This window comes from Pseudoduganella buxea (assembly GCF_009720835.1).
Lineage (GTDB): Bacteria > Pseudomonadota > Gammaproteobacteria > Burkholderiales > Burkholderiaceae_D > Rugamonas > Rugamonas buxea.
Window position 1 is genome coordinate 1 of the sequence record NZ_WNKZ01000053.1, and the last position, 43,015, is coordinate 43,015.

A 43,015-nucleotide genomic window follows, 5' to 3' on the forward strand; every position below is an offset into this window, starting at 1 on the left:
GGCCTGCGTGCTGGCGCGGGTGCTGCAGCGGGGCGGGCGCCGGCGCGGGCGCGCTGCCTGAGCTGGCCCGGACCTGGAGGCTGCAAGGTCCGGGCCTGGTGCGGGAAGGCTTGCTTACCTACGGCGGCGACGCGCGGCCCAGCCGGCCACGCCCAGGCCTGCCAGCAGCATCGCGTAGGTGGCCGGTTCCGGCACCGGCGACACCTGCACCGTCAGCACCACGTCGCGCAGGGCGATCGAGGCAAAGGACTGGTGCCAGACCACGCCGCCGTTGCTGAAACCCTCTTGTCCCGGGTCCACCTGCTGTTCCAGGGAGCTGTTCAGCAGCAGCGAAAAATCGCCAGCGTAGGGGACGCCGGCTGTCAGCGACAGTTGCTGTTCGCCGTGCAGGTCCCGGATCACCTGGCTGCCCAGTTGGGCTGTCGGCTCACCCTGGCCGATGGACCAGGCGTGCGACAGAGTCGTCGTGGCGCGGCCGGCCATGCCCTCGCCCCACGGGACGCCGGCACGGATGAAGCCGGTCGCCGTTCCCGTCAAGGTCAGCGACGTGATGCGGTATCCGGCCTGCACGTCGAACGCGAACTTCGTATCCACCCAGTTTGCATCGAACGCGCCTATGTCGTGATCGGACTCGACTTCCCACGGCCAACCCAGGGTCGCATCCATTCCCACCAGGCCGATGCGCGTCGTTCCGCCGCTGCTGGACAGCAGGGTCATTTGGGAATCTTCCCAGAAGCGGTCGGTGACGGTAACGCCGAAACCTGCGGTATTGATTTCCGTGGCCGCCTGAGCGGCAGAACCGCTGATAGCCGCCAAGCCAACAAACAGTGTCGCCAATGCGCTGGGCATGATATTTCCTTTGCTTATTTGTAGTCAGATGAGTGCGGCGTGTTTCGCCGGCGCGATTCTATCGCGGCGGTGCGGCAGCAAATATCACCAAACATCACAAGAGGAAAATATAGTTTCGACAACCGACGCCTTTTGGGACGAGACACGGTTTGCCGCAGGGAGGGGGAGAAATGCTTCTACTGGTGCCTCGAGCCGGAATCGAACCGGCACGACTTTCGTCGAGTGATTTTAAGTCACTTGTGTCTACCAGTTTCACCATCGAGGCACAGCCCAGCATTATGACATGTCTGGAAGTTACTTTCCAGAGTAAGCGATTCTCGTCGGATCGAGCACTTCGGTGACCCGGCCGGTCCGCCGCCCGCCGTTGGTTCCCGGCGCCGATTGGTGTAGCATGCGGGACGGCACGCCCAGGGCGTGCCGCTTGCTTTATCGAGGACAGACTTATGCAAATCAAGATCAACGACATGCTGCGCGCCTATATCGAACCGCTGACAGAGGCGGAGCATGCGGCGCTGGAGCGCAGCCTGCTGGCCGAAGGGTGCCGCGATGCGCTGGTGCTGTGGGATGACATCCTGGTCGACGGCCACAACCGCTATGCCATCTGCCAGCAGCACGGCATTCCGTTCAAGGTGATCCAGAACACGACGTTCAAGAGCATGGAAGACGTGATGCTGTGGATGATCGACAATCATCTGGGCCGGCGCAGCGTGTCCGACTTCCAGCGCGGCGTGCTGGCCCTGCGCAAGAAGGACATCCTGGCCCAGCGGGCCGAGGAGGACGCGGCGCGCATGAAGGCCGAGGATGCCGCCATCGCGCCCCCCGATTCCGACGCCGACGCGGCCGCGCCGAAGGTGCGCACGTCGCGCGAGGACATCGCCCGCGCCGCGCGACTGTCGACCAATACCATCAGCCAGATCGAGAAGATCCAGAAGACGGCGACGCCGGAACTGGTCGAAGCGGTGCGCGCCGGCACCATCTCGATCAACGCGGCGGCCACCGTCGCCAGCCTGGCGCCCGAGGACCAGGTCAACGCCGTGGCCGGCGGCAAGAAGTTCCTGCAGCAGGCCGCCAAGGAAATCCGCGAGCAGCGCGCCGCCTCGCGCCCTGTCAAGCCGGCCAAGCCGGCACCGTGGGAGGACGGCGGGGAAACGCCCTCGCTGCCGGACCAGCCGCTGACGGAAGTGGAACACCTGCGCGCGGAAGTGGCGCAGCTGAAGGACCGCAACGCCGCCCTCCGCGCGGAGAATGCCGAACTGCGCGCCCGCATCGACCAGCTGGTCGACGCATCCTGACCCATCGTTGTTTTCTAAAAGGAGCCTGCAATGCCGAGAATGTCATCCGCGCTGGCGCTGTCCGCCATCCTGGCAACCGCTGTTCCCCTGACTGCCGCCGCCGAACCGGTCGTGGCCGCGGCCGCCAGTGACGGCAAGCTGTCCGCCGCCGACGTGGCGCGACTGCAGGCGGCGGCGCGGCGGGTGACGATCCTGCGCGACAAGTGGGGCATCGCCCACGTCTATGGCAAGACGGATGCCGATGCCGTGTTCGGCATGCTGTTCGCCCAGGCCGAGGACGACTTCAACCGCGTCGAGCGCAACTTCATCACGGCGCTGGGCCGCACGGCCGAGGTCGACGGAGAAAAGGCGCTGTACGAGGATTTGCGGATGAAGCTGTTCATCCGGCCGGACAGCCTGCAGGCCCAGTACAAGGCCAGCCCGGCCTGGCTGAAGAAGCTGATGGTGGCGTGGGCAGATGGCCTGAACTGGTATCTGCACACCCATCCGGATGTCAAGCCGGCTCTGCTGACGCATTTCGAGCCGTGGATGGCGCTCAGTTTTTCCGAGGGCAGCATCGGCGGCGATATCGAGGAAATCGACGCCAGGGAGTTGCAGCGCTTCTACGAAGGCCAGCCCCGGCTGGCCCAGGCGGGCGGTACCGCGCCCGTGCCGCGCGAACCGGGCGGCTCGAACGGCTTCGCCATCGGCCCCAGCCTGACCAAAAGCGGCCATGCGCTCCTGATGATCAATCCCCACACGTCGTTCTATTTCCGGCCGGAGATCCACGTCAACAGCGACGAGGGCCTGAATGCCTACGGCGCCGTCACGTGGGGCCAGTTCTTCGTCTACCAGGGCTTCAATGACCGGCTGGGCTGGATGCACACGTCGGGCGGTGGCGACGTCATCGACGAATTCCTGGAAACGGTGACGGAACGGGACGGCAAGTATTTCTACGACTACGGCGGCGCGCAGCGCCCCGTGCGCGAGCTGGCCATCCGGCTGCCGTACAAGACGGCCACGGGCATGGCCGAGCGCACCGTCACCGCTTACTTCACCCACCACGGCCCCGTCGTGCGCCGCGAGGGCGGCAAGTGGGTGTCGGTGGCGCTGATGAACGAGCCCCTGAAGGCTTTGCAGCAGTCCTACCTGCGCACGAAGGCGCGCAGCTACCAGGCCTTCTGGAAGACGATGGAGCTGCGCACGAATTCATCGAACAACACCGTGTATGCGGATGCGGACGGCAATATCGCCTACTTCCACGGCAACTTCATCCCCGTGCGCGACCGCCGCTTCGACTACACGCAGCCGGTGGACGGCAGCAATCCCGCCACTGACTGGAAGGGCCTGCATGCGGTGAAGGACACCATTCACCTGTTCAACCCGAAGAACGGCTGGATCCAGAACACCAACAACTGGCCGTTCTCGGCGGCCGGCCCGTACAGCCCGCGCGTGCAGGATTACCCGGCCTATATGTCGATGAACCCGGAGAATGCCCGGGGCATCCACGCCGTGCGCGTCCTGGAGAACAAGAAGGACTTCACCCTGGAGAGCCTGATCGCCAGCGCCTACGACAGCCAGCTGACGGCCTTCGAACCCCTGCTGCCGCTGCTGCTGCGGGCCTATGACGAGACGCCGGCCAGCGACCTGCAGAAGTCGCGCCTGACCGAACAGATCAGCTTGCTCCGGGATTGGGACATGCGCTACTCGCTGCGCTCCGTGCCGACGTCGCTGGCGATCTACTGGCTGCAACACCTGGTGCGGGTGCACGGCCCGGCGGCGAAGGAACAGCGCATCGCCGTGCTGGACTACCTGGCCACGCAGGTCACGCCACGCCAGCGCCTGGAAGCACTGGTGCAGGCGTCGAACCGGCTCGATGGCGACTTCGGCACGTGGAAGACGCCGTGGGGCGAGATCAACCGCTTCCAACGGTTGACGGGCGACATCAAGCAGCCCTTCGATGACAGCAAGCCCAGTATTCCGGTGCCGTATGCGTCGGGAAACTGGGGCGCGCTGGCGGCCTACGGCATGACGTCGCAGCAGACCACGCGCCGCATCTATGGCGAGCGGGGCAACAGCTTCGTCGCCGCCGTCGAGTTCGGTCCCCGCATCCGCGCGAAAAGCATCCTGGCCGGCGGCCAGAGCGGCAATCCCGCCTCGCCCCATTTCGCCGACCAGGCGGAAATGTATGCCCGGGGCGAGTTCAAGGAGGTGCTGTTCTACAAGGACGACGTGCTGAAGAACCTGGAGCGGCAGTACCATCCTGGGCAATAAAGCGGGTAGGGCGGGCGCCGCCGTTGCGGCCGCGCCAAAGTCGCTGTCAAAACGCTACCATCCTGTCGTCCGGCAGGCGCACAATGGCCTCATGCGCACGCAAGGCGGGAGGATGCCATGGCCACCGATGACAGCATACTGGGCAAACCCGATGGCGTGCCCGGCGACGGCAGCGTCGAACTCGTCAAGCTGGAGGAATTCATCTTCGTGCGCGAACTGTACGAAGTGTTCTTGCTGCTGGACCATATCTCCGGACGCTGGGACAAGGAGCTGCGGGGCCAGGGCTCGGCGCCGCACGAAGTCATCCGCACCATCTGCGAGATCGGCCTGGCGCCCGCCGCCGATCCGGCAGTGCGCCTGAAACAGGCCGTCGACCTGATGTGCGCCAAGGACATGCTCAACGCCGTGGCCCGGCCCGCCACGGGCATGACGGTGGCCTTCACGATCCTCGTCGTCGGCGAGGAGAACCGCCGCAAGCCCATCAATCGCCTGCGCCGCCTGTGGCGCGACCTGTTCTACAGCAAGACGACGACGCCGGACGACACGATGCCGCCGCGGCGGGGAACCGGCGGCCTGATGTGGGATAAACCTACTCGCGTGACCCTGGCGCGCTACGCCTACCCGGGCCTGATCGGGGTGGCCATCAAATTCAATTTCCGAATGGCCGTGCTCGTCACTTTCCTGCTGCTGGCGCTGGTGCTGACGTGCGCACTTTCCTGGCACGTGGCGGCCGGCAATGTCATCCTGGAACACCTGGACAACGTACGCAATCGCACGGTCGAGCTGCGCAAGGATATCAGCGAGGCCGAACTGGCCTATGCCGCCGACGAGCGCATACGCCGGGCGGGCGCCGAGACGGTCGGGGTGGCGGCGCCGGCCGTCATCAGTTTCTGCACGCTCAAGGACGCGATGGACCAGCCCGCTTACCGCAGCACCGAGGAATACCAGCTGTGCGAGCGTGCCAAGAACCTGCGCGAGGAGCGCCGCGCCGTGCGCCTGAATTTGCGTCAGTGGCTGGCGCCGTGGAAAACCATCTACGGGCTGTTTCCCGCGCCCGTCGAGCCCCCGGATCCGCGTCCGCCGGAGCGCGACGTGGCCCGCCGCGCGGCCGGCGAGGAACTGGAGCGCGTGAGCCGCCGCGGCACGGAAGAGAAGGCCCGCATCGTCACCCTGGTGGTGGGCACGGCCGTGCTGCCGCTGGCCTACGGCATCCTGGGAGCGGGCGCGGCCGTCGTACGGCGCCTGTGGGAGCGCATGCGCGAAAGCATGCTGTCGCCCCGCGATTCGACGCTGGCGCTGCTGCAACTGGCGCTGGGCGGCACCATCGGCGCCTGCATTGCCCTGTTCATCAATCCGTCCGGCCCGGCCTCGGCCGACGACCAGGGCGTGCTGGGCAGCTGGGCCCTGAGCGGCTCGGCGCTGTCGTTCATCGCCGGGTTCGGCGTGGAAGGGGTGTTCCGGGCGCTGGAGGCCTTCGTGCACCGCGTCTTCGGCAACCACGACCCGCAACCGAAGCCGCCCGGGCCGGGCGGCGCTTCTTGATCGGCTGAGCCCGTGTCCACCTCGGGGGCGCAGTCGGGGTTTCAAGGAGCATGGCTCCTTGCCGACGCAGCGGGCAATGGCTTGCAAGCCATGCCTCCTTCCTGTCCACCTCGGGGTCAGACCCCGACAAAGACACAGACACAGCCATTGTTAGCGGCAGGGTCCGTGTCTATGTCCGGGGCGCAGTCGGGGTTTCAAGGAGCAAGGCTCCTTGCCGACGTAGCGGGCAATGGCTTGCAAGCCATTGCCTCCTTACTGTCCACCCTTGAGGCGCAGTCGGGGTTTCAAGGAGCAAGGCTCCTTGCCGACGTAGCGGGCAATGGCTTGCAAGCCATTGCCTCCTTCCTGACCCCACGGTGGACACGAGCACGGCAGTAATGCCGGGCGGAGGCTAGACGGCGGCCAGCGCGTTCTGCAAATCGCGCCGCAGGTCCTCGATGTGCTCGATGCCGACGGACAGGCGGATCAGGCCGTCGCCGATGCCCAGCTGGGCGCGCTGCTCGGGCGGGATGGTGGCGTGCGTCATCAGGGCCGGGTGCTCGATCAGGCTTTCCACGCCGCCCAGGCTTTCGGCCAGCGCGAACACTTCACACCGTTCCAGGAAGCGGCGGGCGCCGGCCAGGTCCGTGTCGAGGTCGATCGAGATGATGCCGCCGAAGCCCGTCATCTGGCGCCGCGCCAGCTCGTGCTGCGGGTGCGAGGCCAGGCCAGGGTAGTAGACCTTGCGCACCTTCGGCTCGCGCTCCAGCCATTGCGCCAGTTCCAGTGCGCTGGCGCAGTGGCGCTCCATGCGGATGGCCAGCGTCTTCACGCCGCGCAGCGCCAGGAAGCTGTCGAAGGGGCCGAGGATGGCGCCGACGGAATTCTGCAGGAAGCCCAGCTGCTCGCGCCAGCCGGCTTGCCGTTCCTCGCCGCCGACGACGGCGATGCCGCCGATGATGTCCGAGTGGCCGTTCAGGTACTTCGTTGCCGAGTGCACGACGATGTCGAAGCCCAGTTCCAGCGGGCGCTGCACCAGCGGGCTGGCGAAAGTGTTGTCGGCCACGGCGATGATATTGCGCTGGCGGCAGATCAGCGCGATGGTGCGCAGGTCGGCCAGTTTCAGCATCGGGTTGGTGGGCGTCTCGATCCACACCATCTTCGTTTCCGGGCGCAGCGCCGCCAGCAGGTTTTCCGGATTGGTCAGGTCGGCGTAGCTGAACTGGTGGCCGGCGCTGCGCCGGCGCACGCGCTCGAATAGGCGGTAGGTGCCGCCATACATGTCGTCGCCGGCGACGATATGCGAGCCCGCGTCCAGCAGTTCCAGCACCGTGGAGATGGCGGCCAGGCCGGAGGCGAAGGCATAGGCCTGGGCACCGCCTTCCAGGTCCGCCACGCAGCGCTCCAGCGCCCAGCGGGTGGGATTGTGCGAGCGGCCGTAGTCCAGGCCCTTGTGCACGCCAGGGCTTTGCTGGACGAAGGTGGAGGTGGCGTAGATCGGCGGCATGATGGCGCCGGTCGACGGGTCGGGGGCCTGGCCCGCGTGGATGACGCGGGTGGCGAGGTGGGTTTGTTTGTCGTCTTGCATCAGCTCAGAGTCCTGCGCAGGTGGTTGAGAAGGTCGAAGCGGGTGATCAGCCCGTAGAAGGTACGTTCGTCGGCGACGACGGCCGTCAGGCCCCGGTCCAGGGTGCTGCGCAGCGCCTGGACGTCGGCATCGGGTCGCAGGGTTTCCAGGCGCGACGTCATCGTGTCGCCCACCAGGCTGGCGAAGTGCCGGCCCTGGTTTTCCACCTTCAGCAGCAGGTCCGATTCGTCGATGATGCCGACCAGCCGGTCACCGTCGATGACGGGCAGCTGGGCCAGGTCGGCCGAGCGCATGCGGTTGAAGGCCACCAGCAGCGTGTCGGTGGGGGCCACGCTGACCACTTCGCCGGCATCGTGGCGCCGGCCGATCAGGTCGCGCAGGTCGCCCGTGCGCTCGCGCTGCAGCAGGCCCTGGTCGACCATCCAGCCGTCGTTGTACACCTTCGACAGGTAGCGCGTGCCGGTGTCGCATACGAACGTGGCGACGCGCTTGGGCGTGGTCTGTTCGCGGCAGTATTTCAGGGCCGCCGCCAGCAGGGTGCCGGTGGACGAGCCGCCCAGGATGCCTTCGGCCCGCACCAGCGCGCGGGCGCTGTCGAAGCTTTCCTGGTCCGTGATGGTGTAGGCGTGGCGCACGCCGGAGAAATCGGCAATCGACGGCAGGAAGTCCTCGCCGATGCCTTCGACGGCCCACGAGCCGCTCGTCTCGGCCACCTTGCCGGTGTGGACGTACTCCGTCAGGATCGAGCCCTGCGGGTCGGCCAGCACGAATTCGAGCTTCGGGTTGACGCGGGCGAAGTAGCGCGTCAGGCCCGACAAGGTGCCGCTGGAGCCGACGCCGACGACGATCGCGTCCAGGTCATGGCCCGACTGCTCCCACAGTTCCGGGCCCGTGGTGGTTTCATGGGCCAGCGGATTGGCCGGATTGTTGAACTGGTCCGCGAAGAAGGCACCGGGCATGTCCGCGGCGATGCGGGCCGCTACATCCTGGTAATACTCCGGGTGGCCCTTGCCGACGTCCGAACGGGTGATATGGATCCGCGCACCCAGCGCTTTCAGGTGCAGGATTTTCTCCGTCGCCATCTTGTCGGGCACGACGAGCACGACCTGGTAGCCCTTGATGCGGCCCACCAGGGCCAGGCCCAGGCCCGTGTTGCCGGCCGTGGCCTCGACGATGGTGCCGCCCGGCTTCAGGCGGCCGTCGCGTTCGGCCGCTTCGATGATGGACAGGCCGATGCGGTCCTTGATCGAGCCGCCGGGGTTCTGCGATTCGAGCTTCAGGAACAGCTGGCAGGGGCCCGTGGCGAGGCGGGTGACTTCGATCAGCGGCGTATTGCCGATCAGGCCCATTAGTCCGCCTTGCGCTGCAGGGGTAGTGCTTTGCATACAGTCTCCTTGTGTGGACGGACCGGGTCGATTGTGTCGTCCCGGCCGAGGCGCGCATTGTCGGATAAGCAAGCTCGCGCTCGAAGGAATGTTTTCGGATTTACTTATGTTAGAAACGCAGAAAACCGGTGCTGCATGTTGCAATAATAGTATGCGCCGAATCGGGCCTTGCTGTCACGTCCGGGCTGGCGCCACCTGTTCCCGAATACGCCGCCGATTTATAATGCGCGTGTTCAACCATTTTTTCAGGTCAGCAGTGGCAAAACTCTATTTTCGATACTCGGCAATGAACGCGGGTAAATCGACCGCGATGTTGCAGGTCGCCCATAATTACGAAGAGCAGGGCCAGCAGGTGCGCCTGTTTACGGCCGCCATCGACGACCGCTTCGGCGTCGGCAAGATCACGTCGCGGCTGGGCCTGCAGCGCGACGTCGAGACCTTCGACGCCAACACGAACTTCCTCGCGCTGGAGCGGGTGGCCTGCGTGCTTGTCGACGAGGCCCAGTTCCTCTCCATCGCCCAGGTGCAGCAGTTGCACCAGCTGGCCCAGGTCCAGGGCATGCCGGTGATCTGCTACGGCCTGCGCACGGATTTCCGCGGCGAACCCTTCCCCGGCTCGGCCTACCTGCTGGCGCTGGCCGACGATATCGAGGAACTGAAGAATATCTGCAGTTGCGGCAAGAAGGCGACGATGAACGTGCGGGTCGACGAAAACGGTCGCCGCATCCGCCAGGGCGAGCAGATCAGCATTGGCGGCAACGAGCGCTATCGCCAGGCCTGCGGGCGCTGCTTCTACACGACCTGAGCCGCGCGCCGCGACCGCCTGCATGCGATTTTCCTGCGGTGCCGTCGCACCCGCCTGGCTGTGCCGCCATGACGACGCCTTGCTGTACCTGGCGCCGGCGCTGGCGCTGGCCCTTGTCATCCGGGCACTGGCGCGCCGCCATCCCGCCTTCTTCGTCTTCACGCTGGCCGGCACCGTGTGCCACGAGCTGACCCACTTCCTCGTCGGCTTCGTCACGGCCGCGCGCCCCGGGTCGTTCACCGTCATGCCCCGGCGCGCCCCCGGCGGCTGGGAGCTCGGTGCCGTCACCCTGGGCCGCGTGCGCTGGTACAACGCCGCGCCGGCGGCACTGGCACCATTGCTGCTCGTGCTGCTGCCGTGGTGGGTGGCCGCGTGGCGCACGGACCCCGGCTGGCATTTCCAAGCGATTGACATCGCACTGGCCTTCCTCGTCGCGCCGCAGTTCCTGGCGTGCTGGCCGTCCCGCGCCGACTGGCTCGTCGCCCGGCGCTCCTGGCCGGCGCTGGTGCTTGGCGTTTCGATATGGCTTATTTACGACTATTTACACGGCAATCGCCTGCGTTCATTCGCCGCTTTAATTCACGCTTAAGCGGGCGCGCCGACACTCTTCGGATCGACAGGCCTTTGCGGCAATCCTCCTGTAGAATAAGGCGAAACGCAGCACCAGACCTGACGATTCATTAGCAAGTAGTTGTTGTAAATGCCTGGCCTGATAGCCTGATAGCTTGATGATCAGGCGGCACGATTCAAATACCGTTTCAAACTAGTCCCGGAGTTCGCCGATGAAGAAGCAAATGCTGTTGGCCGCCATGTCGCTGGCACTGATGTCCGCTTATGCGGGCGCCGCCCCTGCGGTGGCCACACCCGTTGACAAGGCACCCGAGGCCCTCAAGCCGGCCGCCCAGCAAGGCCAGGCAGCCAGCCTGGCGTCGCGCGTGCTGTCCCGCGCCCACTACAAGGCCACGCCGCTGGACGACGCCATGTCGGAGAAGATCTTCGACCGCTATTTCAAGTCGCTGGATGCGGAGAAGCTGTTCTTCGTGCAGGCCGACCTGGACCAGTTCGCCGGCGCCCGGTCGAAGCTGGACGACGCCATCATGGGCGAGAAGCTGGACCTGCCGTTTTCCATCTACAACGTCTACCAGCAGCGCTTCAACGAGCGCATCGCCTATGCCCGCGAACTGCTCAAGACCAGGCCCGATTTCACGCTGGATGAAAGCTACCAGTACGACCGCGAAAAGGCCGACTGGGCCAAGAGCGACGCCGAGGTCAAGGACCTGTGGCGCAAGCGTGTCAAGAACGACTGGCTGCGCCTGAAGCTGGCCGGCAAGGACGACAAGGCCATCCGCGAAACGCTGGACAAGCGCTACGAGAACTACCTGAGCCGTTCGCGCAAGCTCAACAGTGAAGACGTGTTCCAGATATTCATGAACGCGTATGCGATGTCGATCGAGCCGCATACCAACTACCTGGGCCCGCGCGCGTCGGACAATTTCGATATCCAGATGCGCCTGTCGCTCGAAGGCATCGGCGCCGTGCTGCAGACGCGCGACGAATACACGGTCATCCGCGAAATCGTCGCCGGCAGCCCGGCCGGCATGTCCGGCAAGCTGAAGGTGGGCGACCGCATCATGGCCGTGGGCCAGAACGAAAGCGGCCCGCTGACGGACGTGCTGGGCTGGCGTATCGACGACGTCGTGCAGCAGATCCGCGGCGCCAAGGATTCCACCGTGCGCCTGCAGGTGCTGCCGGCCGACGCCGGGCCGGACGGCAAGCCCGTGACGATCGCGCTGGTGCGCAAGAAGATCAGCATGGAAGAGCAGTCCGCCAAGAAGACCATCATGGAAGTGCGTGACGGCGGCGTCAAGCGCCGCATCGGCGTCATCTCGCTGCCCACGTTCTACATGGACTTCGAAGCCCGCCGCAAGGGCGACAAGGACTACAAGAGCGCCACGCGCGACGTCGCCCGCCTGCTTGGCGAACTGAAGAAGGACAAGGTCGACAATGTGCTGCTGGACCTGCGCAACAACGGCGGCGGCTCGCTGACGGAAGCGGTGGAGCTGACGGGCCTCTTCATCGACCGCGGTCCCGTCGTGCAGCAGCGCAGCGCGGACGGCAAGGTCGAGGTGGAAAGCGATACCCTGCCGGGCCTGGCCTGGGACGGACCCGTCGGCGTCCTGATCAACCGGGGCTCGGCCTCGGCATCGGAAATCGTCGCCGCGGCGCTGCAGGATTACGGCCGCGGCATCATCATCGGCGAGCCCAGCTTCGGCAAGGGCACCGTGCAGACCCTGCTGAACCTAGACCGTTTCGCCCAGGCCGACAAGGCCCGCCTGGGCGAGCTGAAGATGACGATCGCGCAGTTCTTCCGCATCAATGGCGGAACAACCCAGCTGCGCGGCGTGACGCCGGACATCAAGCTGCCCACTATCGCCGACGCGGAGAACTTCGGCGAATCGAGCTACGACAACGCGCTGCCGTACACGGTCATCAAGCCGGCCGTCTACATCCCGGCCGGTGAAGTGAAGGACATCGTACCGCTGCTGCAGAAGCGCTACGAGGCGCGGGTGGCCAAGGACAAGGACTTCCAGTACCTGGTCGACGACATTAACTACGTCAAGAAGCAGCGCAAGGAAAACCTGATCTCGCTGAACGAGGTGGCGCGCCGCAAGGAGCGCGAGCAGCAGGAGCAGCGCGCCAAGCTGCGCGAAGCCCGCCTGGCGGCCGCGCCGTCGCCGGACGATCCGATCCTCGTGCCCGATCCGAAGGAAGCGCTGAACAAGGCCGTGTCGGCCAAGCCGGCCGGCGCCAAGGCGGCCAAGCAGGCTGCCGCCGTGAAGGGCACCAGCCGCACTGACGACGGCCTGCAGGGCGACGAACGCTCGCTGGCGGCCGAGCTGGAAGCGGAAAAGGCAGCCAAGAACGCCAAGGACGTGCTGCTGAATGAAGCGGTGCATATCCTGGCGGACGAAGTAGGGTTGCTCAAGACGGATACCCGCCTGGCATCGCGCGTGCTGCCTTATACGCCGGATCGTTGAGCGGGCAGCCAACGTGCCGCATTAACGTCTGATCATCAGGGAGCTCGGAGGACCGCAAGGTCCTCCTTTTTTTGTCCCCACGCCCCAGTTATATGTCGGAGCAATATCTAGTATCACTACAATAAACTTGCACGATATGGCGCGGCGCAGCATAATTCACCTGTCTCCTCTATTCTCCTCCAAGGAAATAGATTCAGCCCACCGGTCTCCGGTGGGCTTTTTTTTTGGTCGTCTGGCGCCGCCGGTCGGTGTATCGTGCGCAAGGGCGTGCCCGTGGCCGATAAGATAAGTGCTGTAGTCGAGTTTCAAGCGCCACCGCCTGGCGCGTACCGAGGACTCAACCAGTCCCGATGCTGCGCCGCACCCACGAAGGAGTGAGCATGACGGAAATACCCGTGATCGAAATGAACGACGGCCACCGCATTCCCCAGCTGGGGCTGGGGGTCTGGCAGGACAACGACGACGAAGCTAGTGCCGCCGTGCAATGCGCGCTGGCGGCCGGCTACCGCCTGGTCGACACGGCGTCGGCCTACCAGAACGAAGCCGGTGTCGGCGCCGGTGTACGGGCGTCGGGCATCGACCGCGCGGAGGTCTTCGTCACGACGAAGATCTGGAACGCCGACCAGGGCCACCAGGCCGCCAAGGACGCGCTGCACGCCAGCCTGGACCGCCTGAAGATGGACTATGTCGACCTGCTGCTGATCCACTGGCCGGCACCGTGGCGCGAGCTGTACGTCGACACGTGGCGTGCGCTGATCGAATTGCGCCAGCAGGGCCTGGCCCGCTCCATCGGCGTGTCGAACTTCCGCCCGGCCGAGCTGCAGCGGCTGTACGCGGAAACCCACCAGCTGCCGGCCGTGAACCAGATCGAACTGCACCCGTGGCTGCAGCAGGGCGAGCTGCGTACCGCCAACGCCGCGCTGGGCGTGCGCACCCAGGCCTGGAGCCCGCTGGGGCAGGGCAAGGTGCTGCTGGACCCGCAGATCGCCGACCTGGCGGCCAAGTACGGTCGCGAGCCGGCCCAGATCATCCTGCGCTGGCACGTGCAGAACGGCGTGCTGGTGATCCCGAAGTCGTCCAATCCCGAGCGTATCCGCGCCAACGCCCAGGTCTTCGATTTCACCCTGGACGAAGACGACATGGCGGCCCTGGCGGAACTGGACCGGGGCGAGCGCATCGGGCCGGACCCGGACCACTTCGGCTGAAGGCAAGGCTGTATAGTTTCGAGTTCGAGATCAAGGCAGGCACCCGCCTGCCGCATCAACGCGACACCGTCGTCAACGAAATGAAGAAAAACCTGTCGCTTCACGAACAATCGAATGATCCGGCCGCGGGTGTCCTGCTCGACGCCGCGCAACAGGACTCGCTGCTGTCCTTCGCCAGGGAACTGGCGGATGCCGCGGGTGCCGCCATCCTGCCGCACTTCCGTGCGGAACTGATCGTCGAGGACAAGTCCGCGGGCGGCGCCGTGTTCGACCCCGTCACCGTGGCCGACCGCGCCGCCGAACGGGCGATGCGCGACCTGATCGCTGCCCGCTATCCCGACCATGGCATCGTTGGCGAAGAGGAGTCCAGCGTCACCGGCAGCAGCGCCCTGCGATGGGTGCTCGACCCGATCGACGGCACGCGTGCTTTCGTAACGGGGCTGCCGATCTGGGGCACGCTGATCGCGCTGAACGATGGTCGCCGCCCGGTGCTGGGCGTGATCGACCAGCCCTTCACGCGCGAGCGCTTCGTCGGCACGCCATCTGGCGCATGGTGTAACGACAAGCCCATTCGCACCCGTGCCTGCACCGACCTGGCGCAGGCACGCGTGATGCTGACGGTGCCGGCAGCTGGCGCGAAGGTGTCCGAGCAGATGGTATTCGACGCCATCGCCACGGGTGCCCAGATGGTACGCTTCGGCGGCGACTGCTACGCCTACGGCCTGCTGGCCCACGGCCTGGTCGACCTGGTGCTCGAAGCGCACCTCGACATCCACGACGTGCAGGCCCTGATCCCCGTGGTCGAAGGTGCGGGCGGCGTGATCACGACGTGGGAGGGCGGCGACCCACAGCACGGCGGCTCGGTCGTCGCCTGCGGCGACCCGGCACTGCACCGCAAGCTGCTGACCTTGATCGCGGGCTTGCGCGCCGCTTGAGTGTCGTTAAACGGCGGGCCAAGCTGTCGGGGTATCTGCCCTCGAACCGGGAGTTTGACCTTGTGCTTTCGTGCTTCCTCGCACGGAGTCCGCTGCAGCTCTGACCATCGGCATGCAGTGCTCGACCTCGGCGTCGGGCAAGACCGCTGCGACGGCGCGCCCGCCCTCGAACGGCCCTGGCGACAGCTGTATGGGCGGCTGTCTTCATCCGAACGCTGCGTGCCTTTGCTGCATTGCAACCGTCCCCTGAGATGGCTTCCCGATCGCATGCTTGCAAACCCGACCCTTGCTACATGGTTACCACTCCACCTTCACGGTCAGCGGCCGCAGCTGCCGTCAACCGCAGGGCAGCGCCAGAGTACAGCCCCTGAGGCATGGTTCAGCGATTTTTCTCGTAACCCGTCACACAGCGCAGGTCTGGTCCGTCTTGTATGGGTAGTAGAAATTTCCTGCCAGCCCCGGCCCCATTTTGAAAGGATCGAATATGATGAATCGCGCGAATTGGTTTGCTGTCTCTCCCGACGGGGCAAAAGCAATCGGCGTCCTGCATCACTATGTTGTCAACGATACCAATCTGCCCAGCACTCTCATCCACCTGGTATTCCTCCGTGTATCGCAGATCAACGGATGTGCTCACTGCATCGATATTCACAATCGCGATCTGATTGCGGAAGGCGTGTCAGTCGACAAGGCTGTGCTGGTTTCGGTCTGGCATGAAGCCCAGCATCTTTTCACGGAACGGGAGCGCGCCGCGCTTGCTTGGTCGGAAGAAGTCACGCGTGTGAGCGAAACGCACGCATCGGACGAAGCCTATGGCGCCGCACTTGCCGTATTTGGCGAGAAGGACCTTGTTGACTTGACCTTGACTATTGCGGCCATGAACGCGATCAATCGTCTTGGCGTCAGCTTCCGCCTGAAGCCTCGTGCGAAGGTTTGACGATCGGTAGCGCGGCTGCTGCAACGGCCGCTCGGGCCGAACGCAGACCTTCATCAAGTCCCAGTCGAGCGTCCACCGGTGGCAATCCTGATCATCGCAAATGCCGCGCGTCAGCGATCCTGTCGTGCTTTCCGCGGAACGTCGTTGGCGTACAGGGGTAGTCATCTGCTAAGCTTGCAAGCCCTGCAACCTCGTAACGGCCGCACGTGAACCGCAAGCTCCCGCAACGCAAGCTCGTCATCGCAATCCTGGCCGGCGCCGGCGTGTTCGGTGCCGGCGCCGCCTTCCTGTTCTGGCCCCGCACGGCACCCGTCACCTCCGCGCCCGCCACGGCCGTGCTGACCCCGCGCCAGGCCGTCACGCCCCGCTTCTGGACGGCGAGGGTGCAGCCGCTGGCCGGCACCGGTATCGCCGGCCTTGCCGACGGTGCTGCCGCCGCCAGCCGCTTCGGCGATCCGTTCGGCGTGGCTGTCGACCCGCGCGGCAATGTGTATGTGGCCGATGGCGGCGACAACAACCGCATCCGCCGCATCGGCACGGACGGCGCCGTCACGACCTTGGCCGGCGGCCGCGAAGGCTTCGCCGACGGCAAGGGCGCGGCGGCGGCCTTCCACACGCCGTCCGCGCTGGCGCTGGACCACCTGGGCAACCTGTTTGTGGCCGACACGGGCAACCACGCCATCCGGAAGATCGCGCCGGACGGCAGCGTCACCACCCTGGCCGGCGGCGGCCAGCCCGGTTACGCCGATGGCCAGGGCCGCGCGGCCCGTTTCAACGGCCCCGTCGGGATCGCCGTGGACGACGCCGGCGTCGTCTATGTGGCCGACACCTATAACGACCGCATCCGCCGCATCGACGCCGCCGGCAACGTGACGACGGTGGCCGGCGCCGGCGCGCCGGGCAACGAGGACGGCGCCGCCCTGGCGGCCCGCTTCGATACTCCCGGCGGCATCGCCGTCGCGCGCGACGGCACGCTGTTCGTCGCGGACACGGGCAACCACGCGATCCGCCGCATCGGCAAGGACGGCGCCGTGACGACGGTGGCGGTACCTGCGGAGCATGAGCGGCGGCCCGCGTTGCGCCGGCCGGGCGGCATTGCCGCAACGCGTGACGGCTACCTGTACGTCACCAGCAGCAATGGCCGCATCCTGCAGGTGGCGCCGGACGGTGAGTACCGGCCCCTGGCCGATGCCGCGCCGGACGATTACGGCAGCGACGGCACGGTGCAGCTGTACGCGCCGCGCGGGTTGGCCGTGCAGCGCGACGGCGCCCTGGTCGTGGCCGATGCGCTGGCCTTCCGCCTCGTGCGGCTGGTGCCGGATGGCGGCACGGGCAAGCGGGCCGTCCCTGCTGCGACGCCGGTGGCACCGGTGCCGCAGCAGATGCGCTGGCCCGTGCTGCCGCAGGACGGGCCGCACGAGGTGGTGGGACTGATGGGCGAAGTGCGGGGCAGCTTCGACGGCGAAAGCCGCGACCATTTCCATATGGGCCTGGACGTGCGCGCCGACGTGGGCGCGCCCGTGGTGGCCGCGCAGGACGCCAAGGTGACGGACCCGTTCGCGAACTGGGGCTATGGGACGCTGTCCGAAGGCATCGCCGTCGGCACGCTGTCGTATATCCACATGAAGGTGGGGCGCGACCGCAAGGATGCGCCCCTGGACGGGCGCTTCCACCTCGTGCTGAACGGGCGCGGCAAGCCGGAGCGGGTGCGGGTGCCGCGCGGCACGCGCTTTGCTGCCGGCGACCGGCTCGGCACCATCAACCCGATGGCCCACGTGCACCTGGACTACTACCCGGCCGGCGGCGTCGTCAATCCCCTGACCCTGCCGTTCAAGGGCCTGGTTGACACGGTCGCGCCGCGCGTGCAGAGCATCCTGCTGGTGGCCGACGGCGGCCGGCGCCTGTCGGGCCAGCGGGGCGACGCGGCCGCGGGCGAAAAGAAAGGGAAGAAGGGCAAGAAGGCCAGGGCCGCGGCCGCACCGGTGCCGCCACGCAGGGTCAAGGTGCCGCGCAGCGTGGGCAAGGTCGACATCATCGTCGATGCCTACGACCAGATGGACGGCAACCTGGCGCGGCGCCGGCTGGGCCTCTACAAGCTGGGTTACCAGCTGCTGCGCGCGGACGGCACGGCGGTGCCGGGGTACGAACAGCCCCGCATCACGCAGGTCTACGACCGGCTGCCGCGCAACCAGGAAGCGGTCAAGCTGGTGTACGCGGCCAGCAGCGGCATCACCGTCTACGGCAGCAAGGCCACCCATTTCGCCTATGCCTTGAACAATACGCTGGCCGGCGGCCAGGTCAGCCCCGGCACGTGGGACGTGTCAGGCATTGCGCCGGGCGACTATACCCTGCGTATCTTCGCCGCCGATTACGCCGGCAACGTGGCCATCGACGGGCGCGACCTGGCCATCACCGTGGAATAGGTCGCGCGTTCAGCCGGCCACGGCGTCGCCCGGGGCCGGCACCAGCAACAGCAGCTTGCCTTCCAGGGCCTCGAACACGAGCGGCGCCGTCAGGTGCAGCACTTCGCCATCCACGGCCGCTTTCAGGCGCCGGCGCGCGTAGACGGGCGTGCGCACCGTCATGCGATGGAAGCCGAAGGCCACCAGGTCGTCCGCATCGGCCAGCCGGCCCAGCGCACCGCGTATCGCCAGCAGCAGCATGCCCAGGCGCCCCACGGCCTTCGGCGCCAGCGCTGCCAGTTCGCCGTCGGCCACGTCGGGCGTGACAACGGACAGGCCCACCTGTTCCATCTGCAGCCGGTTATTGCCGACGAAAAGCGTCGACGTCTTGATGTGCCGTGTGCGGCCTTCCGCTTCCAGCGTCAGGCGCAGGCGACGGTGCGGCAGGACCAAGGTCTTCAGGGCCGACAGGGCCGCCACGACGCGGCTGCGGCCATACTGGTGCTTGTCATGCTCGCGCTCTTCCAGCAGTTTCGGATACAGCCCGATGCTGGCATTGACGAGGAAGATATGGCCGTTGACGGTACCGATCTGCACCGGCTGGACGGAGGCGTGCAGCAGCGCGTGCACCGCCTTTGTGAGGTCCTGGGGAATGCCGTGGGTACGGCCGAAATAATTGAAGGTGCCCTGGGGCAGGGCGCCGAACGGGCAGCGATGGGCCACGGCCTGCTGGGCCACGGTATTGATGGTGCCGTCGCCGCCGGCCGCCACCAGGATGCCGCCGGCATCGCGCGCGCGGCCGGCCTGGCGGCGCGCATGTTCTTCCAGCGTGGCGGCGTCCTCCACCACTTCGAGCTCGAAGCGGCGGCCGGCCGCGTGCAGCACGTCCTCGATGGCTGTGCGGCGCTCCGAGGTCTCGGCGGCGCCGGAGCCGGCATTCAAGACGATAAACAGGGGCGCATCGGGCGCCAGGGTGGGTTCAGGCATGAAGGCTCCGGTGGTTGTGCGATGCACTGTACCACCGGCGCCCGTGCCGTGGCGCTACGGATGAGCAGATCGGGCGATCAGCTGCGCGCGAAGGCCAGCAGGTCGGCGTTGACCTTGTCCTTGTGCGTGTCCGTCAGGCCGTGCGGCGCGCCCGGATAGACGATCAGCTTGGCGTGCTTGACGATGGCCGCCGACGCCTTGCCGGCCGCATCGATCGGCACCACCTGGTCGTCGTCGCCGTGGATGACGAGGGTGGGCTTGTCGAACTTCTTCAGGTCGGCGCGGAAGTCCGTTTCCGAAAAGGCCTTGATGGAGTCCAGCGTGTTCTTGTGGCCGCCCATCATGCCCTGCATCCACCACGACTGGATCAGACCCTGCGACACCTTCGCGCCGGGCCGGTTGAAGCCGTAGAACGGCCCGCCGGGCAGGTCCAGGTAGAGCTGCGAGCGGTTGGCTACCTGGGCGGCGCGGATGCCGTCGAACACTTCCATCGGCAGGCCGCCCGGATTGTCCGCCGTCTTCAGCATCAGCGGCGGCACGGCCGACACGAGGGCTAGCTTGGCGACGCGCTTGGTGCCGTGGCGGCCCACGTAGCGGGCCACTTCGCCGCCGCCCGTGGAGAAGCCCACCAGGATGGCATCCTTCAGGTCGAGCGCTTCGATCAGCTGGGCCAAATCGTCGGCATAGTGATCCATGTCGTTGCCGTCCCAGGGCTGGCTGGAGCGGCCGTGGCCGCGGCGGTCGTGGGCGATGACGCGAAAGCCGTTGGCCGCCAGGTGCAGCATCTGCGATTCCCAGCTGTCCGAATTGAGCGGCCAGCCGTGGCTGAATACGACGGGCTGGCCCTTGCCCCAGTCCTTGTAATACAGCTCGACGCCGTCGCGGGTCGTGATGGTGCTGGCCGTCTTCCTCAGCGGCCCGCCCTTGCCGGCCGGTGCGGCGTTCGCTTCGCCGGCCAGCGGCAGGGCGATGGCGGCCACGGCGGCGGCCAGGCCGGCGCTGCCCAGCAGGGCGGAGCGGCGCGATACGTTGATGTCCTTGTCATTTTGGGTGCTCATGATGTCTTCCTTTTTAGTGAGGGTTTTGGCAAAACGACCGTGCTAAAGTCGTCTGGATGGGTGCATCTTATGGCCCGGCAATGAAGTTGAGAATGGGCAAGCTTGCAAGCCCGCCTTGCAAAAATGCGGATGGCCCGATCGGGTGAAACAACAACAAGACTTATGGCAGACGATTTCGACTGGAACGATATTCCGCTGATCCTGGCGCTGGCGCGCACCGGCAGCATGAGCGCCACGGGGCGGGAACTGGGTGTTGACGCCTCCACCATCAGCCGCAGGGTGGCGGCGGCCGAGAAGGCCCTGGACCTGCGCCTGTTCATCCGCGACAGCACGCGCTACCGGCTCACCGACGCCGGCGCCGTCTTCGTCGCCCACGGCGAGGGCGTCTATGGCAATGTCCAAAGCATGCTGCTGGCATCGACCCGCGAAGCCGACACCATCGCCGGCCCCGTGCGCATCAGCGCCATCGACTTCCTGTTCGACCACTGGCTGGTGCGCCACGTGCCGGCCCTGAACGCGCTGCACCCGGCGCTGGACGTGCACCTGCTGGCGGAAAGCCGCAACGTGTCGTTCACCCGCCGCGAGGCCGATTTCGCGCTGCGCCTGGCGCCGCCGGAAGACGACGCGGCCGTGTTGATGCGCAAGCTGGGCGAGATCGGCTGGGCCGTGTACGCGGCGCCGAAGTTCGCCCACGTGCCGCGCGCCGGATGGGGCAGCCAGCCGTGGCTCGCCTTCGAGGAGACGATGGCCCACGTGCCGGAAATGCGCTGGCTGGCCAGGCTGGAGCCTCGCGTGCGCGTGCCCCTGCGCGTGAACAGCCTGTCGACGATGGTCAACGCTTGCCGGGCCGGCGCCGGCATGGCCCTGCTGCCTTGCATCATGGGCGAGGACGACGGCTTGCGCCGGCTGTCCGGCGCCGAGGTGTACCGGGAGCTGTGGCTGCTCAGTCACCGCGACGCCGGCTCGATCGGCCGCTTCAAGGCAGTCGCCGGCTGGCTGTCGCAGGTCTACCTGGACAGCCGCGCGGGCCTGTGCGGCGAGGAACGGCCATGAAGATCCTCGTCACGGGCAGCAGCGGCCACCTGGGCGAGGCGCTGGTGCGGGTGCTGGCCGCCGCCGGCCACCAGCCGGTGGGCCTCGACTGCAGGCCGGCGCCGTTCACGACCGTCACGGCCTCGCTCGAGGATGCGGGCGCCATGCGCGCGGCCATGCGCGGCGTGGCCGGGGTGATCCACGCGGCCACGCTGCACAAGCCCCATATCGGCACGCACACGCGCAGCCAGTTCGTCACCACGAATGTGCAGGGCACGCTCAACGTGCTGGAGGCGGCCGTGGCCGAAGGCGTCGGCAGCTTCGTCATGACGAGCAGCACGAGCGTCTTCGGCGCCGCGCTGACGCCACCCCCAGGAGCGCCGGCCGCATGGGTGGACGAGACGCTCGCGCCCGTGCCGAAGAATATCTACGGCGTCACCAAGCTGGCGGCCGAGAACCTGTGCGAACTGTTCGCCCGCACGGAGAAGCTGGCCGTGGTGGTGCTGCGCACGGCGCGCTTCTTTCCGGAGGCCGACGACGACGCGGCGCTGCGGGGGCGGTATGCCGACGCCAATATCAAGGTCAACGAGCTGCTGAACCGGCGCGCCGACATCGAGGATATCGTCGAGGCCCACATGCTGGCTCTGGAACGGGCAAGCCGCATCGGTTTCGGGCGCTACATCGTCAGCGCCACCACGCCGTTCCGGCGCGAGGATGTCGCGCTGCTGCGCACCGACGCCCAGGCAGTGCTGCACCGGCGCGCGCCGCTGGCCATGGCCGAATACGCCCGGCGCGGCTGGACCCCGTTCGCCACCCTGGACCGGGTCTACGACAACACGCAGGCCCGCCAGGCGCTGGGCTGGCAGCCGCGCCACGACTTCCACGCCGTGCTGGCCCGCCTGGCGCAGTTGCCCGAGGACGCCGACATCCGCAGCCCGCTGGCGAAAATCATCGGCAGCAAGGGCTATCACGACGGTGGCGGCAGCTACCCGTTCCTATAAAGAAGCTCGCCACGCATATCGCTACCGTGCCGCACGCAACTACGGTAGAATCGTTTGGAACGATCGTGCTATTTCAAGGCGACGCAACCATGGAGACGATATGGACCTGAATTATTCAGCGCAGGACGAGGCCTTCCGGGCCGAGGTGCGCGCCTTTGTCGATGCCGAACTGCCGCCGGAACTGCAGCGCAAGGTGCGCAGCCACCTCCGGCTGTCGAAGGACGATTTCGTGCGCTGGCACCGCATCGTGGCAAAGCAGGGATGGGCCGCGCCGGCATGGCCGGTCGAATTCGGCGGGCCGGGCTGGAACGCCACGCAGCGCCATATCTGGGAAGAGGAATGCGCCCGCGCAGGCACGCCGCCGATTCTGCCGTTCGGGATCAATATGGTGGCACCCGTCATCATGGCCTTCGGTGACGACGCCCAGAAGGCCCACTACCTGCCGCGCATCCTGAACTGCGACGACTGGTGGTGCCAGGGCTACTCCGAGCCGGGCGCCGGCTCCGACCTGGCGTCGCTGAAGACCACCGCCGAACGCCAGGGCGACCATTACATCGTCAACGGCCAGAAGACGTGGACCACCCTGGGCCAGTATGCCGACATGATCTTCTGCCTGGTGCGCACGGATACGTCGGTGCGCAAGCAGGAAGGCATTTCCTTCCTGCTGATCGACATGAAGACACCGGGCATTACGGTGCGGCCCATCATCATGCTGGACGAGGAACACGAGGTTAACGAGGTCTTCTTCGACAACGTCAAGGTCCCGGTTGCGAACCTGATCGGCAAGGAAAACAAGGGCTGGACCTATGCCAAGTACCTGCTGGGCCACGAGCGCACGGGCATCGCCGCCGTGGGCCGCTCCAAGCGCGAACTGGATTTCCTGAAGAAGCTGGCCCTGCGCGAACAGAAGAACGGCAAGCCCTTGCTGCACGACCCCATGTTCGCGGCCAAGGTGGCGCATCTGGAAATCGAGCTGATGGCGCTGGAAGTGACGGTGCTGCGCACCATCGCGCAGGAGCACCAGGGCCCCGGCCCGCAGGCCTCCGTGCTGAAGGTGAAGGGCACGGAAATCCAGCAGCTGCTCACCGAACTGATGGTCGAGGCGCTGGGGCCGAATGCGCTGCCTTTCGACCCGGCCTTCCTGGAGGGCGCCGCCGAGCATGCCGCCGGTGGCGACGACGAGGGCGCGCCGCTGGCGGCGTACTACTTCAACTACCGCAAGACATCGATCTACGGTGGGTCCAACGAAATCCAGAAGAACATCATCACCGCGATGATCCTGGGCTTGTAAGGAGACGGCAATGGATTTCAGCTACAAGGAAGAACAACAGGCATTCGCCGACGCACTGCGCCGCTGGGTCGAACGCGACTACACGTTCGAGAAGCGCCGCGCCATCGTGCATTCCGAAGCGGGCGTGTCGCCCGAGGCATGGGCCACGCTGGTCGAACTGGGCATGACGGCGCTGCCCGTGCCGGAAGCACAGGGCGGCTTCGACGGCACGGCCGTGGACATGCTGGTGGTGATGCAGGAGCTGGGCCGCGGGCTCGTCGTCGAACCGTATTTCGCCACCGTGCTGGGCGCGAAATTCCTGGCCCTGGCCGGCGGCCAGGAGGCCCTGCTGGAGCGGGTCGCGGCCGGCGACCTGAAGCTGGCCTGCGCGCTGGCCGAACAGCAGTCGCGCCACGACCTCTCGGCCATCGGCGCGGTGGCCACGGGCGGCCTTGAAAATGCCGCCGTCAGCGGCGTCAAGACCGTCGTGCTGCACGGCGCCCAGGCCGATGCCTTCATCGTGTCGGCCAAGGTCGATGGCGCCATCGCGCTGTTCCTCGTCGATGCCGACACGGCCGGCGTGGCCGTGCGCGATTACCGCACCATCGACGGCATGCGGGCCGCCACCGTCAGCTTCGACCATGCGCCGGCAACGCCGCTGGGCGCGCCGGGGCAGGCCTGGGAGATCCTCGAGGCGGCCACCGACTACGGCGCCACCCTGTTGTGCGCGGAGGCCATCGGCGCGATGGATGCGCTGTTCGCCGCCACCCTGGACTACCTGAAGACGCGCCAGCAGTTCGGCGCACCGATCGGCAAGTTCCAGGCCCTGCAGCACCGCATGGCCGACATGTTCATCCACCTGGAGCAGGCCCGCTCGATCGCCATGCTGGCCGCCGTCAAGGTGGCTTCCGGCGACGCCGAGGAACGCCGGCGCGTCGTCTCCGCCGCCAAGGCGCGGGTCGGGCAGGCCGCCCAGTTCGTCGGCCAGCAGGCCGTCCAGCTGCACGGCGGCATGGGAGTGACGGACGAGTTGCCGGCCGCCCACCTGTTCAAGCGCCTGACCACCATCGGCCTGACCCTCGGCGACACGGACCATCACGTGCAGCGCTTCATCGCACAGCCGGGCTTCCAGGCCGTCGGCTGACCGGCCGGCCGGCAGCAGGTACAATGCGCCCGGCCGTCCGCCGGGCGGCTTTCGACAACGGAACGCCGCCCGCATGGACAATCCCAACGCCTTCCCGCAAGACCAGGTCGACGCCGTCTACCGCGCCATCCGTGAGCGGCGCGACGTGCGTCACTTCGTGCCCGGTGCCCTGGCGCCCGGCCAGCTGACCCGCTTCCTTGCCGCCGCCCATGCCGGCCCCAGCGTCGGGCTGATGCAGCCGTGGCGCTTCCTCCGCATCCTCGATCCGGCCCGGCGCGCCGCCATCCACGCCCTGGTGGACGAGGAGCGCCGGCGCACGGCCGAGGCCCTCGGCCAGCGGGGCGGGGAGTTCATGCGCCTGAAGGTCGAAGGCATCCTCGCCTGCGCGGAAGTGCTGGTGGTCGGCCTGATCGACGGGCGCGAGAAGTTCATCTTCGGCCGCCGCACCCTCCCCGAGATGGACATGGCGTCGGCCGCCTGCGCCATCCAGAACTTCTGGCTGGCCGCGCGGGCCGAGGGCATCGGCGTGGGCTGGGTGTCGCTGTTCGATCCCGCCCGGCTGCGTGCGCTGTGCGGCATGCCCGATGGCAGCCTGCCGATCGCCGTGCTGTGCGTGGGCCACGTGCAGGAATTCTATCCGGCACCGATGCTGGAACTGGAGAACTGGGACCGGCGCCACCCCTTGCAGGAAATCCTGTTCGAGGACAGCTGGGGTACGCGGCCGGGCGCGAACACGTAAACGTGGCTTCAATACCCGCCCGGCTTGCCCGATAAGCGCCAGGGCGGCGCCGTTGCCTGCCCGGGGTCTCGACGTCCTGCGCGGCGATATGGCGCAGGCCGTTCCTGACGATCAAGGAATCCGTCGCGAATGACGGAAACGGGCGTAGTGGTTCAACAGGTCATTGATCAATTGCTCGCTTGTGTAGCCTGTCACGTCATGATGCTGGCCACCTTCGGAACTATAGGCCATGGCACGGTAGTGCCTGCTCTCCGGCGACGCGTCCTGGGTCTCGGCCCACGCAAAACTGGGAGACCGGTAACTTCGGGCCCGGATAGTGTAGTGAAACACGCCCCGATCGCCGTGTGGCACGTTGAACTCCAGCTGGCCGTCGCGTTGCGTCGACTGGGGAACCAGTCCGCTTTGCATCATTTGTGCGGCGACAGCATCGAGTGCCGGGCGCGCCGTGCCGGCGAGGAACTCCGCGATCTTCCGCTCGTCGTAGAAACCGGTAATGCTGGCCAGGCGTTGCTGCCAGCTCAGGCCTTGTGCCGCTGACGGCGACCCGGCATCGACAGACAGGTCCATTGCCGCTCCCTCTCTCTCCGTCTGCAGGGCGCGCAGCAAGCCGTAACAGATGAACAGCATCACGACGGCAAACGGCAGGGCGCTGGCCAGCGCCGCCGTTTGAAGCGCCTTCAGGCCCCCGGCAAGCAGCAGGACTGCCGCCACGACACCGGCGCAGATGGCCCAGAAGATGCGCTGCCAGACCGGGGGATTGGGGGCCGCGCCGGAAGTGATCATATCGATGACGAGTGCCCCGGAATCGGCTGAAGTCACGAAGAAGGTGATGACGAGCAGCGTCGCGATACCGGACGCGACGATGGAAAACGGCAACTGCTCCAGTACTTCGAACAGCGCCACGGGCATGTTGTCGGCAACAGTCTGCACAATGGGAGCGACGCCGCCCAGGTCGAGCGCAATCGCGGTATTTCCAAAAACCGTCATCCACAGGAACGTAAACAGCACAGGGACCAGCAGGACCCCGGTGACAAACTGGCGGATGGTACGTCCACGCGAGATTCGCGCGATGAACATGCCGACGAACGGCGACCAGGAAATCCACCATCCCCAGTAGAAAAGCGTCCAATCGCCCAGCCACGTATTCGGCTCGTAGGCATACATGCGGAAGGTACGTTGTACCACCGCTCCCAGATAGGCGCCGATATTCTGAACAAACGCTTGAAGCAGGAAAACTGTCGATCCCGCGAAAAGGACAAAGACGAGCAGTGCGATCGCCAGGATAATGTTGAGTTCGGAGAGGCGCTTGACGCCCTTGTCGAGCCCCGTGCCGGCGGAGAGCGTCGCCATGCCGGTAATGCAGGCAATCAGCACGACCTGTACCGTCGTATTCACTGGCAAGCCGAACAGGTGAGCAAAGCCAGCATTCACTTGCAGCACGCCGAAGCCCAGCGAGGTCGCGACGCCGAACATGGTACCCAATGTGGCGAAGATGTCGATGGCGTGCCCGATCGGACCATGAATGCGTTTTCCGATCAGCGGAAACAGGGCCGAGCGCAACGTGAGTGGCAGGCCGCGCCTGAATGCAAAATAGGCGAGGGCCAGTCCGACGACAATATAAATCGCCCACGCATGCATGCCCCAGTGGAAGAACGTCAGAATCATCGCCTGGCGTGCCGCTTCGATCGTGCTGCCCTCGCCGATCGGCGGCCGCGAATAATGCTGGATGGGCTCTGCGACGCCGAAAAATAGCAGGCCGATCCCCATTCCCGCGCTGAACAGCATCGCGAACCAGGAAAGGTAGCTGTATTCCGGCTCGCTGTCGTCGGGGCCAAGCTTGACATCGCCGTAGCGGCTCAACATCAGAAAGATCACGAAGATCAGGAACAGTGCAACGGCCAGGATATAGAACCAGCCGAAATCGTGCACGATCCTGGCCTGGACGGTATCGAACACGCTGCCGGCCCGTTCGGGGAACAAGGCACCAAACAGCACGAACGCAAGAATAAGGGCGGCCGAAATGAAAAACACCGGTGGATTGACTTGCATTCTGGGCCGGCCGATGAGATGGCCGGGCGGCTTTGGATCAGTGACAGTCATTGAATGGCTTTCCTTCGCTGTAGTGGCTTGCGGGGGCAAGCGGTACATTGCACAGCCGAGCGGGCAGGACGCGCGCGCCAGCCGGGCGGAAGTCGAGGCGGAACCTTCGGGTCTTGCTCCGTGGCCGGCCCGGGCGAAGTAATGCCGAGCAGTTGTGCTGGGTGAATCGGTCGAACGCAGCTTAACATCCTGACGTCCAGGTAACGGTCCGATTGGAATGCGCGCCTTATCGCGCCGTCCTGTTTTGAAGGGATAATTGCCGGGCGGCGCTTCGCTGCCGCTTCACTTGGATCCAAACGAGCGCGGGCCTTTGGCGCAAATCCGATGCTGGCAGGGTGGTGGCGTTCGCTCAATCGCGCCGGCGCCGTCTCGTTTTCAGCGAAGCCTTGCTGGACTGTTCAGGCCGGCTTGTCGATAGCCGCCGGACAAGACCCGCTAGGGCAGCGCCTGCTGTGCACGCAGGCCCCAGGCATCGGTCCGAAAGCCGGCGCGGCAAACGGCCACGATCGGGTACAGTGATGCCTGGATATCGAGTGGTCGAGGTGGAGAGCGCCATGCTGCCTTCCCGACTGCCTCGTAGGCGCCTTATTGCCGAACCCCGATCCGCCCATTGCCTGGGCAATGATGCCCCTCCACAACCGGCTGGTGCAATGGTGGCATGACCAGACACGTCGAACAAGGATAAACCATGCGCTCTTACGCTTCCGACAGCCCGCAAGCTGTTTCCCGGCTACTTGCCCTGACCGTCATCAGCGATGGCGGCGGGTCGCCGCCGGAGATTGCAGCCAGTTATCGACTGAGCATCCTCGATGCTGCCGGGATCAAGGAAGACCTGTTCGATCAGGTCCTTCACGAGCTGTCCACCGATCTTCCGACCACCCAGGGTGGCTTGGCCATGGTGGAGACCGAAATGATTGAGAAATGTCTTGCGGAAATTGTTGAGCCAGGCCTGCGTCTGCGTTTGTGGAAAGCCATGTGGCAACTGGTTTATGCGGACGAACAAGTGGCCGATGCCGAAGTGGCGTTACTCCACATGGCCACGAAGGCTTGGGGAATAGACCCGGGGGCCAAAGGCAGCCAGTAGGTGGGCCGTAGCGGCGTCGTTGCATTCTCAATGGGACAGGTTTTCAACGTGTTCTTCACCCTCCAGGGTTGCGCGTATCCGGCGCACGTCGGCGCAGCCGTCGGCGCGAGCCGCCATCACGGCTTCGGCGACCAGCGCTGCCTTGTCCGCGGCAATTTGCACACCACGGTCTGCTGCACCGATATGGACCGCAAGCGCGATCAGGCCCTCCCTTTCCAGGGTTCGCCATTCTTCTGAACTGGCGGCGCCGCGTGTGATCTTGTCGAATATATGCTTCAAGTTGCTCTTCATGTTTCCATCCCATTCGCCAGGTTAGCCTTCAGGCGGCTCCGGTCCCAGCGGCGACACTGGAAGGCCCGTTGCGCGCAGCCGAACCGCCTGTTCATTACGCGGCTGGACCACCGTCGATCATCGAGTTCGATGCGACCTTCGCACATGATTTCGGGACGCCGGTCTTACGTTCAATTTCCTGCCAAGGCCCGCAGGGCAACGCCGGTGATATAGGCGCCGTAAGTGCCAAGTGCATAACCCAAAACGGCCAGCAGTACGCCGACAGGTGCCAGTGCGGGATGGAAGAAGCTCGCCACCACGGGTGCCGACGCTGCTGCCCCGATGTTGGCCTGTGATCCCACCGCCATCATGAACAATGGGGCACGAATCAGCTTGGCCATCAGGATCATCAGTGCGCCGTGGAAGGAAATCCAGAGCAAGCCCAGCAGGAACAGCCACGGCCGGTCAAGCAATGCGCCCAGGTCCATCTGCATGCCGATCGTTGCGACCAGCACGTACAACATGACCGCGCCGATGCGCGATGCGCCGGCACCTTCGTAGGTGCGCGCTTTCGTAAGGCTGAGCAGCAGACCGATGGTCGTGGCTGTTACGACGACCCAGAAAAATCCTGACGTCAGGCTGTAGTCGCGCAGGCGCCACCTGGCGGGCAGGGATTCGACGAAGCTGACGAAGTGCTCGGCAAGAAAATGCGACAGGCCGGTGGCGGCAAAGGCGATCGCAAGAATAACCATCAAGTCCGCCAGGGTGGGGATACGCGCGTGCAGTGCCTGGTATCGATCGATGCTGTCGCGCAGCCGGTTGAGGGCGGCCAGGTCAGCCCCTGTCCAGCGGTCGAATGCCTGGGCGCGGCTGGCGAGGAACAACAATACCGCCGTCCACAGATTGCCCACCAGGACATCGACGGCGACGAACTGGCCGAACATCGTGGCATCCACGTTGAACACTTCGCGCATGGCGGCCTGATTGGCGCCTCCACCGATCCAGGCGCCCGCCACGGTGGTCATGCCGCGCCACGTCTCGCCCGCCACCGTTTCAGGATGGATCACGCGCATCGCCTCGAACGCGACGAGCGCGCCGATCATGACGCCGGCCGTTCCAGTCAGGAACATGATGACCGCCTTCGGGCCAAGCCGGACAATTGCCTTGAAATCGATCGCCACGCACAGCAATACAAGGGAACCCGGCAGCAAATAGTCACGTGCCATCGGATACAGCTGCGACGCGGAGCCGTCGATCACGCCGGCCGTATTCAGCAGCGAAGGCAGCAGGTAGCACAGCAGCAAGGCGGGGACATAGCTGTAGAATTTCTTCCAGAATCCATTTGTTTGCGAAGACGTCCACAGCACGCCGCCAAGGATGGCGGCCAGCATACCGAAGATGACGGCGTCATTCGTAATCATAGGAGAAAGGGGCGACATGGAGGCTCCAAGTAGTGGCGTGAAGGTCAAGGAAAGAGGTCAGGGTTTGTCTCCGGCACAGAGCCGGTTGAGCAATGGTGTGACACCGGTCCCATGCAGGATGAAGCAATAAACCATTGCCGAGATCGATCGTGGCGGTGGTCATCGGCAGGCGTACAACGGTGGGCCCCGACTTTCCTTGGGCAACCTTTGACCCGCGGGGCAGGACAAGCCACCGAATGCTTTCTGCAGTTGTCCGTGACGAAGCAGAGCATGCACGACCCCACGTCTGGGTATGCCCGACGCGCCCTGGCATCAGCCTGCTGCCCCGTCGGCGGAGGAGGGCGCCGCCACCCGCCTCGCGGAAGGATGGCCGGACACGGAGCGCCGGCAGCGCGGCAAACCAGGTGGAACAATGACGCGCCAGGGCCGGCACGTGCCGGCGCCCGCATCGCGGCAATATCCAGTACGGTTGCCAGGGATGCCGCCCCCTGTCATGGGGCGGTGCCCGGGTTGCGCAGTGGTGCGTCGTCGAAGTCCATGGTTTCGGTATCGGGGTCAGACGCCAGCGGCGCGCCGAGGAACTTCAACCAGAGGAAGCCGAGCGTCCCGGCCACGAGCGATCCCAGCAGGATGGCCATCTTCGATGCATTGATCACGCCGGCCGCGCCCGTATAGGCCAGGTTGGTGATAAAAATCGACATGGTGAAGCCGATCCCTCCAAGCAGCCCAGCACCCAGCACATGGCGCCACGACAGGTCCAGCGGCAGCCGGCACAAGCCGAGCAGGACGGCACCGAAGCTGAACAGGAAGATCCCGACGGGTTTTCCCAGGACCAAGCCCAGCAGGATGCCGAGGCTGTTGGCGGACAGCAGCTCCTGGGCCCATCCGGCGCCGATCGCGATCCCCGTGTTGGCCAGGGCGAACACCGGCAGGATCAGGAAGGCGACCGGCTTGTGCAGAACATGCTCGAGCCGGTGCGAGGGCGACGTGACATCGTCCTCGGTACTCGAGTAAGGAATCGCAAACGCCAGCAGCACACCGGCGATGGTTGCGTGGACACCCGACTTGAGCATGAGGAACCACATCAGCGCGCCACCGAGCAGGTAGGGCCACAAGGAAATGTTTCGCAGCACGCGGTTCGTTGCCAGCAGTCCGGCGAACACCGCGAATGCCCCCAGCAGATACAGGAAGGACAGGTCGGCCGTGTAGAACACGGCAATGACGATAATCGCTCCAAGGTCGTCCATCACGGCCAGCGCCGTCAGGAAAACTTTCAGGGATGCCGGCACCCTGCTGCCCAGCAGGGCAAGGACGCCCAGTGCGAACGCAATGTCGGTGGCCATCGGAATGCCGATGCCGGCCTGCGTCGCCGTTCCGCGATTGAACAGGAAATGGATCAATGCCGGAATCACAATGCCGCCCGCGGCAGCCACGATCGGCAGCATGGCGTTCCGAAGGTCGGAGAGCTCACCGTTCCGGACTTCCCGCTAGAGTTCCAGGCCGATAAGCAGGAAAAAGATCGCCATCAAGGCATCGTTGACCCAATGCTCGACAGACATCCCGGCAATATGCCGGTGCCAGAATCCGAGGTACGCCTCGCTCCAAGGCGAATTTGCGAGCGCCAGCGAGACGATGGTACAGGCGATGAGCACGATGCCACCCGATTTGCCTGATTCGGTGAACTGCTTGAAGGTTTTCGACAGTCGCTTTTCGATGCGCAATTTCTTCTCCGTCTCGATGGGCTCGGGCTACGGCCATGGTGTATTGGGGAAAAGCCCGCGAAGGGCAAAGGGCTTGTCCCGGCTGGATATCAACAAGGTGCGGCTTGCCACGCCGTCACGCTAGTATCGGCAGTGGAACGTGGGAAAGAGGGCTGTACTGCTGCGCATGCGCGAGCATGCCGCGAATGCGAAAAGGCGGGGATTGCCTGGAGATGGCAAGGGGACTAGGAGGCACATGAGCAATGGACGCAAAAACGCCGCGTGGCGGCCCGACCATCGCGATTCCTGTCGCACTGAACGTGCGATCACCCAACCCCGATTATACATGCTTTGTAATCGGTCAAGTATTCAAGCGTGTGGGAAACCTGCCTGTCGCACATGCACTGCCCATCGGAGACGGCGATGAAAAGCTGCTGGCCGAATCATGGGGCGCGCGATACCGATGAAATCAACCGGGCCTGCCGCTTGCTGGCGGACGTTCGATCTTGCCGCGTCGCCTGTTCCCGATTGTCCACTGCTGCCATTGCCTGCTCGGTGGCGTGCGCGACCCGCGCAGCGGGCTCATGTACCCGCCGTCTGCTACTCAGGCACGGCGCCCAGCGACACCAGTTTCTGCTCGGCCGTCACGTGCCGTCGCTTCCACCAGAGCACCAGCCCGCTCCACAGCACGACGATCGACAGTACGTCCAACAGGGCCCACAGCAGCTTGAACGGCATGCCGCCGTAGTCGCCGAAGTGCAGCGGCTGCGACAGCATCAGCGTCGACACGTACCACGGCATCTCTGCGCTCGCCGCAACCTGGCCCGTGCGGGCGTCGATCATGACGATCGACAGCAGCTTCGACGTCACCGGCGTGTTGCCGTTCATAAAGGCGATGAAGTGCTGCGGCGTGGCGAAGCCGTTGCCGGGATAGGCCATGAAGCTGAGCGACTTGTCGGGGTGGGCCAGCTGTGCCGCGCGCACGGCCTTGTCCGCCGAGACGGGCCCCGTTACGGGCGGAACATTCGCATACGGGGCCGCCAGCGCGGCCAGCTCGGTGGCCTGCCAGGCCGCGAAGATGGGCCGGTTCAGCGCATTGATCGTGCCGGTCAGCCCTACCACCAGCAGCCACACGAGGGTGACCATGCCCAGCAGGTTGTGCTGGTCGAGCCACTTGAGCCGCGCCGCGCGGCCCCGTCGCACGGTGCCGAAACTGAGCTTCCTCATGTACGGACCGTAGACATAGATGCCCGACACGATCGACGCGCCCAGCAGCAGCCCCATGAAGCCGAGGAACAGCGTGCCGCCCAGGCCCAGGTACATGTCCGTGTGCAGGCGCAGCATCAGGTCCATGAAGCCCTGGCCCAGCGGATACTCGCTGAGGAAGGCGCCGGTGCGCGTGTCGTACGTATAAAAGGCGGTCAGGCCTTCCGAATCGATCTTCTCGGCCATGCGCACGTACAGCAGTTCCGGCTCGTCCGCCTCGGCCACGAGGAACTGCGGCACGTCCCCGGGGCGCCGCGCCTGGGCGTCGGCGACGAGCAGGTCGATATCGGCCTGGCCCGCGAGAGCTGCTTGTCCGGCCGGCAGTTGCGGCGGCTCCGCGCTGGTGCCGGTCAGGTGGCTGATCTCGTGCGAGAAGATCAGCGGCAGCCCGGTCACGCACAGCATCAGCAGGAACAGGGTACTGGCAAGGCTGGTCCATTTGTGGACGGCGTACCAGGCGCGGAAGTCCATCGTCAGAACCTCGCGTGCACGGTCAGCTCGACGCTGCGCTCGGCGCCCATCCAGCAGTTGCGCGCGCCATGGCAGGCGCCCACATAGCGCTTGTCGGCCAGGTTGCTGGCCGTCAGGCCGATGCGCCACGTGCTGTTGATCCGCACCATGGCCGCCGCGTCGAACAGCGTGTATGACGGCACCGTCGCCGTGTTGGCTTCGTCCATCTGGCTGGTGCCGACATGGCGCGCGCCGGCGCTGAGGTCGAGCGTGTCGAGCGGCGTGTAGGTCAGCCACAGCGATGCCTGCTTGTCGGCCACCCAGACGGGCGTCTTGCCGACCAGGGCGGGATCGAGGGCGTTCTTCGTGACTTCCATGTCCAGGCGGGTCAGGCCGAGCGTGAAGTCGAGGCGGTCGGTGACGGCCTGGTTCCACGACAGCTCGACGCCCTTGGACTGCACCTCGCCGTTCTGGGTGTACTGGTTGAACGTGGGCGTGTTGACGACGACGTTCTGCTTGCGGATGTCGAACCAGGCCGCCGTCAGCTGGGTGCGGCCGTCCGGCGACTTGTACTTGATGCCCGCTTCCTTCTGTTTCGCCGTGGTGGGTTTGAAGGCCTGCCCGCTGAGCGAGTCGACGCCCGATGCCGGCTCGAACGACGTCGAGTAGTTCAGGTAGGGCGCCAGGCCGTTGGCGAAGGCGTAGATCGCGGCGGCGCGGCCGCTGGTCTTTTCCTGGGCGACGGACGTGGTCGATGCCGATGGCGCGCCGGCGTAGCTGGAGGCGTTCGCGTCCTCGCTGCGGTAGCGGTCGCGGCGCATGCCGCCGATCACGGTGAGCGCGCCGACCTTCACTTCATCCTGCAGGTAAAGGCCCAGCTGCGACTGGCGGATCGCGTGCCGTTCCGTATAGAAGTCGAAGGGCAGGGCGGCGGCATCGAACAGGAAGTGGTTCGGGTTGGCCAGGTCGATCGACGGTGTATCGGTGCCCAGGGTGTCGCCATAGCTGACGCCGGAGCGCAGCTTCTGGTAGTCGACGCCGGCCAGCAGACGGTGTTGCAGTGCGCCCGCCGCCAGCCGGAACGCCAGCTGGTTGTCGACCACGTAGCCGTGCTGGGTCTCGTCGGTGAAGTAGGCGGCGCGGGTCAAGCTGCGGCCATCGTCCCGCAGGCCGTTGTTGTAGGTATTGCGCTGCAGGCCCTTGGCCTTCGTGTAGCGCAGGTTCTGCAGGAACTTGACGTTGTCGTTGAACGCATGCTCGAACTTCCAGCCGGCCATCGTGACCTCGCGCTGCATGCCCGACCAGCGGGCGTCGCCGGCAAAGGTGTCGGACGGGAGGAAGCCATACGCTGCCTGGCGCACGGTGCCCAGCGCCGGCAGCGGCGTCGATGGAATCAGTGCCGGATCGTCCTGGTAGTACACGTTTACTTGCAGCCGGGTGGCGGGGCTGATGCGCCACGTCACCGACGGCGCGACGAGGCGGCGCTCCTCCTTCGTCGTGGCCTGCTGGCCGTCGCGTTCGCGCGCCAGGGCGACCACGCGGTAGTCGACATCCTTCGACAGGGCGCCGGTGCTGTCGACGCCCATTTCGCGCAGGTCGTTCGTGCCCACGCGGGCGCGGATTTCCGTCTCCTGCCGCGAGCGGGGCAGCTTGGCCGTCTGGTTGACCATGCCGCCGGGCGGCGCGGCGCCGTACAACACGGAGGCGGGGCCCTTCAGGATCTCGACGCTGTCGGTGGCGAACATGTCGACCTGGGGCGCCAGGTTCCACAGGCCGTTGTACTGCAGCGGCAGGCCGTCATAGTAATTGCGGTAGCTCTCGAACCCGCGGATCGTGTACTGGTCGAAGATCGTCACGGTCGGCCGGCTTTCCGGCGTCACGCCGGGCACGTAGCGCAAGGCCTCGTTGACGCTGTCGGCCTGGCGCGCGGCCAGCTGCTCGTTGCCATAGACCTCGTAGCTCATCGGCGCCTCGAGCGGCTTCAGGTCCGACTTCGTGCCCGTGGTCCGGTAGCTGGTGGCGCTGACGATCACCTGCGCGGTCTCGCGGGTGGCGTCCTGGGTCCAGGCGGCGGGCGCGATGGTGCTGAGCACGCACAGGCCGACCAGCCCGCGGCGCGTTTTCGGGGCAAACGACATAAGCAGGGGTTTTCCAGATGAATGATAATGATTCTTATTCATAAATTATCCGGTCGGATGCCGGCCGTGTCAACTCGCTGTCCGGCCGGGCAGGGAAGTCTCGCCCCAACGCAAGCCGCCACCTGGGGACCGGTTGCTGATTTTCTTGCAATTGCCTCTATGCCCCCCTATACTTCGCCCGTAGTTTTGCTTCCGGTATCGACCAGCGCACGCTGGCCGATTTAAATGGGAAGCCGGTGCGCCGCCCTCCGGGCGGCAATGCCGGCGCTGCCCCCGCAACGGTAAGCGAGTCAAAGGAACCGCAGGATGCCACTGTGCTCGATGCATGGGAAGGCGCTGTTCCAGGTCGTCGCAGGACGCCACTCGCCAGCCCGGAAACCAGCCCGAAGCAGTCAGCACGTTGATATCGCGGAGGGCGGTACGGTGGAGAACTGCAAGGGTAGTGCCGCCGCCCGGCGTGCGCGTCTTCCTGCTTCGCGTTTCCTCATCCAGCACCAACCTCCCGATCGCGGCGTTCCATCGACCGTTACCGCACCAGGAGGATCAGCATGTCCGTTACCCCAGTTTCCCTCGGCACCGCCGGGGCATCGGCCCGACCCCTCGCCCTGAAACAACGCCTGCTGCCGGCCCTGGCCGCCGCCGGCCTGGGCGTCATCCTGCTGTTCGGCGCCGGCTTTGCGCCGATGGAGGCGTTGCACAACGCCGCCCACGACAGCCGCCACTCAGCAGGCTTCCCGTGCCATTGAACGGCAACGCGGCACCGGCCGTGGCGGGCGGGCGCGGCATCTTCCAGCGCATCGTTGCCACGGGCGCGGCGGCCGGCATCGTCGCCGGCCTGCTGCTGGTGGGCGTGCAGCATCTGCAGGTGACGCAGATCATCCGTACCGCCGAGACCTACGAAGCGGCGGCAGCGACTATGCCGGCCGCACCGGTGGCGGCGCACGGCCATGCGCAAGCTGGTGAACATAGGCAGGGACAAGCGCACGAGCAAGCGCACGAACAGGCGCACGAACATGAGCAAGAACATGAGCAAGAACATGAGCATGGCGGCTGGCAGCCGGAGGCGGGCCTCGAGCGCAGCTTCTACACGGCCGTGGCCGACGTCAGCATGGCCGTCGGCTACGCGCTGCTGCTGGCCGCGATCCTCACCGTGCGCGATGCGCCCGTGAACTGGCGCAAGGGCCTGCTGTGGGGTGCTGGCGGCTACCTGGTGGTGTTCGTGGCGCCGTCCCTCGGCCTGCCGCCGGAACTGCCGGGCACCACGGCCGCGCCCGTGATGCTGCGCCAGGCGTGGTGGCTCGGCACGGCGCTGGCCACGGCCGTCAGCCTGGCCCTGCTGGTGTGGGCGCGCCATCCGGCACTCAAGCTGGCCGCCTGCGTGCTGCTGTGCGTGCCCCACTTCGTGGGCGCGCCGCAGCCGCCGCTGCATGGCAGCGTGGCGCCCGAGTCGCTGGCGCGCAGCTTCATCGTCGCCTCGGCTATCGCCAATGCCGTGTTCTGGCTGGCCCTGGGCGCCCTGACGGCCGCCTTCCACAAGCGCTTCAACGACTGATGCGCGCGCACGACCGTCATGTCTTCATGTGCGTGGGTCCACGCTGCACGGCCGAGGAGGGCCGGGCCCAGGCCGTGTTCGAGCGCATGGGTGAAATGATCGACGCCCATCCGGACCTGGCCGTCAAGCGCACCCGCACGCACTGCATGGTGGCGTGCAAGTTCGAAGGACCCGTGCTGGTGGTCTACCCGGAAGGCACGTGGTACCAGCGCGTCGACGAAGCGGCTGCCGCGCGCATCGTGGCCGAACACCTCGTCGCCGGGCGTGAAGTGGCGGACCTGGTCTTCCACCGCCTCGGCAGCGGCGACACGTGCGTGCCGGAGCCGAAGTAATGAACGCCATTGTCCTCCTGACGCACGCGTCGAACGACCTGACGGTGCTGCACCAGGCCAGAGGCCAGCTGCCTGCCTGCTTCGGCCCTGTCGCGGGCGTCAACCTGCAGGCGCGCGACGGCATCGACCCCGGCGAGCTGCAAGGTGCCCGCGTCGTCATCGTGCGCGTGCTGGGCCGCCCCGGCGCCGTGCCGGGCTTCGTCGAACTGGTGGAGCAGGCGCGCCGCCAGGGACGGCACCTGGTCGTCGTCAGCGGCACGGGCGAACCCGATCCCGAGCTGGCGGCCCTGTCCACCGTCGCTCCCGCCGTGGCGCAAATGACCTTGGCCTACTTCCAGGCCGGCGGCAGCGCCAACCTGGCGCAGCTGCTGCGCTACCTGTCGGACCACCTGCTGCTGACGGGCCACGGCTTCGAGCCTGCGCAGCCGCTGCCGGAGCACGGCATCCATCACCCGGACCTGGCGCCCGACGCCACGACCGCACAGTGGCTGGCCCTGCGCGACCCGTCCCGGCCCAGCGCCGGCATCGTGTTCTACCGGGCCCACTGGATGAGCGGCAATACTGCCTTTGTCGACGCGCTGCTGGCGGCGCTGGAGGCGCGCGGCATGAACGTGCTGCCCGTGTTCACGTCGTCGCTGCGCGCCGGCGCCGGCGAAGGCCTGCCGGAAGCGCTGCGCTGGTTCGGCAGCGCCGGCCAGCCCCACGTCGATGTCCTCATCAACACGACGTCGTTCGCCATGGGCGAGATCACGCCGGGCGGCCCCACGCCGGCCGGCTGGTCCGTCGGCGTGCTCGAGGCGCTGGGCGCGCCCGTGCTGCAGGCCATCACCAGCGGCATGACGCTGGCGCAGTGGCAGCAGTCGGCGCGGGGCCTGAATCCCCTCGACACGGCCATGAACGTCGTGCTGCCCGAGTTCGACGGGCGCCTGATCACGGTGCCGCTGTCGTTCAAGGAACGCGCGGCCGACTTGCCGGGCGAAGCCGTCGAATACCACCCGCTGGCGGACCGGGTGGCGCGCATCGCCGGCATCGCCGCGCGCCAGGCGCGCCTGCGCCGGGTGCCGAACGAGGCCAAGCGCATCGCCTTCATGTTCACGAACTCCAGCAGCAAGGCCTCGCAGATCGGCAATGCCGTCGGGCTGGACGCGCCCGCCTCGCTGATGCGCATCCTGGCCGCGATGGCCGATGCCGGCTACGACGTCGGCACGCTGCCGGAAGACGGCACGGCCCTGATCCACGACCTGGTGGCGCGCTGTTCCTACGACACCATCCACCTGACCGACGAGCAGCTGGCCCGTGCGGCCGGCCGCGTGCCGGCGGCGCGCTATGCCGAATGGTTCGCCGAACTGCCCCCATCGCTGCAGGAGAAGATGACGGCGCAGTGGGGCGCGCCGCCAGGCGAGGCCTACCTGCACGATGGCCACCTGGCACTGGCCGGCATCGCACTGGGCAAGGTTTTCGTCGCGCTGCAGCCGCCGCGCGGGTACGGCATGGACCCGGATGCCATCTACCACCAGCCCGACCTGCCGCCCACGCACCACTACCTGGCCCTGTACCGCTGGCTGCGCGACGAGTGGGGCGCGGACGCCATCGTCCACGTCGGCAAGCACGGCACGATGGAATGGCTGCCGGGGAAGGGTGTCGGCCTGTCGGAGGATTGCTTCCCCGACGCGCTGCTGGGCGACCTGCCCCTGTTCTACCCCTTCATCATCAACGATCCGGGCGAAGGTTCGCAAGCCAAGCGGCGTGCCCACGCCGTCGTGGTGGACCACCTGACACCGCCGATGACGACGGCCGATACCTACGGCGCGCTGGCCCAGTTGACGCAGCTGGTGGACGAGTACTACCAGGTCGAGGTGCTGGACCCGGCCAAGCTGCCGCTGCTGCAGGAGCAGATCTGGGCGCTGGTGAAGCAGACCAACCTCGATGCCGACCTGCGTATGCGGCTGCTTCACCACGATCACGACCACGACCACGATCATGCGCACGGTCATGGCCACCACGACCACGGCCATCATCACCATGCTCACGGCCACGATCATGATCACGACCACGACCACGATCACGACCACGATCACGATCACGACCACGAACTGCCGGCGGCGCTGGCGGCGATGGGCGGCTCGGACGTGGCCCACCTGATCGAAGACCTGGACGGCTACCTGTGCGAACTGGGTTCGGCGCAGATCCGTGACGGCCTGCACATCCTGGGCCGCTGCCCGGACCACGAGCAGATGCCGGACATGCTGGTGTCGCTGACGCGCCTGCCGAACCTGGACGTGCCGGGCCTGCAGGCCGCCGTCGCTGCGCTGTTCGGCCTGACCCTGGATCTGCTGCTGGACCAGCCTGGCCGGCCTGCCGCCCACCGCACGCTGAACGTCACGCCGGCGCTGGCAAGGCTCAGCGGCCGCGCCGTCGTCTCGCGCGCCAATGCGCTCGACGCCATTGACCTGCTGTGCCGCCGCCTGTTCGTCGAGCTGCGCGAAATGGCCTACGACTCCGGCGCCATTGACGCCGTGCTCGACCGCGTGTTCGGCACGCTCGACGCAACGGACGTGACGGCGCCCCGTCTGCAACCGGCCGTGCGCGCCAAGGTCGGCGTCGTCGGCCAACTGGCCAGGGCGCGCCCCCGCGCGGTCACCCCGCCGGCAAGCGTGGTGCCACCGACCCAGGCGACGCCGCAGGGACCGCAGCGCTTCGCCGCCGTGCGCCGCGTGCTGGAATTCGCCTGCCGCGAGCTGGTGCCGAAGCTGGCCCGGACCACCGATGAGATCGACAACCTGCTGGCCGGCCTGTCCGGCCGCTACGTGCCGGCGGGGCCCAGCGGCTCGCCCACGCGCGGCATGGCCCATATCCTGCCGACGGGGCGCAATTTCTATTCCGTCGATCCCCGCAGCGTGCCGTCGCAATCGGCGTGGCGCGTGGGCCAGCAGCTGGCGCGCGAGGTACTGGAGCGGCACCGGAGCGAGACGGGCGACTATCCGGAAAGCGTGGCCGTCAGCGTATGGGGCACGAGCGCCATGCGCACGCATGGCGACGACGTGGCGCAGATCCTGGCGCTGCTGGGCGCGCGCCCCGTGTGGCGGGCCGAGAGCCGCCAGGTGAGCGGCGTGGAAGTGGTACCCCTGGCGGAGCTGAAGCGGCCCCGCATCGACGTCACCACGCGCATCAGCGGTTTCTTCCGCGACGCCTTCCCCCAGTTGATCGACCTGATCGACGACGCCGTGCGCCAGGTGATCGCGCTGGACGAAGGCCCGGAAGAGAACTTCGTGCGCAAGCACTACCTGGCCGACGTTGCCGACGCCGTCGGGCAGGGGCTGGACCCGCGCGACGCAGCCGAGCGGGCCGGCTACCGCATCTTCGGGGCCAAGCCGGGCAGCTATGGCGCCGGCGTGCTGCCGCTGATCCAGCACCGCAACTGGGAGGGCGACGCCGACTTCGCCGAAGCCTATGTCAACTGGGGCGGCTATGCCTACGCCCGCGGCACCCAGGGCAGCGACCAGCGCGACGCCTTCCGCACCCGGCTGGCCGGCGTGCAGGTGGCCCTGCACAACCAGGACAACCGCGAGCACGACATCTTCGACAGCGACGACTACCTGCAATTCCACGGCGGCATGATCGCCACGATCCGTGCCTTGTCCGGCCAGCAGCCGCGGCATTATTTCGGCGACAGCCATGACCCGGCCCGGGCCCAGGTGCGCGACCTGAAGGAAGAAACCCTGCGCGTGTTCCGCTCGCGCGTCGTCAATCCGAAGTGGCTCGACAGCATCCGCCGCCACGGCTACAAGGGCGGCCTGGAACTGACGGCCACCGTCGACTACCTGTTCGGCTACGACGCCACGGCGCGCGTGATGGACGACTGGATGTACGAGGACGTGGCGCAATCCTACGGCTTCGACCCCGTCATGCAGCAGTTCCTGGCCGAAGCCAACCCGTGGGCGCAGAACGCCATCGCCGAACGCCTGCTGGAAGCGGCGGGACGGGGCATGTGGGCCGAGCCGAAGCCCGAGACCCTCGAGCGGCTGCGCGCGCTGTACCTGGCCAGCGAAGCGGCGCTGGAACAACGCGGCGAAACGGCCCGGCACGGAACTACGCCATGACCACGACTGTCTTTCCATTCGACGCCATCGTCGGCCAGCGGCAATTGCGCGACGCGCTGCTGCTGTGCGCCGTCGATCCTTCCATCGGCGGCGTGCTGGTGCGGGGCGACAAGGGCACGGCCAAGAGCACGGCCGCCCGTGCACTGGCCGATGTCCTGCCGGCCATCGACCGAACGCCCGGTTGCGCCTTCAACTGCGCGCCCGGCCAGCCCTGCGAGCAATGCGCTACCTGCGGCGACGGCGGCGCGCCGCAAGCATCCGCCGTGCCCTTCGTGACCTTGCCGCTCGGTGCGACCGAGGACCGCGTGCTGGGCAGCCTGGATATCGCCACGGCCCTGCAGGGCGGCCGGCGCGCCTTCCAGCCTGGCCTGCTGGCCGGCGCCCACCGGGGCATCCTGTACATCGACGAAGTCAACCTGCTGGCCGACCACCTGGTGGACGTGCTGCTGGACGTGGCGACATCCGGCGTCAACAGCGTGCAGCGCGACGGCCTGGCGCTGTCCCACCCGGCCCGCTTCACCCTGGTGGGCACGATGAACCTGGAGGAGGGCGACCTGCGTCCGCAACTGCTGGACCGCTTCGGCTTGATGGTGGAAGTCACGGCCCCGCGCGAAAAGGCCGAGCGCAGCGAAGTGGTACGGCGCCGGATTGCCTTCGAGGCCGATCCGGCCGCCTTCCACGCCGCGTGGCACGGTGCGCAGCAGGCCTTGCGCGAGCGACTCGCCACGGCGCAGCGCCTGCTTCCGGACGTGCAGCTGGACGATGCGATGCTGGACCTGATCAGCCACCTGTGCTGCGAATTCGACGTGGCCAGCCTGCGTGCCGACATCGTCATGCACAAGGCGGCGCGCGCCATGGCGGCGCTGGACCATCGCACCCGCGTCACGCCGGACGATCTGCGCAGCGCCGCGCAACTGGTGCTGCCGCACCGGCGCCGGCGCAAGCCCTTCGAGCAGCCGGGCCTGGACCAGTCGCGGCTGGACGAACTGCTGGCACCGCCGCCACCACCGCCCCCGGCCGAAGAACAGGGCGACGGCGATGCAGGTGAGGAGCAGGCACCGGAGACGCCTGGAGACGACGCCGCCGGCCAGGTCTTCGCCGCTGCCGCCGCCGGCGCCGCGCCCGAACTGCGGGTCGAGGCGGCAGCGGCGAAGACCTGGC

General features: G+C 66.6%; 31 protein-coding genes, 1 tRNA gene, 1 pseudogene and 1 riboswitch. Of the genes and pseudogenes, 21 read left to right on the top strand and 12 right to left on the bottom strand.

Translation table 11 applies throughout. From position 1 onward, the window contains the following. Window positions 1-114: 114 nt before the first annotated feature. Window positions 115-849 (bottom strand): PEP-CTERM sorting domain-containing protein, encoded by a 735-nt coding sequence (locus GM672_RS28950; protein WP_229417792.1) that lies wholly within the window; start codon window positions 847-849, stop codon window positions 115-117. Between the two features lie 180 nt (window positions 850-1,029). Continuing rightward, window positions 1,030-1,114: transfer RNA gene (locus GM672_RS17330), tRNA-Leu, on the bottom strand. A gap of 178 nt (window positions 1,115-1,292) precedes the next feature. Between GM672_RS17330 and GM672_RS17335 the strand changes: the two genes are divergently transcribed. The 3 genes from GM672_RS17335 to GM672_RS17345 all read left to right on the top strand — a co-directional run bounded on the left by GM672_RS17335 (window position 1,293) and on the right by GM672_RS17345 (window position 5,936). Then, window positions 1,293-2,141: a hypothetical protein gene (locus tag GM672_RS17335; protein WP_155471790.1), complete on the top strand. Its 849-nt coding sequence runs from the start codon at window positions 1,293-1,295 to the stop codon at window positions 2,139-2,141. Between the two features lie 30 nt (window positions 2,142-2,171). Next, window positions 2,172-4,394: a penicillin acylase family protein gene (locus tag GM672_RS17340; protein WP_155471791.1), complete on the top strand. Its 2,223-nt coding sequence runs from the start codon at window positions 2,172-2,174 to the stop codon at window positions 4,392-4,394. 117 nt (window positions 4,395-4,511) lie between these two features. Next, entirely contained in the window at window positions 4,512-5,936 is a 1,425-nt protein-coding gene (locus GM672_RS17345; protein WP_155471792.1) for a hypothetical protein, read from the top strand. A gap of 391 nt (window positions 5,937-6,327) precedes the next feature. On the opposite strand, the gene GM672_RS17350 is transcribed toward GM672_RS17345, so the two are convergent. Continuing rightward, the gene (locus GM672_RS17350) at window positions 6,328-7,503 is read right to left on the bottom strand and encodes a trans-sulfuration enzyme family protein (protein ID WP_155471793.1); all 1,176 of its coding nucleotides are present in this window, start codon (window positions 7,501-7,503) and stop codon (window positions 6,328-6,330) included. Then, window positions 7,503-8,888 carry a pyridoxal-phosphate dependent enzyme gene (locus tag GM672_RS17355; RefSeq protein ID WP_155471794.1) on the bottom strand — a complete coding sequence of 462 codons (1,386 nt, stop codon included), beginning with the start codon at window positions 8,886-8,888 and terminating at the stop codon, window positions 7,503-7,505. The genes GM672_RS17350 and GM672_RS17355 overlap by 1 nt, the downstream gene beginning before the upstream one ends. A 256-nt stretch (window positions 8,889-9,144) precedes the next feature. Between GM672_RS17355 and GM672_RS17360 the strand changes: the two genes are divergently transcribed. From GM672_RS17360 to GM672_RS17390, 7 genes are all read left to right on the top strand, one after another. Beyond that, the gene (locus GM672_RS17360) at window positions 9,145-9,693 is read left to right on the top strand and encodes a thymidine kinase (protein ID WP_170300115.1); all 549 of its coding nucleotides are present in this window, start codon (window positions 9,145-9,147) and stop codon (window positions 9,691-9,693) included. Between the two features lie 22 nt (window positions 9,694-9,715). After that, on the top strand, window positions 9,716-10,282 hold the full coding sequence (locus tag GM672_RS17365) for a hypothetical protein (RefSeq protein ID WP_155471796.1): 567 nt from the start codon (window positions 9,716-9,718) through the stop codon (window positions 10,280-10,282). Between the two features lie 193 nt (window positions 10,283-10,475). Continuing rightward, window positions 10,476-12,731: a carboxy terminal-processing peptidase gene (locus GM672_RS17370; RefSeq protein WP_155471797.1), complete on the top strand. Its 2,256-nt coding sequence runs from the start codon at window positions 10,476-10,478 to the stop codon at window positions 12,729-12,731. Window positions 12,732-13,111: 380 nt separating this feature from the next. Further along, window positions 13,112-13,936 (top strand): aldo/keto reductase, encoded by an 825-nt coding sequence (locus GM672_RS17375; RefSeq protein ID WP_155471798.1) that lies wholly within the window; start codon window positions 13,112-13,114, stop codon window positions 13,934-13,936. Window positions 13,937-14,016: 80 nt separating this feature from the next. Continuing rightward, complete coding sequence (gene hisN / locus GM672_RS17380) at window positions 14,017-14,871, top strand: histidinol-phosphatase (RefSeq protein ID WP_155471799.1); 855 nt, start codon at window positions 14,017-14,019, stop codon at window positions 14,869-14,871. Between the two features lie 487 nt (window positions 14,872-15,358). Next, window positions 15,359-15,808 (top strand): carboxymuconolactone decarboxylase family protein, encoded by a 450-nt coding sequence (locus GM672_RS17385; protein WP_155471815.1) that lies wholly within the window; start codon window positions 15,359-15,361, stop codon window positions 15,806-15,808. Window positions 15,809-16,014: 206 nt separating this feature from the next. After that, window positions 16,015-18,231 carry a gluconolaconase gene (locus GM672_RS17390; RefSeq protein ID WP_170300116.1) on the top strand — a complete coding sequence of 739 codons (2,217 nt, stop codon included), beginning with the start codon at window positions 16,015-16,017 and terminating at the stop codon, window positions 18,229-18,231. 9 nt (window positions 18,232-18,240) lie between these two features. Here GM672_RS17390 and GM672_RS17395 read toward each other — a convergent pair whose 3' ends face one another. Together GM672_RS17395 and GM672_RS17400 are read right to left on the bottom strand one after the other, a co-directional pair. Continuing rightward, window positions 18,241-19,197: a diacylglycerol/lipid kinase family protein gene (locus GM672_RS17395; RefSeq protein ID WP_155471800.1), complete on the bottom strand. Its 957-nt coding sequence runs from the start codon at window positions 19,195-19,197 to the stop codon at window positions 18,241-18,243. A 77-nt stretch (window positions 19,198-19,274) separates the two neighbouring features. Beyond that, a complete protein-coding gene (locus GM672_RS17400; protein ID WP_155471801.1) occupies window positions 19,275-20,255 on the bottom strand; it encodes an alpha/beta fold hydrolase in 981 nt (326 codons plus the stop codon). Between the two features lie 162 nt (window positions 20,256-20,417). Here GM672_RS17400 and GM672_RS17405 point away from each other — a divergent pair, with 162 nt between their 5' ends. The 5 genes from GM672_RS17405 (at window position 20,418) to bluB (ending at window position 25,441) form a co-directional block, all read left to right on the top strand. Continuing rightward, window positions 20,418-21,308 (top strand): LysR family transcriptional regulator, encoded by an 891-nt coding sequence (locus GM672_RS17405; RefSeq protein WP_155471802.1) that lies wholly within the window; start codon window positions 20,418-20,420, stop codon window positions 21,306-21,308. After that, a complete protein-coding gene (locus GM672_RS17410; RefSeq protein WP_155471803.1) occupies window positions 21,305-22,288 on the top strand; it encodes an NAD-dependent epimerase/dehydratase family protein in 984 nt (327 codons plus the stop codon). Before GM672_RS17405 ends, GM672_RS17410 begins: the two co-directional genes overlap by 4 nt. A gap of 100 nt (window positions 22,289-22,388) precedes the next feature. After that, entirely contained in the window at window positions 22,389-23,579 is a 1,191-nt protein-coding gene (locus GM672_RS17415) for an acyl-CoA dehydrogenase family protein (RefSeq protein WP_155471804.1), read from the top strand. Window positions 23,580-23,589: 10 nt separating this feature from the next. Further along, entirely contained in the window at window positions 23,590-24,702 is a 1,113-nt protein-coding gene (locus GM672_RS17420) for an acyl-CoA dehydrogenase family protein (protein ID WP_155471805.1), read from the top strand. Window positions 24,703-24,775: 73 nt separating this feature from the next. Continuing rightward, window positions 24,776-25,441 (top strand): 5,6-dimethylbenzimidazole synthase, encoded by a 666-nt coding sequence (gene bluB / locus GM672_RS17425; protein WP_155471806.1) that lies wholly within the window; start codon window positions 24,776-24,778, stop codon window positions 25,439-25,441. 111 nt (window positions 25,442-25,552) lie between these two features. Here the strand turns inward: bluB and GM672_RS17430 are convergent, their stop codons facing one another. Continuing rightward, on the bottom strand, window positions 25,553-27,541 hold the full coding sequence (locus GM672_RS17430; protein WP_229417794.1) for a BCCT family transporter: 1,989 nt from the start codon (window positions 27,539-27,541) through the stop codon (window positions 25,553-25,555). Window positions 27,542-28,229: 688 nt separating this feature from the next. Between GM672_RS17430 and GM672_RS17435 the strand changes: the two genes are divergently transcribed. Beyond that, complete coding sequence (locus tag GM672_RS17435; RefSeq protein ID WP_155471807.1) at window positions 28,230-28,625, top strand: TerB family tellurite resistance protein; 396 nt, start codon at window positions 28,230-28,232, stop codon at window positions 28,623-28,625. 27 nt (window positions 28,626-28,652) lie between these two features. On the opposite strand, the gene GM672_RS17440 is transcribed toward GM672_RS17435, so the two are convergent. From GM672_RS17440 to GM672_RS17460, 5 genes and pseudogenes are all read right to left on the bottom strand, one after another. Further along, window positions 28,653-28,916, bottom strand: coding sequence for a hypothetical protein (locus GM672_RS17440; RefSeq protein ID WP_155471808.1), 264 nt, complete (start codon window positions 28,914-28,916; stop codon window positions 28,653-28,655). Window positions 28,917-29,086: 170 nt separating this feature from the next. Beyond that, window positions 29,087-30,334, bottom strand: coding sequence for a DUF819 family protein (locus tag GM672_RS17445; RefSeq protein ID WP_155471809.1), 1,248 nt, complete (start codon window positions 30,332-30,334; stop codon window positions 29,087-29,089). 473 nt (window positions 30,335-30,807) lie between these two features. Beyond that, window positions 30,808-32,037, bottom strand: a pseudogene (nhaA, locus tag GM672_RS17450) (Na+/H+ antiporter NhaA). A gap of 579 nt (window positions 32,038-32,616) precedes the next feature. Continuing rightward, the gene (locus GM672_RS17455) at window positions 32,617-33,753 is read right to left on the bottom strand and encodes a PepSY-associated TM helix domain-containing protein (protein WP_155471810.1); all 1,137 of its coding nucleotides are present in this window, start codon (window positions 33,751-33,753) and stop codon (window positions 32,617-32,619) included. Window positions 33,754-33,755: 2 nt separating this feature from the next. Beyond that, complete coding sequence (locus GM672_RS17460) at window positions 33,756-35,870, bottom strand: TonB-dependent siderophore receptor (protein ID WP_155471811.1); 2,115 nt, start codon at window positions 35,868-35,870, stop codon at window positions 33,756-33,758. 176 nt (window positions 35,871-36,046) lie between these two features. Next, window positions 36,047-36,271, top strand: a riboswitch (cobalamin riboswitch). 147 nt (window positions 36,272-36,418) lie between these two features. Here GM672_RS17460 and GM672_RS17465 point away from each other — a divergent pair. The 5 genes from GM672_RS17465 to GM672_RS17485 form a co-directional block, all read left to right on the top strand. Next, window positions 36,419-36,616 carry a CbtB domain-containing protein gene (locus tag GM672_RS17465; RefSeq protein WP_155471812.1) on the top strand — a complete coding sequence of 66 codons (198 nt, stop codon included), beginning with the start codon at window positions 36,419-36,421 and terminating at the stop codon, window positions 36,614-36,616. After that, a complete protein-coding gene (locus GM672_RS17470; protein ID WP_229427738.1) occupies window positions 36,607-37,422 on the top strand; it encodes a CbtA family protein in 816 nt (271 codons plus the stop codon). Before GM672_RS17465 ends, GM672_RS17470 begins: the two co-directional genes overlap by 10 nt. Then, window positions 37,422-37,754, top strand: a complete 333-nt coding sequence (locus GM672_RS17475; protein WP_155471813.1) for a (2Fe-2S) ferredoxin domain-containing protein — start codon at window positions 37,422-37,424, stop codon at window positions 37,752-37,754. Before GM672_RS17470 ends, GM672_RS17475 begins: the two co-directional genes overlap by 1 nt. Further along, complete coding sequence (locus GM672_RS17480) at window positions 37,754-41,854, top strand: cobaltochelatase subunit CobN (protein WP_188916012.1); 4,101 nt, start codon at window positions 37,754-37,756, stop codon at window positions 41,852-41,854. Before GM672_RS17475 ends, GM672_RS17480 begins: the two co-directional genes overlap by 1 nt. After that, the coding region (locus GM672_RS17485; RefSeq protein WP_155471814.1) for a magnesium chelatase ATPase subunit I at window positions 41,851-43,015 on the top strand (1,165 nt) is incomplete at its 3' end. The genes GM672_RS17480 and GM672_RS17485, both read left to right, overlap by 4 nt.

Coding starts and splice junctions, on each gene's coding strand:
- GM672_RS28950 (WP_229417792.1), bottom strand. CDS start 849: ATGCCCAGCGCATTGGCGACACTGTTTGTTGGCTTGGCGGCTATCAGC.
- GM672_RS17335 (WP_155471790.1), top strand. CDS start 1,293: ATGCAAATCAAGATCAACGACATGCTGCGCGCCTATATCGAACCGCTG.
- GM672_RS17340 (WP_155471791.1), top strand. CDS start 2,172: ATGCCGAGAATGTCATCCGCGCTGGCGCTGTCCGCCATCCTGGCAACC.
- GM672_RS17345 (WP_155471792.1), top strand. CDS start 4,512: ATGGCCACCGATGACAGCATACTGGGCAAACCCGATGGCGTGCCCGGC.
- GM672_RS17350 (WP_155471793.1), bottom strand. CDS start 7,503: ATGCAAGACGACAAACAAACCCACCTCGCCACCCGCGTCATCCACGCG.
- GM672_RS17355 (WP_155471794.1), bottom strand. CDS start 8,888: ATGCAAAGCACTACCCCTGCAGCGCAAGGCGGACTAATGGGCCTGATC.
- GM672_RS17365 (WP_155471796.1), top strand. CDS start 9,716: ATGCGATTTTCCTGCGGTGCCGTCGCACCCGCCTGGCTGTGCCGCCAT.
- GM672_RS17370 (WP_155471797.1), top strand. CDS start 10,476: ATGAAGAAGCAAATGCTGTTGGCCGCCATGTCGCTGGCACTGATGTCC.
- GM672_RS17375 (WP_155471798.1), top strand. CDS start 13,112: ATGACGGAAATACCCGTGATCGAAATGAACGACGGCCACCGCATTCCC.
- hisN (WP_155471799.1), top strand. CDS start 14,017: ATGAAGAAAAACCTGTCGCTTCACGAACAATCGAATGATCCGGCCGCG.
- GM672_RS17385 (WP_155471815.1), top strand. CDS start 15,359: ATGAATCGCGCGAATTGGTTTGCTGTCTCTCCCGACGGGGCAAAAGCA.
- GM672_RS17395 (WP_155471800.1), bottom strand. CDS start 19,197: ATGCCTGAACCCACCCTGGCGCCCGATGCGCCCCTGTTTATCGTCTTG.
- GM672_RS17400 (WP_155471801.1), bottom strand. CDS start 20,255: ATGAGCACCCAAAATGACAAGGACATCAACGTATCGCGCCGCTCCGCC.
- GM672_RS17405 (WP_155471802.1), top strand. CDS start 20,418: ATGGCAGACGATTTCGACTGGAACGATATTCCGCTGATCCTGGCGCTG.
- GM672_RS17410 (WP_155471803.1), top strand. CDS start 21,305: ATGAAGATCCTCGTCACGGGCAGCAGCGGCCACCTGGGCGAGGCGCTG.
- GM672_RS17415 (WP_155471804.1), top strand. CDS start 22,389: ATGGACCTGAATTATTCAGCGCAGGACGAGGCCTTCCGGGCCGAGGTG.
- GM672_RS17420 (WP_155471805.1), top strand. CDS start 23,590: ATGGATTTCAGCTACAAGGAAGAACAACAGGCATTCGCCGACGCACTG.
- bluB (WP_155471806.1), top strand. CDS start 24,776: ATGGACAATCCCAACGCCTTCCCGCAAGACCAGGTCGACGCCGTCTAC.
- GM672_RS17430 (WP_229417794.1), bottom strand. CDS start 27,541: ATGACTGTCACTGATCCAAAGCCGCCCGGCCATCTCATCGGCCGGCCC.
- GM672_RS17435 (WP_155471807.1), top strand. CDS start 28,230: ATGCGCTCTTACGCTTCCGACAGCCCGCAAGCTGTTTCCCGGCTACTT.
- GM672_RS17440 (WP_155471808.1), bottom strand. CDS start 28,916: ATGAAGAGCAACTTGAAGCATATATTCGACAAGATCACACGCGGCGCC.
- GM672_RS17445 (WP_155471809.1), bottom strand. CDS start 30,334: ATGTCGCCCCTTTCTCCTATGATTACGAATGACGCCGTCATCTTCGGT.
- GM672_RS17455 (WP_155471810.1), bottom strand. CDS start 33,753: ATGGACTTCCGCGCCTGGTACGCCGTCCACAAATGGACCAGCCTTGCC.
- GM672_RS17460 (WP_155471811.1), bottom strand. CDS start 35,870: ATGTCGTTTGCCCCGAAAACGCGCCGCGGGCTGGTCGGCCTGTGCGTG.
- GM672_RS17465 (WP_155471812.1), top strand. CDS start 36,419: ATGTCCGTTACCCCAGTTTCCCTCGGCACCGCCGGGGCATCGGCCCGA.
- GM672_RS17475 (WP_155471813.1), top strand. CDS start 37,422: ATGCGCGCGCACGACCGTCATGTCTTCATGTGCGTGGGTCCACGCTGC.
- GM672_RS17480 (WP_188916012.1), top strand. CDS start 37,754: ATGAACGCCATTGTCCTCCTGACGCACGCGTCGAACGACCTGACGGTG.